Source organism: Plantibacter sp. Leaf314 (assembly GCF_001423185.1).
In the GTDB taxonomy this organism is placed as follows: domain Bacteria; phylum Actinomycetota; class Actinomycetes; order Actinomycetales; family Microbacteriaceae; genus Plantibacter.
The window spans coordinates 113,288-170,278 of record NZ_LMOB01000002.1; the positions used below are offsets into that span (position 1 = coordinate 113,288).

At 70.3% G+C, this 56,991-nt stretch carries 52 protein-coding genes (1 of these 52 running past the window's edge); 14 read left to right on the top strand and 38 right to left on the bottom strand.

What is annotated here, in order from left to right; genetic code table 11:
• The 14 genes from ASF68_RS13800 to ASF68_RS13865 all read right to left on the bottom strand — a co-directional run.
• On the bottom strand, positions 1-1,312 hold the 5' portion of the coding sequence (locus ASF68_RS13800) for a cation-translocating P-type ATPase (RefSeq protein WP_056012284.1). Its footprint begins 983 nt before the window's first position; only the first 1,312 of its 2,295 coding nucleotides appear in the window; it begins with the start codon at positions 1,310-1,312; the stop codon falls past the left edge of the window.
• A complete protein-coding gene (locus ASF68_RS13805) occupies positions 1,312-1,536 on the bottom strand; it encodes a heavy-metal-associated domain-containing protein (protein WP_056012287.1) in 225 nt (74 codons plus the stop codon). The genes ASF68_RS13800 and ASF68_RS13805 overlap by 1 nt, the downstream gene beginning before the upstream one ends.
• Positions 1,537-1,618: 82 nt before the next feature.
• Positions 1,619-2,617 carry a malate dehydrogenase gene (locus ASF68_RS13810; RefSeq protein WP_056012289.1) on the bottom strand — a complete coding sequence of 333 codons (999 nt, stop codon included), beginning with the start codon at positions 2,615-2,617 and terminating at the stop codon, positions 1,619-1,621.
• A 9-nt stretch (positions 2,618-2,626) separates the two neighbouring features.
• On the bottom strand, positions 2,627-4,225 hold the full coding sequence (locus ASF68_RS13815) for an SDR family oxidoreductase (protein ID WP_082498686.1): 1,599 nt from the start codon (positions 4,223-4,225) through the stop codon (positions 2,627-2,629).
• A gap of 90 nt (positions 4,226-4,315) precedes the next feature.
• Entirely contained in the window at positions 4,316-5,176 is an 861-nt protein-coding gene (locus tag ASF68_RS13820) for an aldehyde dehydrogenase (RefSeq protein WP_056012291.1), read from the bottom strand.
• Positions 5,173-6,669 (bottom strand): aldehyde dehydrogenase family protein, encoded by a 1,497-nt coding sequence (locus tag ASF68_RS13825; RefSeq protein WP_056012294.1) that lies wholly within the window; start codon positions 6,667-6,669, stop codon positions 5,173-5,175. Before ASF68_RS13825 ends, ASF68_RS13820 begins: the two co-directional genes overlap by 4 nt.
• A 6-nt stretch (positions 6,670-6,675) precedes the next feature.
• On the bottom strand, positions 6,676-7,698 hold the full coding sequence (gene deoC / locus ASF68_RS13830; protein WP_056012296.1) for a deoxyribose-phosphate aldolase: 1,023 nt from the start codon (positions 7,696-7,698) through the stop codon (positions 6,676-6,678).
• Positions 7,695-8,696: a sugar-binding transcriptional regulator gene (locus tag ASF68_RS13835; RefSeq protein ID WP_082456159.1), complete on the bottom strand. Its 1,002-nt coding sequence runs from the start codon at positions 8,694-8,696 to the stop codon at positions 7,695-7,697. Before ASF68_RS13835 ends, deoC begins: the two co-directional genes overlap by 4 nt.
• Positions 8,697-8,823: 127 nt before the next feature.
• Complete coding sequence (locus ASF68_RS13840; protein WP_056012297.1) at positions 8,824-10,056, bottom strand: CynX/NimT family MFS transporter; 1,233 nt, start codon at positions 10,054-10,056, stop codon at positions 8,824-8,826.
• On the bottom strand, positions 10,056-10,988 hold the full coding sequence (locus tag ASF68_RS13845) for a bifunctional riboflavin kinase/FAD synthetase (RefSeq protein ID WP_056012299.1): 933 nt from the start codon (positions 10,986-10,988) through the stop codon (positions 10,056-10,058). Before ASF68_RS13845 ends, ASF68_RS13840 begins: the two co-directional genes overlap by 1 nt.
• Positions 10,985-11,404 carry a hypothetical protein gene (locus tag ASF68_RS13850; protein ID WP_056012302.1) on the bottom strand — a complete coding sequence of 140 codons (420 nt, stop codon included), beginning with the start codon at positions 11,402-11,404 and terminating at the stop codon, positions 10,985-10,987. The genes ASF68_RS13845 and ASF68_RS13850 overlap by 4 nt, the downstream gene beginning before the upstream one ends.
• Positions 11,405-11,474: 70 nt before the next feature.
• Positions 11,475-11,843, bottom strand: a complete 369-nt coding sequence (locus ASF68_RS13855; protein ID WP_056012305.1) for a hypothetical protein — start codon at positions 11,841-11,843, stop codon at positions 11,475-11,477.
• Positions 11,840-12,775: a tRNA pseudouridine(55) synthase TruB gene (gene truB, locus ASF68_RS13860; protein WP_056012308.1), complete on the bottom strand. Its 936-nt coding sequence runs from the start codon at positions 12,773-12,775 to the stop codon at positions 11,840-11,842. Before truB ends, ASF68_RS13855 begins: the two co-directional genes overlap by 4 nt.
• An 86-nt stretch (positions 12,776-12,861) precedes the next feature.
• The gene (locus ASF68_RS13865) at positions 12,862-13,536 is read right to left on the bottom strand and encodes a hypothetical protein (protein WP_056012311.1); all 675 of its coding nucleotides are present in this window, start codon (positions 13,534-13,536) and stop codon (positions 12,862-12,864) included.
• A 38-nt stretch (positions 13,537-13,574) separates the two neighbouring features.
• Here ASF68_RS13865 and ASF68_RS13870 point away from each other — a divergent pair, with 38 nt between their 5' ends.
• A complete protein-coding gene (locus ASF68_RS13870; RefSeq protein WP_056012313.1) occupies positions 13,575-14,459 on the top strand; it encodes an A/G-specific adenine glycosylase in 885 nt (294 codons plus the stop codon).
• A gap of 85 nt (positions 14,460-14,544) precedes the next feature.
• On the opposite strand, the gene rbfA is transcribed toward ASF68_RS13870, so the two are convergent.
• From rbfA to nusA, 4 genes are all read right to left on the bottom strand, one after another.
• Positions 14,545-14,982 carry a 30S ribosome-binding factor RbfA gene (rbfA, locus tag ASF68_RS13875; protein WP_056012316.1) on the bottom strand — a complete coding sequence of 146 codons (438 nt, stop codon included), beginning with the start codon at positions 14,980-14,982 and terminating at the stop codon, positions 14,545-14,547.
• Between the two features lie 117 nt (positions 14,983-15,099).
• On the bottom strand, positions 15,100-17,877 hold the full coding sequence (infB, locus tag ASF68_RS13880) for a translation initiation factor IF-2 (protein ID WP_082456158.1): 2,778 nt from the start codon (positions 17,875-17,877) through the stop codon (positions 15,100-15,102).
• Between the two features lie 275 nt (positions 17,878-18,152).
• A complete protein-coding gene (locus ASF68_RS13885) occupies positions 18,153-18,425 on the bottom strand; it encodes a YlxR family protein (protein WP_056012322.1) in 273 nt (90 codons plus the stop codon).
• 5 nt (positions 18,426-18,430) lie between these two features.
• Positions 18,431-19,432, bottom strand: coding sequence for a transcription termination factor NusA (gene nusA, locus ASF68_RS13890; RefSeq protein WP_056012325.1), 1,002 nt, complete (start codon positions 19,430-19,432; stop codon positions 18,431-18,433).
• 207 nt (positions 19,433-19,639) lie between these two features.
• Between nusA and ASF68_RS13895 the strand changes: the two genes are divergently transcribed.
• Positions 19,640-21,310 (top strand): cell wall metabolism sensor histidine kinase WalK, encoded by a 1,671-nt coding sequence (locus ASF68_RS13895; RefSeq protein WP_056012327.1) that lies wholly within the window; start codon positions 19,640-19,642, stop codon positions 21,308-21,310.
• Entirely contained in the window at positions 21,307-21,984 is a 678-nt protein-coding gene (locus tag ASF68_RS13900) for a response regulator transcription factor (RefSeq protein WP_056012330.1), read from the top strand. Before ASF68_RS13895 ends, ASF68_RS13900 begins: the two co-directional genes overlap by 4 nt.
• A 47-nt stretch (positions 21,985-22,031) precedes the next feature.
• On the opposite strand, the gene ASF68_RS13905 is transcribed toward ASF68_RS13900, so the two are convergent.
• From ASF68_RS13905 to ASF68_RS13935, 7 genes are read right to left on the bottom strand one after another with little or no spacing between them, the layout of a single operon-like run.
• Positions 22,032-23,789: a proline--tRNA ligase gene (locus ASF68_RS13905; RefSeq protein ID WP_056012333.1), complete on the bottom strand. Its 1,758-nt coding sequence runs from the start codon at positions 23,787-23,789 to the stop codon at positions 22,032-22,034.
• 41 nt (positions 23,790-23,830) lie between these two features.
• Positions 23,831-24,946 (bottom strand): hypothetical protein, encoded by a 1,116-nt coding sequence (locus ASF68_RS19090; RefSeq protein ID WP_082498687.1) that lies wholly within the window; start codon positions 24,944-24,946, stop codon positions 23,831-23,833.
• Positions 24,943-25,983, bottom strand: coding sequence for a VWA domain-containing protein (locus ASF68_RS13915; RefSeq protein WP_056012336.1), 1,041 nt, complete (start codon positions 25,981-25,983; stop codon positions 24,943-24,945). Before ASF68_RS13915 ends, ASF68_RS19090 begins: the two co-directional genes overlap by 4 nt.
• Positions 25,980-26,978: a VWA domain-containing protein gene (locus tag ASF68_RS13920; RefSeq protein ID WP_056012339.1), complete on the bottom strand. Its 999-nt coding sequence runs from the start codon at positions 26,976-26,978 to the stop codon at positions 25,980-25,982. Before ASF68_RS13920 ends, ASF68_RS13915 begins: the two co-directional genes overlap by 4 nt.
• Complete coding sequence (locus ASF68_RS13925) at positions 26,969-27,436, bottom strand: hypothetical protein (RefSeq protein ID WP_056012342.1); 468 nt, start codon at positions 27,434-27,436, stop codon at positions 26,969-26,971. Before ASF68_RS13925 ends, ASF68_RS13920 begins: the two co-directional genes overlap by 10 nt.
• Positions 27,423-28,313: a DUF58 domain-containing protein gene (locus ASF68_RS13930; protein WP_056012345.1), complete on the bottom strand. Its 891-nt coding sequence runs from the start codon at positions 28,311-28,313 to the stop codon at positions 27,423-27,425. The genes ASF68_RS13925 and ASF68_RS13930 overlap by 14 nt, the downstream gene beginning before the upstream one ends.
• Positions 28,314-28,317: 4 nt before the next feature.
• Positions 28,318-29,319, bottom strand: coding sequence for a MoxR family ATPase (locus ASF68_RS13935; protein ID WP_056012348.1), 1,002 nt, complete (start codon positions 29,317-29,319; stop codon positions 28,318-28,320).
• Between the two features lie 197 nt (positions 29,320-29,516).
• Here ASF68_RS13935 and ASF68_RS13940 point away from each other — a divergent pair, with 197 nt between their 5' ends.
• From ASF68_RS13940 to ASF68_RS13950, 3 genes are read left to right on the top strand one after another with little or no spacing between them, the layout of a single operon-like run.
• The gene (locus ASF68_RS13940; protein WP_056012350.1) at positions 29,517-30,779 is read left to right on the top strand and encodes an acylneuraminate cytidylyltransferase; all 1,263 of its coding nucleotides are present in this window, start codon (positions 29,517-29,519) and stop codon (positions 30,777-30,779) included.
• Positions 30,780-30,781: 2 nt separating this feature from the next.
• Positions 30,782-31,711, top strand: a complete 930-nt coding sequence (locus ASF68_RS13945; RefSeq protein WP_082498688.1) for an N-acetylneuraminate synthase family protein — start codon at positions 30,782-30,784, stop codon at positions 31,709-31,711.
• The gene (locus ASF68_RS13950) at positions 31,704-33,059 is read left to right on the top strand and encodes a DUF6716 putative glycosyltransferase (RefSeq protein ID WP_157580029.1); all 1,356 of its coding nucleotides are present in this window, start codon (positions 31,704-31,706) and stop codon (positions 33,057-33,059) included. The genes ASF68_RS13945 and ASF68_RS13950 overlap by 8 nt, the downstream gene beginning before the upstream one ends.
• A 64-nt stretch (positions 33,060-33,123) precedes the next feature.
• On the opposite strand, the gene ispG is transcribed toward ASF68_RS13950, so the two are convergent.
• The 7 genes from ispG to ASF68_RS13985 form a co-directional block, all read right to left on the bottom strand.
• Positions 33,124-34,284, bottom strand: a complete 1,161-nt coding sequence (ispG, locus tag ASF68_RS13955; protein WP_056012355.1) for a flavodoxin-dependent (E)-4-hydroxy-3-methylbut-2-enyl-diphosphate synthase — start codon at positions 34,282-34,284, stop codon at positions 33,124-33,126.
• Positions 34,285-34,360: 76 nt separating this feature from the next.
• On the bottom strand, positions 34,361-34,699 hold the full coding sequence (locus ASF68_RS13960; protein WP_235526831.1) for an SHOCT domain-containing protein: 339 nt from the start codon (positions 34,697-34,699) through the stop codon (positions 34,361-34,363).
• Between the two features lie 136 nt (positions 34,700-34,835).
• Positions 34,836-35,495 (bottom strand): response regulator transcription factor, encoded by a 660-nt coding sequence (locus tag ASF68_RS13965; protein ID WP_056012362.1) that lies wholly within the window; start codon positions 35,493-35,495, stop codon positions 34,836-34,838.
• Positions 35,492-36,718 (bottom strand): sensor histidine kinase, encoded by a 1,227-nt coding sequence (locus ASF68_RS13970; RefSeq protein ID WP_056012364.1) that lies wholly within the window; start codon positions 36,716-36,718, stop codon positions 35,492-35,494. The genes ASF68_RS13965 and ASF68_RS13970 overlap by 4 nt, the downstream gene beginning before the upstream one ends.
• A 112-nt stretch (positions 36,719-36,830) precedes the next feature.
• Positions 36,831-38,165 carry an RIP metalloprotease gene (locus tag ASF68_RS13975; RefSeq protein ID WP_056012367.1) on the bottom strand — a complete coding sequence of 445 codons (1,335 nt, stop codon included), beginning with the start codon at positions 38,163-38,165 and terminating at the stop codon, positions 36,831-36,833.
• 86 nt (positions 38,166-38,251) lie between these two features.
• Entirely contained in the window at positions 38,252-39,331 is a 1,080-nt protein-coding gene (locus ASF68_RS13980) for a 1-deoxy-D-xylulose-5-phosphate reductoisomerase (RefSeq protein WP_056012370.1), read from the bottom strand.
• A gap of 34 nt (positions 39,332-39,365) precedes the next feature.
• Positions 39,366-40,364 (bottom strand): FKBP-type peptidyl-prolyl cis-trans isomerase, encoded by a 999-nt coding sequence (locus ASF68_RS13985; protein ID WP_056012373.1) that lies wholly within the window; start codon positions 40,362-40,364, stop codon positions 39,366-39,368.
• 147 nt (positions 40,365-40,511) lie between these two features.
• Here ASF68_RS13985 and ASF68_RS13990 point away from each other — a divergent pair, with 147 nt between their 5' ends.
• On the top strand, positions 40,512-41,309 hold the full coding sequence (locus tag ASF68_RS13990; RefSeq protein ID WP_056012376.1) for a 1-acyl-sn-glycerol-3-phosphate acyltransferase: 798 nt from the start codon (positions 40,512-40,514) through the stop codon (positions 41,307-41,309).
• A 51-nt stretch (positions 41,310-41,360) separates the two neighbouring features.
• Here the strand turns inward: ASF68_RS13990 and ASF68_RS13995 are convergent, their stop codons facing one another.
• Positions 41,361-41,852 carry an OsmC family protein gene (locus tag ASF68_RS13995; RefSeq protein WP_369796486.1) on the bottom strand — a complete coding sequence of 164 codons (492 nt, stop codon included), beginning with the start codon at positions 41,850-41,852 and terminating at the stop codon, positions 41,361-41,363.
• An 82-nt stretch (positions 41,853-41,934) separates the two neighbouring features.
• Between ASF68_RS13995 and gabT the strand changes: the two genes are divergently transcribed.
• A complete protein-coding gene (gene gabT, locus ASF68_RS14000) occupies positions 41,935-43,308 on the top strand; it encodes a 4-aminobutyrate--2-oxoglutarate transaminase (RefSeq protein WP_056012379.1) in 1,374 nt (457 codons plus the stop codon).
• A complete protein-coding gene (locus ASF68_RS14005) occupies positions 43,305-44,309 on the top strand; it encodes an asparaginase (protein ID WP_056012382.1) in 1,005 nt (334 codons plus the stop codon). The genes gabT and ASF68_RS14005 overlap by 4 nt, the downstream gene beginning before the upstream one ends.
• Before the next feature lie 33 nt (positions 44,310-44,342).
• Here the strand turns inward: ASF68_RS14005 and ASF68_RS14010 are convergent, their stop codons facing one another.
• Both ASF68_RS14010 and ASF68_RS14015 read right to left on the bottom strand, forming a co-directional pair.
• On the bottom strand, positions 44,343-47,393 hold the full coding sequence (locus ASF68_RS14010) for an FtsK/SpoIIIE domain-containing protein (protein WP_056012385.1): 3,051 nt from the start codon (positions 47,391-47,393) through the stop codon (positions 44,343-44,345).
• A 90-nt stretch (positions 47,394-47,483) separates the two neighbouring features.
• Entirely contained in the window at positions 47,484-48,290 is an 807-nt protein-coding gene (locus tag ASF68_RS14015) for a PP2C family serine/threonine-protein phosphatase (RefSeq protein WP_056012388.1), read from the bottom strand.
• 200 nt (positions 48,291-48,490) lie between these two features.
• Here ASF68_RS14015 and ASF68_RS14020 point away from each other — a divergent pair, with 200 nt between their 5' ends.
• The 3 genes from ASF68_RS14020 (at position 48,491) to ASF68_RS14030 (ending at position 51,959) form a co-directional block, all read left to right on the top strand.
• Positions 48,491-48,973 carry an Lrp/AsnC family transcriptional regulator gene (locus ASF68_RS14020; RefSeq protein WP_056012391.1) on the top strand — a complete coding sequence of 161 codons (483 nt, stop codon included), beginning with the start codon at positions 48,491-48,493 and terminating at the stop codon, positions 48,971-48,973.
• Positions 48,974-49,053: 80 nt separating this feature from the next.
• Positions 49,054-50,790, top strand: coding sequence for a sensor histidine kinase (locus ASF68_RS14025; RefSeq protein ID WP_056012394.1), 1,737 nt, complete (start codon positions 49,054-49,056; stop codon positions 50,788-50,790).
• Positions 50,787-51,959: a diguanylate cyclase gene (locus tag ASF68_RS14030; protein ID WP_056012397.1), complete on the top strand. Its 1,173-nt coding sequence runs from the start codon at positions 50,787-50,789 to the stop codon at positions 51,957-51,959. Before ASF68_RS14025 ends, ASF68_RS14030 begins: the two co-directional genes overlap by 4 nt.
• A 30-nt stretch (positions 51,960-51,989) precedes the next feature.
• On the opposite strand, the gene ASF68_RS14035 is transcribed toward ASF68_RS14030, so the two are convergent.
• On the bottom strand, positions 51,990-52,628 hold the full coding sequence (locus ASF68_RS14035; protein ID WP_235526832.1) for a hypothetical protein: 639 nt from the start codon (positions 52,626-52,628) through the stop codon (positions 51,990-51,992).
• Between the two features lie 200 nt (positions 52,629-52,828).
• Between ASF68_RS14035 and ASF68_RS14040 the strand changes: the two genes are divergently transcribed.
• On the top strand, positions 52,829-54,325 hold the full coding sequence (locus ASF68_RS14040) for a glycosyltransferase family 2 protein (RefSeq protein ID WP_082456155.1): 1,497 nt from the start codon (positions 52,829-52,831) through the stop codon (positions 54,323-54,325).
• A complete protein-coding gene (locus tag ASF68_RS14045; RefSeq protein WP_056012400.1) occupies positions 54,325-54,699 on the top strand; it encodes an Hpt domain-containing protein in 375 nt (124 codons plus the stop codon). The genes ASF68_RS14040 and ASF68_RS14045 overlap by 1 nt, the downstream gene beginning before the upstream one ends.
• 54 nt (positions 54,700-54,753) lie before the next feature.
• On the opposite strand, the gene ASF68_RS14050 is transcribed toward ASF68_RS14045, so the two are convergent.
• Positions 54,754-55,713: a response regulator transcription factor gene (locus ASF68_RS14050; protein WP_369796488.1), complete on the bottom strand. Its 960-nt coding sequence runs from the start codon at positions 55,711-55,713 to the stop codon at positions 54,754-54,756.
• A 55-nt stretch (positions 55,714-55,768) separates the two neighbouring features.
• Positions 55,769-56,827 (bottom strand): glycoside hydrolase family 6 protein, encoded by a 1,059-nt coding sequence (locus ASF68_RS14055; RefSeq protein WP_056012406.1) that lies wholly within the window; start codon positions 56,825-56,827, stop codon positions 55,769-55,771.
• Between the last annotated feature and the right edge of the window lie 164 nt (positions 56,828-56,991).

Here is a 56,991-nt window from a genome sequence, read left to right on the forward strand (position 1 = left end):
CGAGCTGCGCCCCTCGACCGGTGCCGACGAGGAGGGCGACCGGGGTGGCGAGGCCGAGCGCACACGGGCAGGCGATGATCAACACGGCGACGGCCGCGGTGAAGGCGGCCTGCACCGACGAGCCCGCGGCGATCCACACGATCGCGGTCGCGACCGCCGTGACGAGCACGATCGGCACGAACACACTGGAGATGCGGTCCGCGAGGCGTTGGATGCGACTCTTCCCGAGCTGAGCGGCCTCGACCGCTTGCGCCATGCGTGCGAGCCTCGTCCGGGTGCCGACGGCGGTGGCCCGCACCACGAGCGATCCGCCGCGCGCGATCGTCCCACCGGTGACCGGCGAACCCGCCGTCTTCTCCGCGGGGACCGACTCCCCCGTCATCAGGCTCTCGTCGACGCTCGCGGCGCCCTCGACGACCGTGCCGTCGGTCGCCACGGACTCCCCCGGCCGCACGAGGAAGAGGTCGCCGACGAGGAGGCGGTCGACGGGGACGCGCTCCTCCTGGCGGGTCGCCGCCATCAGGTCGCTCGGATCGGCGGCCCGCTCTCGGAGGATCGACACCTCGGAGGCTCCGGCCGTCATCAGCTCGCGGAGCGCCGCCCCGGCGCTGTGCTTCGATCGTTGCTCGATGAGGCGCCCGGCGAGGAGGAACACGGTGACGCCCGCGGCCACCTCGAGGTAGAGGGCACCGGAGGGGTCGGCGTCGGGGGCGAAGAAGGTGAACTCGTGGCGCATGCCGGTCATCCCGGCCATGCCAAAGAAGAGCGCCCAGAGCGACCACAGGTACGCCGCGCCCGTCCCGAGGGTGATGAGCGTGTCCATCGTCACCGAGCCGTGACGCAGCGTGGCGAACGTCGCGCGGTGGAACGGGTAGCCGCCCCAGAACACCACGGGCGTCGCCAGCGTGAGCGACAGCCACTGCCAGTGGTCGAACTGCCAGGCGGGGACCATGGCGAGCAGGATGACCGGGAGGGCGAGCACGGTGCTGACGACGAGTCGGGTGCGGAGGGTCGTCACCGTCGCCGAGGGGTCGGACTCGGACTCCGGTGTCGGGGCATCGTCGCGGTGTGCTCCGGAACGCTCGTCCGCGCCGGGACGCACCGTCGCCGTGTACCCGGCCTTCGCGACCGCCGCGACCAGCTTCTCCGCGGTGACGGCCGCCGGCGCCGTGACCGTCGCGCGCTCGGTCGCGAGGTTCACCTGCGCCTCGACGCCGTCGAGCGCCGTGAGCCGCTTCTCGACCCTCGCCACACAACTCGCGCACGTCATGCCCGCGATGTCGAGATCGAGGGTCTGCAGCGGCGCGCTCATCAGCGACGACCGACGAGGGTGTAGCCGGCCTCCTGGACGCCGGCACCGATGGCCGCCTCGTCGGACGAGGAGGTTCCGGCCACCGTGACGCTCCCCGCCTCGAGGTCCACGACGACCTCGTCCACGCCGGACAGCGCGGACAGCTCGGACGTGACAGCCGACACGCAGTGCGCGCAGGTCATGCCGTCGACCCGGTAGGTGGTGGTTGCGGTGGTTTCGGACATGCGTCCTCCTCAGTGACTCGGAGCCACCACTATACCCCCAGGGGGTACCTCCTGCAACCGTTCGACCGACCGCTCGCCGGGGTCAGCCGAGGAGGCCGAGCTCCCGCACCGCGGTCCGCTCCTCCTCGAGTTCCGCCACCGAGGCGTCGATGCGCTGCTGCCACACGGGCGCGATGTCGAGCCCCTCGACGACCTGCCAGCGACCGTCGACGGATCGCGCCGGAAACGAGCTGACCAAGCCCTCCGGCACGCCGTACCAGCCCTGCGACGGCAGGGCGACGGACGTCCAGCGATCCGGACGCTCCGGTGTCGCCGTGCCGCAGACCCAGTCGTGCACGTGGTCGATGGCGGCCGCCGCAGCCGAGGCGGCGGACGACGAGCCGCGGACGGCGATGATCTCCGCACCGCGCTTCGCCACCCGGGGGATGAACTCGTCCGCGATCCAGGCCTCGTCGACGAGGTCGAGCGCCGGGCGACCGCCGACCGTCGCATGGGAGAGGTCGGGCACCTGCGTCGCCGAGTGGTTCCCCCAGATGACGACGCCGTCGACGTCCGTCACCGGCGCGCCGGTCTTGGCCGCCAACTGCGCGACGGCGCGGTTGTGGTCGAGACGCGTCAGGGCGGTGAACCGTTCCGGCGGCACCCCGGTCGCGGCGGCCTGCGCGATGAGGGCGTTCGTGTTGGCCGGGTTCCCGACCACCAGCACCCGAACGTCATCGGCCGCGCCGGCGCCGATCGCGGCACCCTGCGGTGCGAAGATGCCGCCGTTCGCCGCCAGGAGATCGCCACGCTCCATCCCCGGGCCACGCGGCCGCGCGCCGACCAGCAGGGCGATGTTCGCACCGTCGAAGGCACGTGCCGCCTCCGTCGTCGCCTCGACGCCGGCGAGCAGGGGGAAGGCGCCGTCCTGCAATTCCAGGGCCGTGCCCTCGGCCGCGCCGAGACCCTGCGGGATCTCCAGCAGTCGCAGGAGCACCGGGCGGTCCGGCCCGAGCAGTTGGCCTGAGGCGATGCGGAAGAGGAGGGAGTAGCCGATCTGGCCGCCCGCTCCCGTGACGGTGACGACGGTGGGTTCGCTCATACCGCCACGCTACTCCGCGACCTCCGGTGCCGGCCTCGACGCCTGCAGCTCGGCCTCGGCGGAGTCGACGGCGTCGTGCTCCTCCGGCGAGACCGGGGAGACCCGGCTCTTCCGCTGGGCGGAACGCTCCGAGGGCAGCGCGACCGCCGCCTCGGTGATCCGGCTGGCCATCCCGTTGAAGATGATCCCGTGGAACGGGAGGATCGCGAACCAGTAGAGTCGGCCGCCGAGTCCCTTCGGGAAGAAGACCGCACGCTGCCGGTAGACCGAGCCGTCGCCGACCGGCGTCGCGCTCATCTCCAACCACGCCAGACCGGGCACCCGCATCTCGGCCCGCAGGCGCAGCATCCGACCGCGTTCGAGGTACTCGACGCGCCAGAAGTCGAGGGCGTCCCCCACACTCAGATGCTGCGGGTCGTCGCGGCCGCGACGGAGCCCGACGCCGCCGACGAGCTTGTCCATCCAGCCTCGGACCGCCCACGCCAGGGGGAACGAGTACCACCCGTTCTCGCCGCCGATGGACTCGATGACGGAGAAGAGCCGATCCGCGTCCGCGGACGTCTTGCGCTCCTTGAGGTCGATGTAGACGACGTGCCCCGCCCAGTCCGGGTCGCTCGGCAACGGGTCGCTCGGCGCGCCGGCGACCGTCGCGTTCCGCCAGGAGGTCTCCACCTCGCCGTCCTTCATCCGCTGCAACGCGAGTCGGACCGCCCGACGATAGCCGGTCAGCCCGCCCTCCGGCGGCGGGATCACCGCGTCGATGTCGTGGTCCCCCATGACGCAGTCGACCAGGAGGGATTCGATGATGGGTGACGCCAGACGACGCGGGATCGGCGTCACGAGGTTGACCCACTGCGAGGCCAACCACGGCGTGAGCACCGGCAACGGCGCGATGGGACGCTGCGGGAGACCGGCCTCCACCGCGTACCCGTTCATCATCTGGCCGTACCGCAGGACGTCCGGCCCGCCGATGTCGAACGCGCGGTTCACGTCGCGGTCGACCTCGGCGCCCGCCAACAGGTAGTGCAGGACGTCCCGGACCGCGATCGGCTGGATGAAGTTCCGGACCCAGCGGGGTGCCGGCATGTACGGGAGGATGTCGGTCAGATGCCGGATCATCTCGAACGAGGTCGATCCGGAACCGATGACCACACCGGCCTGCAGCACGAGCGTCGGCACACCGGATTCGAGGAGGATCCGCCCGACCTCGGTGCGGGAGCGCAGATGCTTCGAGAGCTCGACACCCTCCGGGTGCAGGCCACCCAGGTACACGATGCGTGAGACTCCGGCCGCCGCAGCCGCAGCCGCGACATGCTCGGCGGCATCGTATTCCGTCTGCTCGAAGTCGCCCTTCCCGCCCATCGAGTGCACGAGGTAGTAGACGACGTCGACGTCCACGCAGGCCGCCTTGACCGCGGCCGCGTCGCCGAGGTCACCCTCGACGACCTCCACGTCGTCCCGCCACGGCACGTCGGTCAGCTTCTGCGGCGAGCGCACGAGCACGCGCACCACGTACCCGGCCTCCAACAGGCGCGGGACGAGCCGCCCGCCGATGTAGCCGGTGGCACCCGTGACGAGCACGCGCTTCGGAGTCGATGATTCGGTCATGGACGCAACGTTACGGCCCCGCGACGACAGCGTCGCCCGGCTGTACAGCCGGGCGACGCTGTGCAAGAGCCACGCGGGCGCTCGTCGGGACTACAGGAGGGCCTTCGTGTGCCAGACGGTCTTCACCTCGGTGAAGGCCGTGATCCGATCGAGGCTCGCCGGGACGGACCCGGTGGCACCGCTCGGACGGACGACGCGCTTCAGCGTCTCCGCCGCGAGGACCACGAGCTCGATCCAGTCGAGTGCCCCTGCGCCCGCGAGGTCGATCGCGTTGACGTCGGCGTGCGAGGCGAGCCAGGGGGCCATCTCCGCGGGCGAACCCGTGAGCACGTTGACGACGCCACCGGGGACGTCGCTCGTCGCGAGCACCTCCGCCAGGCTGATCGACGACAGCGGGAACCGCTCGCTCGCGATGACGACGACCGTGTTGCCGGCGACCAGCGCCGGGGCGACGACGCTCACGAACCCGAGGAGCGACGACTCCTGCGGCGCGATCAGCGCGACGACACCCGTCGGTTCCGGCACCGAGAGGTTGAAGTACGGACCCGAGACGGGGTTCGCTCCCCCGACGACCTGGACGTACTTGTCGGCCCACCCCGCGTACCAGACCCAGAGGTCGATGGCCTCGTCGACCTGGGCCGCGGCGGACGCCGGCGACACGCCCTCTGCGCGGACGATCTCGTCCACGAACTGGGCGCGACGCCCCTCGAGCAGCTCGGCGATGCGGTAGAGCACCTGGCCGCGGTTGTACGCGGTCGCACCGGACCATCCGCCGAGCGCCGAGCGGGCGGCGACGACCGCGTCGCGGGCGTCCTTGCGCGAGGCCAATGACGCGTTCGCCAGGAACCCGCCGGTCGAGTCGGTCACCTCGTACGTCCTTCCGGATTCGCTGCGGGGGAACTTGCCGCCGATGGCGAGCTTGTAGGTCTTGGGGACGGTGAGCCGGCTCATCGCTGCTCCTCCTTCGTGGTGCTCGTGGGCGATGCGGAGGCTGCGGTGACGCTCGATCCGGCGGGCGCGAGGTACGCGCCGAGGCCGTGTCGTCCGCCTTCGCGGCCGTACCCGGACTCCTGGTAGCCGCCGAAGGGGCTGGCCGGGTCGAAGCGGTTGAAGGTGTTCGCCCAGATGACACCGGCGCGCAGCTTGTCGGCCACGGCGAGGATCCGGCTGCCCTTGTCGCTCCAGATGCCCGCCGACAGTCCGTACGGGGTGTTGTTCGCCTTGGCGATCGCCTCGGCGGGGGTCCGGAAGGACATGACCGACAGGACCGGCCCGAAGATCTCCTCGCGCGCGATCCGATGGCTGGTCGACACGTTCGTGAAGATCGTCGGCGCGAACCAGAAGCCGTTCTCGGGCAGCTCGCACGCCGGGCTCCAGCGCTCCGCACCCTCGAGTTCGCCGATGTCGGAGAGCTCGCGGATGCGGGCCAGCTGCTCGGCCGAGTTGATCGCACCGACGTCGGTGTTCTTGTCGAGCGGGTCGCCGACGCGCAGCGTCTGCAGGCGATGCTTCAAGCGGTCGACGACCTCGTCGTGGATGCTCTCCTGGACGAGGAGCCGCGACCCCGCGCAGCAGACGTGCCCCTGGTTGAAGAAGATGCCGTTGACGATGCCTTCGATCGCCTGGTCGATGGGCGCGTCGTCGAAGACGATGTTCGCGGCCTTGCCACCGAGCTCGAGCGTCAGCCGCTTGTCCGAACCCGCGATGGTCTTCGCGATCTCCCGGCCGACGGCCGTCGACCCGGTGAACGCGACCTTGTTGACGTCCGGGTGCCGGACGATCGCCGCGCCCGTCGCTCCGGCGCCGGTGACGATGTTGACGACACCCGCGGGGAGTTCCGCCTGCTGGAGGATCTCGGCGAAGATGAGCGCGGTCAGCGGCGTGGTCTCCGCCGGCTTGATGACGACGGTGTTCCCTGCGGCGAGCGCCGGGGCGACCTTCCAAGCGAGCATGAGGAGGGGGAAGTTCCACGGGATGACCTGGCCGGCCACACCCAGGGCGCGGGGGTTCGCGCCGAGACCGGCGTAGTCGAGCTTGTCGGCCCACCCCGCGTAGTAGAAGAACCAGGCGGCGACGAGCGGGACGTCCACATCGCGGGACTCCTTGATGGGCTTGCCGTTGTCGAGGCTCTCGGCGACCGCCAGTTCACGGGCGCGTTCCTGGACGAGCCGTGCGATCCGGAAGAGGTACTTGCCGCGATCGGCGCCCGACAGCTTCGACCACACGCGGTCGTAGGCGCGTCGTGCCGCGACGACGGCGCGGTCGACGTCGGCGTCGCTCGCGGCGGAGATCGTCGCGATCGGCTGCTCGGTGCTCGGCGAGATCGTCTGGAAGGAGCCGCCGGTCCCCTCCGTGAACTCGCCGTCGATGAAGAGGCCGTACTCGGAACGGAGGTGGAGGACCGAGGTCGACTCCGGGGCTGGTGCGTATTCGAGGAAGCTCATGATGTCCTAGTCGATCGTGACGTAGTCGGGGCCGGAGTAGTGGCCGGTGGTGAGTTTCTGCCGCTGCAGGAGCACGTCGTTGAGGAGGCTCGAGGCGCCGAAGCGGAAGAGGTGCGGCTGGAGCCAGTCCTCACCGACCGTCTCGGCGACGGTCACGAGGTACTTGATGGCGTCCTTCGACGAGCGGATGCCTCCGGCGGGCTTCACGCCGATCTGCTCGCCCGTGAGGCGGTGCCAGTCGCGGACGACCTCGAGCATGAGCAACGTCACCGGGAGGGTGGCGGCCGGCGCCACCTTCCCGGTGGAGGTCTTGATGAAGTCGCCACCGGCCAGGATCGCGAGCCATGACGCGCGCTTCACGTTGTCGTAGGTGTTCAGCTCACCCGTCTCGAGGATGACCTTGAGGTGCGCCGAGGTCCCGTCGCTCCGACGGCAGGCCTCCTTGACGGCGACGATCTCGTCGAAGACCTGACCGTACCGACCCGAGAGGAAGGCACCGCGGTCGATGACCATGTCGATCTCGTCCGCCCCGGCGTCGACGGCGTCGGCCGTGTCGGCGAGCTTCACGGCGAGCGAGGCACGGCCGCTCGGGAACGCGGTGGCGACCGCCGCGACGTTGATGCCCGCCGCGTCGTGCCCTGCACCGGGCTGCGTGTGCGCCGCCCCGAGCGCCTCGACGGCGTAGGGCACCATGTCGCCGTAGACGCACACGGCGGCCACGCGAGGCGTGGACGGGTCGCCGGCGTCCGGCGTGATGGCCTTCGCGACGAGGGAGCGCACCTTGCCGGGGGTGTCGGCACCCTCGAGCGTGGTGAGGTCGATGAGCTCGATGATCCGGTCGAGGGCCCAGGCCTTCGAGGTCGTCTTGATCGATCGGCTGCCGAGGTCGGCCGCCCGCTGTTCGAGCCCGACGGCGTCGACGCCGGGCAGGCCGTCGAGGTAGCGTCTGAGGCTGGCGTCGGTGACGGGGCCGTCGACGAGTTCGAGCGCCGTGGGCTTCGCCACGAGGTCTCCTGGTGGGGTGGTCATGGTGTGTTCCTTCCGAGCAGTTCGTGCTCCGGGGTGTGCTGCTGAACAGGTGATGGTTCGAGATCGCTGAGCAGCGCCGTCGCGGTCACCTCGTCCGTGACGAGCACGGTGCAGAGTCCGCTGCTCACGACGGCCCGAGCGACGGCGTGCTTCGGTGCGCCCGCGATGACCGCGATGCTGCGCGCGGCCCCTCGCAGGGCCTCCAGCCCGAGACCGACCGTGCGCTCGTCGAGCGTCGGGTCGACGATCATGCCCTCGGCGTCGATGTACCGCCCGACGACGTCGCCGACGGCACCACGCGCGACGAGGACGTCGACATCGGCGGCTGTGAGGTAGCCGCTGTGCACGAGGGCTGAGTCGGGACCGGCGACGCCGGCGCCGTAGAGGTAGGTGTCCGCGGCCGCCGCCGTGCGAAGGACCTCCGCGACGGTGCGGTCGGACTCGATGCTGAGTTTGGTCTCGAGACGCTCGAAGATCGCCGGGCTGGGGAGCAGGGTGACGTCGCCGCGACCTTTCTCCGCGATCCTGGCCGCCGTCGCCGCAGCGGTGCCGACACGCTGGTTGAGACTCACGCCGCCGTTGATCTGCACGACGGACAGGCCGGTCGCCCAGCCGTCCGGCAGATGGTCGGCGAGGTCGCGGAGGGTCCTGCCCCAGCTCACGCCGAGCGTCCGCGGCACGGGCCGCATGGCACCGAGGTAGTCCGCCGCGGCGCGCGCCACGCGCTCGTGGAGCTCCGCACTGTCGCTCGGGCTCGGGACGACGACCGCGTCGACGAGTCCGAACCGCTCGCGGAGCGCCCGCTCGAGCGGGAGACGGCGCGCACGCGGGTGCACGATCTCGATGCGGATGTAGCCGAGTTCTCGGGCCTGGGCGAGGAGCCGGCCGACCTTCCACCGGGTGATCCCGAGCAGGGCGCCGATCTCGTCCTGGGTCTTCGTCTCGTCGTAGTACAGCTCCGCGGCACGCACCGCGAGCAGTTCATCGCGTTCGATCACCTCGGGCCTCCTCCGACTCCCCCAGCCTAGGACGGCTCACCGGGTCGGACAACGACCGTTGGTCGTTCTGCTCAGATGAGCAGGCCGTGACGCGCATCCGCGCATCGGGTACCGCGACTGCGAGCGCTCAGGCTCGCCCATGTCCCCGGGCGGCGAGGTCGGCCTCGATCGTCGTGGGGCGTCCCGTGATCCGACCCGCGACGGCGCAGAGGGCACCCGTGGCCAGCAACAGGACGAGCGGCACGGTCCACGACCCGGTCACCGCATGGAGCAGGCTCACGACCAGCGGGCCCAGGGCACCGAGGGTGTAGCCGACGCTCTGGACGAATCCGCTCAGGGCGACAGCGCCGTCGTGACTCGCGGTCCGGAGGTTGATGAGGACCAGGGCGAGCGGGAACAGCAGGGGGCCGAGCCCCGCGAGCAGGACCCACAACCAGGTCAGGGTCGCCGGCCAGAGGAGCAAGCCGAGATAGCCGAGCACGAAACAGGCGCTCGCGACGTACACGAGGACCGCCACGTTCCGCAGCCGGGCGACGAGCATCGGGACGATGAGACTCGCCGGCACCCCCATCGCGGAGAAGAGCGAGAGCAGGAGACCGCCCTGCGCGGGCGTGACCCCCGCCACGTCGGTGACGATGGTGGGCAACCAGGTGAACATCGCGTAGGCGTTCAGCGACGAGGTGGCGAACACGGCGGCGATCGCCCAGGCGATCGGCGACCGGTGCACGAGGACCCGGCCGCGCGACTCCTCGATCTCCGGGTCGGTCGCGGCCTCGGCGCGGGCGTCCCGACGCTCCCTGACGATGAGCCCGATCCAGGGCACCACGGCCAGCATCGCGACGATGGACCACACGCCGAGCGACACGTGCCAACCCGCCGCCTCGGCCACCGGCACGGCGACGAGCGGCGGCAGGAAGGTGCTCACCGACAGGACCGTCGCGTAGAGCGAGGTCACGAGGCCGACCCGGTCGGGGAAGTACTTCTTGACGAGCGGCGGGAGCACGACGTTTCCGATGCCGATGCCGGCGAAACAGAGCGCACTGCCGATCGCGAGGACGGCGAAGTGTGGCGCGAGGGATCGCACCAGGTGCCCGACCACGATCGACCCGAGCGCGATCAGCAGCACGGGCTCCAGGTGCAGCCGACGCACGAGGCGCGGCGTGAAGACGCCGAACAGGGCGAAGCACAGCGGCGGGAGCATGCCGAGCAGCCCCAGGCCGACCGAGCCGACACCGATGTCGCCGTCGATCTCGGCGAAGATCGGGGACAGTGACGTGACGGCCGTCCGCAGGTTCGCCGCGACGAGCACGATGCCGACGAGCGCCAGGACCCTTCCCCGCCAGAGGGGACGCGGCCCCACTAGGACAGCATCCGGCGTGCGCGCTCGACGTCGTCGGTCATCTGGACGATCAGGGGCTCGATCCCGGTGAACGCGACCATGCCGCGGATCCGCTCCACGAACTGCACCTCGACCTCGTCGTCGTACAGGTCGAGGTCCGTCTCGTCGAGCACGTAGGCCTCGACCTGCTTCTGCGGCACCCCGTCGAAGGTCGGGTTGTTCCCGACGGAGATCGCTGCCGGGTAGTACCGACCGCGCCAGCGCAGCCAGCCGGCGTAGACCCCATCGGCGGGGATGAGCCCCTGGGAGTCGGGAGACAGGTTGGCGGTCGGGAACCCGAGTTCACGGCCACGCTTCGCGCCGTGCACCACGATGCCGCGCACCTCCGGCGGACGACCGAGGAGCCGCGAAGCCTCACGGACGTCGCCCTCCTCCAGCAGTTCCCGGATCCAGGTGGACGACACGCGGCGGCCACCCTCCGGACGCACGTCGTCGACGACGTGCACCGAGAAGCCGTAGACCTCACCGAAGGACTCCAGGGTGGCGACGGTGCCGAGGCCCCGGTGCCCGAAGCGGAAGTCCTCGCCGACCAGCACCGTCTTCGCATGCAGCGCGCCGACGAGGATCGACGTGACGAACTCCTCGGGCGTCAACTGGGCGAGGGTCTGGTCGAAGCGGAGCAGCAGGGCGGCATCGACGCCCGCGGACGCCAACAGTCCGAGCTTCTGCTCGTTGCTGACGAGTGAGGCCGGGCAGCGGTCGGGGTTGATGAGACTCAACGGGTTGCGATCGAAGGTGACCGCGACCGAGTCGAGCCCGTCGGCTGCGGCCGCGTCGAGCAAGGCCGCGATGACGGCGCGATGGCCGCTGTGGACGCCGTCGAACTTGCCGATGGTGACGGCTGAGGGCCCGAAGCCGTCTGGGACCTGGTCGAGCTCGGTGAAGGTGATCATTTCGTGGAGCGCCGATGTCCGGCCAGCCACCACAGTCCGAGGACCGGGAGGACGAGCGGGATGAAGACGTACCCGCGACCGAAGACGGACCACACGGTGTCGTGGGGGAAGAGTTCCGGATCGAACAGGCTCAGCAAGCCGACGATCAACACCCCGGCGAGTTCGAATGAGATCGTGCCCCAGGCGATCCGTCGCCACGCCGCCCCTGGGGCCACGAGCGACGCGGTGGCCAGGATGTACACCACGGCCGCGACGGCGGAGAGCACGTAGGCCAGCGGTGCTTCGTCGAACTTGGTCGTGATCTGCACCACCGAGCGACCCGTGGCGGCCAGCGCGAGGATCCCGTAGACGGCGACGAGCACGACCCCGACACCACGGACGCGTGGACGGGACGGAGCGGTGGTGGGGAGAGCCATGACCCATCGATTCTATGTGATCCGGACCGGCGGCCCGGCCCTTCGGAGCCTCGACGGCGGCGCGGACCGCTCAGGCGAGTTGCACGCTCCAGATCTGCTCCATGCGGTACAGCATCACGGCGACGGCGAGACACACGACCCCGAGGACGACCGTCGACCACCGACCCCGCTCGACGAGTGCCCAGAACCCCCCGGCGATCGGCAGGATCATGGCTGAGATGAGATAGGTGAAGAACTCGGGCACGCTTCCGGTGGCCGTGTTCCCGAAGGCCGGCGCGGCGATGGAGACGACGAGCTGCGCGACGAGGAGCAGCTCGACGAGGGCCGTGGCCCCCATGGTCAGGTCGCTCGGCGGACGACCGATCAGCCCGAACACGACGCAGAGGAGCCCGGCCACGACGGCGACCCCGATCTGGACGACGGTGAACCACTCGATCATGCCGGCTCCTCGGCGGGGAAGTTCACGATCGACTTCAGGGAGCCACCGCGCCGTTCGACGAGCCCCACCAACCGGCCGTCGGGCGCGATGGCCGCGATCGGGCCGGAGTGCCCGGCCGGCAGCTCGCGGTCGAGACGCTTCCCGTGGCCGAGGTCGACGGACTCCTGCTCCGTCAGCTCGAGCGCGCCGAACAGCTGCCGGGCGACGTCGGCGGGGCGCAGGAGCGCGCGCTCGACGTCGAGCTCGTCGATGGTCGAGGCCGCATGGACGTCGAACGGTCCGATCCTCGTCCGACGCAGGGCGGTCAGATGCCCGCCGACGCCGAGCGACGCACCGAGGTCGCGGGCGAGCGCGCGGATGTACGTGCCGGACGAGCAGACCACCCGGACGTCGACGTCGACGACCGTGCCCGTTCGGCGGATGTCCGACACGTCGAAGGCACTCACCGTCACCGCGCGCGACTTCAGCTCGACCTCGATCCCCTGACGGGCCAGGGCGTACGCCCGCTTCCCACCGACCTTGATGGCGCTCACCGTGCTCGGAACCTGCTCGATGTCGCCCGTCAGCGGACGGATCGCCGCGATGATCGCCGCGTCGTCGACGGCTGCCACCGCGCCCCGGTCGGCGCGCTCGGTGACCTCACCCTCGGCGTCGTCGGTGGAGGTGGCCTCGCCGAGCCGGATGGTCGCCGTGTACTCCTTGTCGAGACCGACGATGAAGGTCAGCAGTCGCGTCGACGATCGGATACCGAGGACGAGCAGTCCGGTGGCCATCGGGTCGAGCGTGCCGGCGTGGCCCACCTTGCGCGTGCCCGCGAGGCGCCGGACCCGCGCGACCGCATCGTGCGAGGTGTGCCCCTGCGGTTTGTCGATGAGGAGGACACCGGGCTGCGCAGCCGCGGATCCGGGTGCTGCTGCGTTGTTCTCGACCACGTTGCAACGCTACCAGCGGCCGTCGGCGCCCACGGCCGAGCGCCGAGCCGAGCGGCCCTGGGCCGAGCCGAGCGGCCGCGCGCCGCTCAGCAGAAGTCGGCGAAGATCCGCCGAGGATGCCGCTCGTCGGTGTTGTCGACGATCGCGGTCGCCCGGGCGGTCGGGTCGTCGTCCTTCCGGTAGAGCGCCTGCCCACCGACGTAGCGCGCGTTCGACGGCGCCGCGGGGTCGGCGTCGACACCCAGCGTGTCGTGCAGCCGCGCATAGGCCACGTCCAGCGGGACGTCGACCCACACGGATGCGTGCCAGAGTCCGCGGAGCTCGGGACGGTTGAGGAACACGCCGTCCACGATCAGGACCGCGTCCTGCGGCCCGGTCGTCCACCGGAGTGGCGCGCCGACGTCGCGTTCCTCGTCGAACCCCACCAGCTGGAACCCGGTGCTGCCCGCCAGGCGGAACGGCTCGATCAGCACTCGTCGGAGGAGTGAGTAGTCGAAGGAGTCGTCCCAGAACCCCTCTGCCGAGTCCCGGCCGCGCGCATACCGTTCCTCGCGTGGTCGGTGGAAGTCGTCGATCGACGCCCGGAACACGGCACGCCCGCCCTCGTCGAACACCTCGGCGAGACCATCGGCGAACGCGGCCGTGCCGGACCCTCCGATCCCGTCGACCGCGATCATGGTGCGGCCGCGCGGGTAGTCCCGTTGGAACTGGTCTCGCAGCTGCCGCAGCAGCTCGATCCGTGGCGTCGTGACGAGCTTCATGGCGCCGAGCCTACCCGGGCGGATCGTAGGCTGGTGCGGTGCCGTCCGACCCTTGCGACCTCGCCCCCCTCGTCACGGACTGGTTCCGCGCCAACGCGCGCGACCTGCCGTGGCGACGTCCCGGGTTCCCGGCGTGGGGCACCCTCGTGTCGGAGTTCATGCTGCAGCAGACCCAGGTCAGCCGGGTGATCCCGCGCCTCGAGGAGTGGCTCGGGCGCTGGCCGGCTCCCGCCGACCTCGCGGCGGAACCGCCCGCCGAAGCCGTCCGCGCCTGGGGTCGCCTCGGCTACCCGCGTCGCGCGCTCTGGTTGCACGCCGCCGCCACACAGATCACCGAGCGACACGGCGGGGTCGTCCCGTCGGACGTCGACCAGCTCCTCGCGCTCACCGGCATCGGCGACTACACGGCGCGCGCCGTCGCGGTCTTCGCCTACGGCGACCGGCATCCGGTGGTGGACACGAACACCCGCCGCGTGATCGCCCGCGCCGTCGGTGGTCAGGCGGAGCCCGGACCGCCGAACGCGAAGGTCGACCTCCCGGCGATGGAGGGCCTGCTGCCCGAGGACCGGGCCGAGGCGGCGGTGTTCAACGCGGGCATGATGGAGATCGGTGCGATCGTGTGCACGGCGAGGTCTCCCCGGTGCGAGGAGTGCCCGCTCCGCGAGGTGTGCGCCTGGCGGGCGGCCGGGTATCCGGCCTACGACGGACCGGTCAAGACGAAGCAGAAGCAGTTCGCGGGCAGCGACCGACAGGTTCGAGGCATCATCATGGCGGAGCTGCGCTCGACCCACCGGTCACTGACGGAGGAGGAACTCCGCGGTCGTTGGCCCGATGGCGCACAGTTCGAGCGCGCATTGGCAGGGCTCGTCGCCGACCGCTTGGCGGTCCGCATCGACGGCGGCTACGCGCTCCCCCACGAGTGAACGCCGACAGGCTCAGCGATCGGACCCCGAAGGGCGGTCCCTGAGCCTGTCGAAGGGTGGTCGCCGAGCCTGCCGGAGCCCGGTCCTAGGCCTCGGCGTCGGCGTCGCGCGGCTTGACGTAGGGGTCCTCGTCACCGGCGTACGCGGCACCGGCGGCCAGACCGGCCACCTCGGTGTCGCGGTTCTTCGCTTCGCGGAGCAGATCCTCGATGTGCTGTGCGTTCTCGGGGATCGCGTCCAGGAAGAAGTCGAGGCTCGGGGTGAGCCGGGTGTTGATGTTGCGGCCGATCTCGGCACGCAACAGCCCCTTCGCGGACTCGAGCGCCGCCGAGGTGTCGGCGCGCTCCTCGTCGGAGCCGTACACCGTGTAGAACACGTTCGCGTGCTGGAGGTCGCCGGTCACCTGGACGTCGGTGATCGTCACGAAACCGAGCCGCGGGTCGCGGATGCCCTTGTCCAACCGCTTGGCGATGACTTCTTTGATCCGGTCCGCCAACTTGCGGGCCCTGGGGTTCTCTGCCATCTCGTCCTCCTCTGATGACCGCCGGGCGGACGACCGCCCGGCGGGGTGCTGCACACAATATAAGCAGGAATCCCCGCCGTCCTCCCTGAGGAGGACGACGGGGACCGGCCGAGCGGACTAGCCGCGCGGCTTCTCCTTCATTTCGATCGTCTCGATCTCGTCACCGATCTGGATGTCGTTGAACTTCCCGAGACCGATACCGGCCTCGAAGTCCGTACGGACCTCGGTGACGTCGTCCTTGAAGCGACGCAGCGACTCGATCGCCAGGCTGTCGCCGACCACGACGCCGTCGCGGATGACCCGCGCCTTGGCGTTCCTCGTGATCGTTCCGGAGCGGACGATGACACCCGCGATGTTGCCGAACTTCGAGGAACGGAACACCTCGCGGATCTCGGCGACACCGGACTGGACCTCTTCGTACTCGGGCTTGAGCATGCCGGTGAGGCTCTGCTCGACGTCCTCGAGGGCGTTGTAGATGACCGAGTAGAAGCGGACGTCCACACCCTCGCGAGCCGCACGTTCGCGGGCCTTCGGGTCGGGGCGCACGTTGAACCCGATGATGATCGCGTTGTCGATCGTTGCCAGGTTGACGTCGGACTCGGTGACCGCACCGACACCGCGGTGGATGATCCGCAGCTGGACGCTGTCGTCGACGTCGATCTTGAGCAACGACTCCTCGAGCGCCTCGACGGCACCGGAGACGTCACCCTTGATGATGAGGTTGAGCGACTCGACCTTGCCCTCTTCGAGTGCACGGGTGAAGTCCTCGAGCGAGATGCGCTTGCGAGCCTTGGCCAGAGCGGCGTTGCGCTCCGCAGCCTCACGCTTCTCGGCGATCTGGCGAGCGGTGCGGTCCTCCTCGGTGACGAGGAAGGTGTCGCCGGCCCGAGGGACACTCGAGAGGCCCTGCACCTGGACGGGACGCGAGGGACCCGCCTCAGCGACGGTGTCGCCGTTCTCGTCGACCATGGCACGCACGCGGCCGTAGGCCGTACCGGCGACGATCGCGTCGCCGACCCGGAGCGTACCCGACTGGATGAGCACGGTCGCGACGGAGCCGCGGCCCTTGTCGAGCTTGGCCTCGATGGCCACACCGCGGGCGTCCTTGTTCGGGTTCGCACGCAGGTCGAGACCGGCGTCGGCGGTGAGCAGGACGGCGTCGAGGAGATCCTTGATGCCGGTGCCGGCGCGAGCCGAGACGTCGACGAACATGACGTCGCCGCCGTACTCCTCGGCGACGAGGCCGTACTCGGTCAGCTGCTGGCGCACCTTGGCCGGGTTGGCGTCGGGCTTGTCCACCTTGTTGACCGCGACGACGATCGGCACGTTGGCAGCCTGGGCGTGGTTCAACGCCTCGACCGTCTGCGGCATGATGCCGTCATCGGCCGCGACCACGAGGATCGCGATGTCGGTGACCTGCGCACCACGAGCACGCATGGCGGTGAACGCCTCGTGACCCGGGGTGTCGATGAAGGTGATCGGACGTTCGAGACCTTCGTGCTCGGCGACGACCTGGTACGCACCGATGTGCTGGGTGATGCCACCGGCTTCGCCGGCCACCACGTTCGCGTTCCGGATGGCGTCGAGCAGGCGCGTCTTACCGTGGTCGACGTGACCCATGACGGTGACCACGGGAGGACGGATGGCGAGGTCCTCGTCGGACTCGTCCTCCAGCTCCTGATCGAGGTCGATGTCGAAGCCTTCGAGCAGCTCCCTGTCCTCGTCCTCGGGCGAGACCATCTGGATCTTGTAGCCGAGCTCGGAACCGAGCACGTCGAAGGTGGCCTCGTCGAGGGACTCCGTCGCCGTCGCCATCTCACCGAGGTGGAAGAGCACGGTGACGAGGTTGCCGGGGCTGGCGTCGATCTTGTCGGCGAAGTCCGAGATGGACGCACCGCGACGCAGACGGACGATGGTGCTGCCGTCACCGCGGGGAACGCTCACACCGCCGAGCGACGGGGCTTCCCGCAGCTCGAATTCGGCCCTCTTCGTCCGCTTCGACTTGCGTGCCTTGCTCTTGCCGCCACCGCGACCGAAGGCACCTGCGGTACCACCGCCGGGTCCGCGACCACGACCGCCGCCGCCACCTGGGCGACCGGCGAACCCGCCTGCGGGGGCTCCACCAGGAGCGCCACCGGGACGGAAGCCGCCACCCGCACCGGCACCGCCGGGACGGAAGCCGCCGGCACCGCCGGGACGGCCTGCGCCACCCGGACGACCGGGACCGCCGGGACGCTGGCCCTGGCCGACGCCCGGACGGGGCGAGCCGGGGCGAGGAGCCTGCGGACGAGGGATGTTGCTGGGGTTCGGACGCTGACCCATGCCCTGCGCCGCGGCGAAGGGGTTGTTGCCCGGACGCGGCGTGCCGGTGGGGCGCTGACCCATGCCCTGCGACGACGCGAAGGGGTTGTTGCCCGGACGCGGCGCGCCCGGACGGGGACCGCCGGGCTTGGCGGCGTCGCCGGACGGGGCGTCACCGGCGGCCGGGGTGGCAGCCGGAGTCGCGGGAGCGGCCGGGGCGGCAGCCTCGGGCGTCTCCGCCACGGGGGCGGGAGCGGCCGGGGCCTTCGGGCCGGGTGCAGCCTGCTTCGGCGCCGGAGCAGCCGGAGCCGCAGCCTTGGGAGCGGGTGCGGCGGGGGCCGGAGCCTTCGGCGCGGCGGGTCCCGGGGTCGGGGCGCCGGGGGTGGCCGGACGCTTGGCCGGGGCGGCGGGGGCCGCAGCGGCCTTGGCGCCCTCTGCCTCGAGGGCGGCGCGCAGCTTGCGGGCCACCGGGGGTTCGATACTGGAAGACGGTCCCTTGACGAACTCGCCCAATTCCTTGAGCTTCGCCATGGCGATCTTGCTGTCTACTCCGAGTTCGGATGCGATCTCGTGTACACGTGGTTTTGCAGCCACAATTCTCCTGTCTGAGCTTGCACCCAGGCAGGGGCAAGCGTTAGTGGTGGACGGTGCTCATTTCGAGCCGCTCATGAGTTGTCCATTAGCCGTTCAGCCTGTTCTCTCGGAATGCCGGGCCGGATGGCACGGCAGCAGGATGTCGGCCCGGGATCCGGGCCTCGTACCTGCGGTGGGAAGCACGGTGTGCGCCGAAGCGCTCTCACGTGCAAGGTCCATCGTACACCCCGAGCCTGGGTGCCGGCTCACCGCCCGGCCGATCCGCGCGGATCGGCTCAGTCTGCGGCCGGTGCGTCCGCGGCGACCGTCGCGACGGCCGCGAGGACCGCGTCGACCCCTGGGCCCACGGTCAACCGCAACGCCCGGGTGAACGCACGCCGGTGCACCGCCTGCTCGACGCAGGCGGTGGTCGGGTGCACCCAGGAGCCTCGGCCCGGCAGGCGCTGAGCCACGTCGGGGACGAGTTCTCCCTCGATCGCCACCACGCGGAGCAGGGCCGAGCGCGGCTCGCGATGACGACAGCCGACGCAGGTCCGCACCGGTTCCATCCGGATCAGTCCGATTCGAGGATCGAGTCCGGCTGGATGTCGATCTTCGCGCCGGTGAGCTTCGCGGCCAGACGGGCGTTCTGCCCCTCCTTGCCGATCGCGAGCGACAGCTGGTAGTCCGGGACGAGCGCGCGGACGGCCTTGAGCGACTGGTCGATCACGTACGAGCTCGTGACCTTGGCCGGCGAGAGCGCGTTCGCGACGAAGGTCGGCAGGTCCGGCGAGTAGTCCACGATGTCGATCTTCTCGGCCCCGAGCTCGTCGGTGACGGCACGGACACGACGCCCGAGCTCACCGATGCAGGCGCCCTTGGCGTTGATGCTCGGGTCGTTCGCCTTCACGGCGATCTTCGTGCGGTGGCCGGCCTCGCGGGCGAGCGACACGATCTCGACGATGCCGGAGGCGATCTCCGGGACCTCGAGCGCGAACAGCTTGCGGACGAGACCCGGGTGCGTGCGCGACACGGTGATCTGCGGACCCTTCAGGCCCTTCGACACACTCGTGACGTAGACCCGGATGCGCGCTCCGTGGGGGTACTCCTCACCGGCGACCTGCTCCTCGGGCGGCAGCATCGCCTCGATCGTGCCGAGGTCGACGTGGATCATGCGCGGGTTCGGGCCCTGCTGGATGACGCCGGCGATGATGTCGCCCTCGCGTCCCTTGAACTCGCCGAGCACCGCGTCGTCCTGGATGTCGCGGAGGCGCTGGAAGATGACCTGCTTGGCGGCGAAGGCGGCGATGCGACCGAAGTCGTCCGGCGTGCTCTCCGCCTCGCCGATGAGGACGCCCTCGTCGTCGAACTCCGGGACGAAGACGCCGACGTGGCCGGTCTTGCGGTCGAGCTGGACCCGAGCTGCCGGCACCTCGGCGCGAGCCACGGGCTCCGCACCCTCCGTGCTCTTCAGGTACGCACTCAGGATGGCCTGCTCGATGATCACGACGAGCTCCTCGAAGGGGATCTCCTTCTCGCGTTCGATCGACTTCAACAAACCGAGATCGATGTCCATCGATGGCCTCCTCTATTCAACTGATGGTGCCGCGGCAGGACGTGCAGCGGCACGACGGGCATGCTGCTGCCGTGCTGCCGAACCCGTCTGTCTACGGTACCGGATGCCGACGGGTACGTCATCCACCGAGCTGGGAAGCGGCCGCGCGTCGAGGAGGCCGGCTCCCCCGGCTCGACCGCCGCTTCGAGCGGGTGACATGATTGCCCCATGGTCTTTGGCGAGCTGCGGAACGTCATGCGGAGCACGCGGGTGCGGATCCTCGTCGCGATCCTGGTCGCGACGACGCTCGCGATGACGCTCGTCGGCGTGTCGACCTACACGCTCGGACGCCAGCAGACCCTGGCGACGATCGACGCCCGACTGGAGCACAGCGCCGAACTCATCGCCTTCATGGTCGTCGGGTCGGGGAACTCGGCCGACGCCCCGGCGACCAGCGACGCAGCCGTCGACGCGGTCATGCGCCGCTGGATCTTCGCCGAGGACGAGACCGCCGTCGGCGTCCGCGCGGACGGCTCGACCGTCCCGCCGAGTGCTCCCTCCGCCTTCCGCCTCGACGACGACCCGGCACTCCTCGACGCCATCACCGCACGCGCGTCGCGCGGCGTGGTGACGGGCGAGGCCGACGGCCAGCGCACCGTGCGGTACGCGATCATCCCGGTGCAGGTCGTCGGCGACCCGAACGTGGCGCACGTCGTCATCGCCACCGACGTCCACGCCGCCCTCGCCGAATCGCGCGGAGTGCTCGCCGTCGAGATCGTCGTCGCCGTCGTCTGCCTCCTCCTGCTGGGGCTCGTCGGCTGGCAGCTCGCGGGCGGGCTGCTCCATCCCATCAGGCTGCTCCGGGACGCCGCGGCGCGCATCACGGAATCCGACCTCGACGAGCGGATCCCGGTCGTCGGCCGGGACGACGTCTCCGAGCTCACCAGGACGGTGAACGGGATGTTGGACCGCCTCGACGAGGCCTTCACGAGCCAACGTCAGCTGCTCGACGACGTCGGTCACGAGCTGAAGACGCCGCTGACCATCGTTCGTGGACACCTCGAACTCCTCGACCCGTCCGACCCGGCGGACGTGGCGGCCACCCGCGACCTCGCACTCGACGAGCTCGACCGCATGAGCTCTCTGGTCGCCGACATCACGGAGCTCTCGACCGCCGGCCTGGCCTCGACCCTCGATCGCGAGCCGGTCGACGTCGCATCGTTCACCGCCTCCGTGCACGACAAGGCGACGGCGATCTCGACCGACCACACCTGGGTCCTCGGCGACCAGGCCGAACTCACCGTCGACGTCGACTCCGGCCGACTCGCGCAGGCCTGGCTGCAGCTCGCCGACAACGCGGCGAAGTACTCGCCGTCCGGCTCGACGATCGTCGTCTCGAGCCGGTTCGACGAGTCGGACGACCCGGCACTCGTCCTCTCGGTCTCCGACGAGGGTCCAGGCGTTCCCGAGGCGCTCCGCGAGCGCATCTTCGACCGGTTCACGCGCGTCAGCGGCGGGCGCGGGGTCGCCGGCTCCGGCCTCGGGCTGTCGATCGTGCAGGCCATCGCCGCCGCGCACGGCGGTTGGGCCGAGGTCGAGGACGGCGACGGACCCGGCTCCGTCTTCAGCATCCGGCTCCCGCTCGCGGTCGCCGAGGACGACGAGGACGCCGACACGGCCGTCGAGCTCGATCCCGACGAGACCGCGGCGATCCCCCGGGACGCGATGGCGCAGGCGATCGCCCTCCGCGAGGCGCAGGCGGCCATGGAGGCGCAGGCCGCCATGGAGGCCACGGCGTCACCGACGGAGCCGTCAACGGTGCACGTGGAGCCGGTGGACGACTTCCCCGACCTCGTCGACACCTCGGCACGGCGTCGGCCGACGGAGGACGGCTCATGAGCCGGATCCTGGTCGCCGAGGACGAGACGCGCATCTCCGCGTTCGTCAGCAAGGGCCTCCGCGCCGCCGGACACACGGCCGACGTGACCGTCGACGGTTCGCAGGTCGTCGAGCTCGCCGAGAGCGGGGACTTCGACCTGCTCGTCCTCGACATCGGGTTGCCGGGCGTGGACGGCTTCGAGGTGCTCAGGCGGCTGCGTGACGACGGCAGCGAACTCCCCGTCATCATCCTCACCGCCCGCGACTCCGCCCGCGACCTCGTCGCGGGTCTCGACGGGGGCGCGAACGACTACATGTCCAAGCCGTTCCGGTTCGAGGAGCTGCTCGCCCGCATCCGCCGCCGGCTGGCCGAGCGAGGGGCGACCGCCCCCGCCGCGGTCGAGGAGCGTCTGATCGTCGGGCGGCTCGAACTGGAACTCCGCGAGCGCCGGGTGCTCGTCGACGGCGTCCCCGTGGAACTCTCCACCCGGGAGTTCGCCCTCGCCGAGGAGTTCTTCCGTCACCCCGACCAGGTGCTCAGCCGCGAGGAACTCCTCAGCCGCGTGTGGGGCTACGACTTCGACCCCGGCTCCAACGTCGTCGACGTCTACGTGCGCTACCTGCGGAACAAGATCGGCAAGGACGCCATCGCCACCGTCCGAGGAGCGGGCTACCGGCTCAGCACCAGACGGTGACGGCCGTCACCCGACGAGGATGACGACCGTCGACGTGCTGGCCTCGGCTAGAGCGACAGCTCGCTGATCGCGACGCGTTCCTTCGTCCCCGCGGCGCGGTCCCAGAGTTCGACGAAGCCCTCGGTGGCCTCACGGCCGACGACCACGACCACCGGGACACCGATCAGTTCGGCGTCACCGAACTTGACGCCAGGAGACACCTTGCCGGTGCGGTCGTCGTACAGGACGTCCTTGCCGGAGGCCTCGAGCGACGCGACGAGGGACTCGGCAACCTCGAAGATGGCCGCATCGCGACCGGCGGCGACCACATGGACGTCGAACGGCGCCACGGCCTTCGGCCAGATGAGTCCGCGCTCGTCGTTGTTGCCCTCGGCGATGATCGCGAGGATGCGGGTGATGCCGATGCCGTAGGAGCCCATCGTCACCGTCACGAGCTTGCCGTTCTCGTCGAGCACCTTGAGACCGAGGGCCTCCGCGTACTTGCGTCCGAGTTGGAAGACGTGACCGATCTCCATGCCGCGTGCGAGTTCGACCGGACCCGAGCCGTCGGGTGCGGGGTCACCGGCGCGGACCTCCGCGGCCTCCACGAAGCCGTCGGCCGTGAAGTCGCGCCCGGCGACGAGACCCATGACGTGCTGCTGGTCGACGTTCGCCCCCGTGATCCACTGGGTGCCGTCGACGACGCGCGGGTCGAGCAGATACCGGATGTCCGTGGCCGACTCCTCGCCGAGGACGGGGCCCTGCGGGGACCACGGACCGATGTAGCCCTTGACCAGGCCGGTGTGCTTCGCGAAGTCCGCGTCGGTGGCCGCTTCGACCTCGGCCGGGCTGAAGGCGACCTCGACCCGCTTGAGGTCGACGTCGCGGTCGCCGGGGAGCCCGATGACGACGAGCTCGCGCGTGCCGTCGAGGTGGGTGAGCGCCAGGACGACGTTCTTCAGCGTGTCGGCAGCCGTCCACGGACGGCCGTCGTCGCGCGGGTGGCGGTCGTTCGCGAGGTCGACGAGGGTCGCGATCGTCGGGGTGTCCGGCGAGTCGAACACGGTCGCCGGGGCGAGTCCGTCGACGGGACGGGCCTCGGGGACCTCGGTGGTGTATGCCTCGACGTTCGCGGCGTACCCGCCGGCCGAACGGACGAAGGTGTCCTCACCGACCACGGTGGGGTGCAGGAACTCCTCGCTCCGCGAACCGCCCATCGCTCCCGCGTCCGCCTGGACGATCACGTACTCGAGACCGAGGCGGGTGAAGATGCGCTCGTAGGCATCCCGCTGCGCCTGGTAGCTCGCGTCGAGCCCGGCGTCCGTGACGTCGAAGGAGTAGGCGTCCTTCATCGTGAACTCGCGGCCTCGGAGCAGGCCGGCCCGGGGCCGGGCCTCATCCCGGTACTTGTCCTGGATCTGGAAGATCGACAGCGGCAGGTCCTTGTAGGACGAGTAGAGGTCCTTCACCAGGAGGGTGAAGACCTCCTCGTGCGTCGGCGCGAGCAGGTAGTCGGCCCCCTTGCGGTCCTGGAGCCGGAACAGCGCGTCGCCGTACTCCTCCCACCGCCCGGTGACCTCGTAGGGCTCGCGAGGCAGCAGCGCGGGGAAGTGCACCTCGAACGCGCCGGCGTTCGCCATCTCCTCGCGGACGATGGCCTCGATCTTGTTCTTGACCCGCAGCCCGAGCGGGAGCCAGGCGAAGACACCCGGTGCCTGGCGGCGGATGTACCCCGCCCGCACCAGCAGGCGGTGACTCGTCACCTCCGCATCGGAGGGGTCTTCACGGAGCGTACGGAGGAAGAAGTTCGAAAGGCGCGTAACCACCTGTCCATGCTAGTCCGTCGTGGCGCGGGCGCCCCTGACCCCTACCAGGGGCGCTCGGCGAAGTTGCCGTTGTCGTTGTTCCGCCCGCGGTTCCTCGCGTCCTCGGTGGACTTGTCCTGCTGCGCGTCCTGGCCGGAGTCCTTCAGACGGTCGACCTTGCCGTCGACCTCGCTGTCGCCCGTGCCACTCGATCCGCCCGAGTCGCCGTCGCCCTGGCCGGTGTCCGAGGGATCCTGCTGGTCCTGCCCGCCGGAGCGGTCGCGCTGGTCCGCCGCATCCTCGCGCTTCCGGTCGATGCGGTCGCCCGTGTCCTTGAGGTTCTCGCCGGGCGTGCCCTTGGGGTCGATGACGTCGGGCTGCTGCCCGGCTCCGCCTTGATCGCCTTGATCACCCTGGTCACCCTGGTCGCCCTGGCCACCCTGATCGCCCTGATCGCCCTGATTACCCTGGTCGCCCTGGCCACCCTGCTCGCCCTGGTCATCTTGGCCGCCCTGATCGCCCTGGTTGCCCTGCCCACCCTGATCACCCTGGTCGCCCTGTCCACCGGCGTCCTGCTGATCCTGTTGGTCCTGCTGGTCCTGCTGGTCCTGCTGGTCCGACCCGCCCTCGAAGCAGTCCTCGCCCTCGTCGACGATGCGCTTCGCCGTGTCGTACAGGTTGATGGCGCCCTGGAAGAACTGACCCTTCACGTACTCGTCGGCCTGCGTCTCGTACGCCCGCGCCAGGTTGACCCGGACGATGCACGAGGTCTCCTCGGTGGGCGCGAGTTCGAGCGCTTTCGCGAGGTCGTCGGTCCCCTGCACCCAGTCCTGCCCGACGGCGGCGGCGGTGCCGCGGTCGAACCAGGCGATCCACGGCTCGACGACGTTCGCCGTCTGGAGGTGTGCAGCGCTCAGCTGCGCCCCGGAATAGTCCTCGGCGCGGTACCCAGAGATCGCCGCCTGGGCCACGACCGGCAAGCTGACGAGTTTGACGCCGACGGCGAGCGCGACGAGGACGAGCGGCAGCGACCACCAGAAGAGTCGACGGCGCAAGCGGGCCACCTCGCTCGGAGCCAACGGTCGACGCCGCGGTTCCTCGATCAGGGGCCGTGGCTCCGGACTGCGCGGCTCGGCCTCGACCCGGTCGGACTGCACACGATCGTCGAAGAGCGTCATGTCTGACTCCCCTTCGTCCGTCGCAGTTCACCGAGCGCCGCTACGATCGCCGGGATCTCCGTGAGGAGCAAAACACCGAACGCGAGGGCGAACACCCAGTACAGCTCATCGGTGCGTCGGATGTCCACCTCGTCCTGCACCGTCACGCCGCCGACGGCGAGACCGTCGAGGACGTCGTCGAGCGAGGCACCCGGCGTCCTGATCTCCGCTTTCACGCCGAGCTGTGACGCGATCGTCTCGAGCGCGCCCGGGTCGAGGCGCGACACCGCGGGCTCCCCCGTCGAGTAGTCCTGGATGTAACGCACGCTGCCGTCCTCGTACCCCGAGAACTCACGCATCGTGCCGCCGGCCTCGGTCCCGTAGCCGAGCACGCCTCCGCCGCCGATGAGCGGCGCGATCGACTCGAACGACTCGGGTTGGCTGCCGCTCGTCTGCTCGCCGTCGCCCAGATAGAAGACGATCCGGTTCCGGCCGGGCTCCTGCTCCTCGGCCTTGGTCAACAGGGTGGTCAGGTACTCGACCGGTTCGTCGATGCTGCTCCCCCGGGAGTAGGTGGTCACCTCCTGCGTCATGGCCTCCGTCGCGGAGCGCAGCGCGGTCGCGTCGGTCGTGAGCGGCATGCGTTGGACGGTGACGGCGTCGAAGGTCACGAGCGCGTAGCGGGCGCCCGCCAAGCGATCGGCGATGCCCGTGATGTCGGCCTTCGCGCCGTCGAGCCGGGTGGGCGGTTGCGGTGCGCCGTTCTCGTCCGTGTCGGGCAGGGTCTCGTCCGACCAGTCCTCCGCCGCCATGGAACTCGTGGTGTCCACCACGAAGTAGACATCGAGGTCGCCCATCGCCGACGGCGGACGGTGGTTGCCCGGGATGGTCGGACGGAGCGCGATGACGACGAGGACGAGGACCATCGCCAGGCGGGCGAGCCAATGCCAGGCACCGGGCCGGCGGATACCGGCGAGGTACTGCCAGCCGGCGAACGCCGCGAGGACCGCTCCGAACACGGCGAGTGACCAGATCGGGAGGACGGGGTTGATCGTCATCGGCGCAGCCTCCAGGCGAGCAGCATGAGCAGCGCGAGGCCGCCGAACGCCGCGAGGACGAAGACCAGCGGCTCGTCGACCTGGACGAGCTGCTTCGCGCCCTTCAGGGTCTTGGTCTGCTCGGCCGTGATCTGCTGGACGATGCCGCCGACCGCGGCGGGGTCGGCGAGCGCGTAGTAGTCCCCGCCGGTCGACGTCACCACCTCGTCCATCTCCGCGGCCAGGTCGTCGAGGTAGTCCTTGCTGCTGACGTCGCCGGGGTTGATCCCGTAGACGGTGACGTCCTGGGCCTTCGCGTACTCGCCGGCCTCCTTGAGGGTGAGGATCGGTTCGCCGGCGACGTAGTTGTCGGTCGCGAGGACGATCGACCGTGACCGCTGCTCGCCGACCTGGTCGAACCGCATGACGCACGAGCCGAGACCGTCGCCGATGAGTGAGGAGCCATTGCCGAGGTCCGTCCCGTTCCAGTACTCGTAGTCGCTCTCGGGCGAGGTGAGGTCTTCGACGAGGTGGTCGAGTTGGGCGGTCACGTAGTCGTAGTCGCTCGTGAGCGGGAAGTAGGTCGTCGCGGACGCGTTGAACAGCACGAGCGCGATCCGTTCGCCGTCGAAGCGTTGCACGAGGGACTCGAACACCCCCACCAGGGCGGCGTCGTACTCGGTCATCGAACCGGACACGTCGAGGCAGAGCACGATGTCGCGGTTCCGGAGCTCGGGCTGGAACACCGTGGTGCTGACCACGCGTGATCCGAGCGCCGTGCCGGCGAGCAGCAGGACCGCCACCGCGGCGATGGTGGCGACGACCAGCCGTCGGTACCGCGTCAGCGCCCGGCGGTAGCCCGGAAGCGCCGTGAGGCGCCCGGAGTGGGCGACCCACAGCGGCTCCTGGTTCGCCTTCCGACGACGGCCGGCGCGCGTCGCGAGCACGGCGACGGCGACCACGGCGGCGACGGCGAGGAGCCAGACGAGCGGCATCCACCAGTAGATCAGCTCCATGTCGTCACCACCTGTCGGGCGAGCGCGGCGGCGTCCGGGACGCTCCCCGTCTCCGCCTCACGGAACTCGACCGGGTAGTACGCGGACACGGCACGACTGAGCGGCGCGAGCCCCGCGCGGTCGAGGTCGGCGAGGGTCATGACCTGGGCACGGACACCGCTCGACTCGTGGGCGTACATCCGGAGGATCGCGCCGAGCCGCTGATGGGCCCGTCGGGTGCTCAACCCGCCCTCGGCGTGCTCCTGCTCGATCTCGCCGATGAGCCCCAGGTAGCGGTCCCGCAGCACGGTCGGCGACGGCGGAGGCGTCGGTCGGGGCGCGCTGCCGCGGGCGCGTCGGCGCACGTGCGCGAACATCCAGACGTACCACCCGATCACGAGGGCGATGAGCACGAGTCCGATGACCGGCCAGAGGAGCGTGTACTGGACCGGTGCGTAATAGCCGTTATCGCCGGGCATGACGGTGGGCCTCGAGGAGATGGAAGAGCACGGGGATGACGTCGTCGGCCCCGGTCACCCGCTGCCCGCTGATGCCGAGCGTTTCGAGCTGGTCGAGATGGCGGGCCGTGGCGTTCCGGACGGCGTCGGCGAACTCCCGGCGGAGCGCGTCGTCCGACCGGACGAAGGCCGGCAGGGACCGCTCGTCGGCGACGTCGACCATCGACCGGCTGGTGTAGTCGGCGCGCATGAGGTCGGCGTCGCCGACGGAGATCCACAACACCTCGTGCTGCGCGTGCAGGCGGCGGAGGATCGCCGACCGTCTCGGGGTGATCTCCTCGTCGTCGGAGACGATCACCAGCAGGCAGCGCTGGGTGACGGAGCGCGCGGCGAACCCGAGGAGTTCGTCGAGGTCGCTCTGCGGCGCTGCGAGCGAGGCGCGCCGGTCGATGTGCTGCAGCAGGCGCTCCAGAGCGGACTCGGTGCCAGCCGGTCGCACGAGTTCCGGTGCCGCGGCGTCACCGGCGACGAGACCGACGAGGTCGCCGTGCCGGATCGCGAGGTACCCGAGGATGCCCACGGCCAGGATCGCGACCTCGCGTTTCGTGCTGCCGCCCTCGGCGAGCGCCGCGAGGTCGCGTCCGGTGTCGACGGCGAACAGCACGTGGTGCTTCCGGCTCGCGATGTAGCGCTTGACGAGCGGCGTGCCGTGCCTGGCGGTCGCCTTCCAGTCGATGTCCTTGATCTCATCGCCGGGCGTGTACTCCCGGAGGTCGTCGAAGTCGAGGCTCCTGCCCTGGAACACCGATCGGTACTCGCCGTCGAGCATCCCCCGCACGCGGCGGTGGGCATGGATGAAGAGCTTCGACTTCACCCGGTGGAGCAACGGAGCGGACATGGTCCTACGGCGCCTGGACCGCACCGAAGACGGCGTCGATGATGGTCTCCGCCGAGACGTCGTCGGCCGCCGCCTCGAAGTTGAGGATGATGCGGTGGCGGAGCACCTGGTGCCGGTAGCTCTTGACGTCCTCCGGGATGACGTGGTCGCGGCCCGCGAGGATGGCGAGCGCGCGGGCGACGGTGCTGAACGCGATGCTGGCACGCGGGCTGGCCCCGTAGTCGATGTAGCTCGCCAGCTTGGGCGGGAGGTAGTCGCGCGCATGGCGGGTCACGTAGACCGTCTGCACGATGTAGTTGAGGATCGACGCGTCGAGGTACACCCGCTTCGCGAGTGACTGCAGGAACAGCACGTCCTCGAGGCTCACACCCTCGCGGTGCTGGTCCGTCTCGTACAGACCGGAGTTCACGCGGCGGACGATCTCGGCCTCCTCGCCGATCGTCGGGTAGTCGAGCACCTCTTTCAAGAGGAAGCGGTCGAGCTGGGCCTCGGGCAGCTGGTAGGTGCCCTCCTGCTCGATCGGGTTCTGCGTGGCCAGCACGAAGAACGGCTTCGGCAAGGGGTAGTGCGTCCCGCCGATGGAGGTCTGTCGCTCCTGCATCGCCTCGAGCATCGCGCTCTGGGTCTTCGCGCTCGAACGGTTGACCTCGTCGAGCAGCACGAAGTTGGCGTGCACCGGACCGAGCTGGGTCTGGAACGCGCCGGTCCTGGCGTCGTAGATCTGGGTGCCGATGATGTCGCTCGGCAGGAGGTCCGGCGTGCACTGGATGCGCTTGAAGGAGGCGTTCACCGCTTCGGCGATGGACTCCGCCGCCGTCGTCTTGGCCAGGCCGGGGACGCTCTCCAGGAGCACGTGCCCGCCGGAGACGAGGGCGGCGAGGAGCGTGGTCCGCAGCCCCTGCTGCCCGACGACCTTGGCGTCGTACGCGCCGACGATCTCGGAGAGGATGCTGCGCGCCCGTTGCAGCTCGGCGGGCGCGATGGGGGTGCTCGGTGTGAGGGTCACTGGTCTCCCTGGCGAAGCGGGCGGTCCGGCCGGATGACCGTCGAACACGGAGGGCCGGGTGGAACCCAGCGGTCCGGACAGTCTACGTGGCCGGATGCGCCGGACGGGTGCATCGGCAACCGGATGGTCACCCCGGCGTCGGTCGCCGTTCGCCCGGTGTCCCCCTCCCGGCCACCGCGGATTCCTACCGTGGATCGATGACACACGCAGCGAACGCTCAGCTCCGGACGGGCGACGGGGCGACGGCGATCGTCCCGGTCCGGGGCGGTTCGAAGGGGATCCATCGCAAGAACCTGCGGACGGTCCGCGGCACCACCCTGATCGCCCGCTCGGTCGAGGGACTCCTGCGCTCCGGTGGTGTCTCACGGGTCGTGGTCACGACGGACCACCCGGACCTCGCAGCCGCCGCCGTCGCCGCCGGCGCCGAGGTGATCGACCGGCCCGCAGCCCTCGCCGAGGACAGCACCTCCTCCGAGGCCGCGCTGCTGCACGCCCTCGGCGTCCTCGCCCGGCGCGGCGAGCTGAGCCCCGTGACCGTGTTCGCACAGGCGACATCGCCCTTCCTCGACGTGGAAGCACTCGACGACGCCATCGCCTCGGTCGCCTCCGGGCAGGCGGACTCCGTCTTCGCGGCGGTGCTCGACCACGGCTTCCTCTGGACGGAGAAGGCGAAGGGCGCCCGAGGGATCGGTCACGACCATCGCGAGCGTCCCCGGCGGCAGGACCGTGCCCCGCAGTATCGCGAGACCGGGTCGTTCTACGTCTTCGACACGGACGGCTTCCTCGACGCCGGTCACCGCTTCTTCGGCCGGATCGCACCGGCCGTCACCCGGTCCTTCGCCGCCCTCGACATCGACGAACCGGAAGACCTCCTCGTCGCCGAGGCGATCGCCGGCCTCGCCGAACGCCAGCTCGGGATCCCGTCGGGCTCGGAGCACCCGGAGCACCACCTCGACGTCGACGCCGTCGTCACCGACTTCGACGGCGTGCACACCGACGACCGCGCCAGCATCGACGCCGACGGTGTCGAACGGGTGAGCGTCCATCGCGGTGACGGCCTCGGCGTCCGCCTGCTGCGCGAGGCCGGGCTGCCGTTCCTCATCCTGTCGACCGAACGGGTCCCGATCGTCGCCGCGCGCGCGGCCAAACTCGGCGTCGACGTCGTCTACGGCTCCGCCGACAAAGCGAGCGCGCTCCGCGACTGGGCCGCGACGAACGCCGTCCCGCTCGAGCGCATCGCGTACCTCGGCAACGACGTCAACGACATCCCGGCCCTCGAGATCGTCGGCTGGCCCGTCGTCGTCTCCGATGCGCACCCGGCCGCCAGGGCCGTCTCCAGGCTCGTCCTGGAACGCCGCGGCGGCGACGGCGCCGTCCGTGAACTCGCCGACCTCGTCCTCGCCGCTCGCGCGGTCACCCACCCAGAGAAGCTGTCCCCGCCGCAACCGAACGGAGCATGACCATGAGCATCCACCAGGACTCGAACGACCGGACCACCATCGACGGCGGTGTCACGCCGGCCCCCGTGCGGATCGACGGCATCCCCGTCGGCGGCGACGCCCCCGCCTACGTCATCGGCGAGATCGGCCTCAACCACAACGGCGACGTCGAACTCGCCAAGCGACTCATCGACGTCGCTGCGGACGCCGGCGCTCAGGCCGTCAAGTTCCAGAAGCGCACGCCGGAGATCTCGACCCCGGCACACATGCGCGACGTCCCGCGGCAGACGCCCTGGGGTGAGATGAGCTACCTGGAGTACCGCTACCGCGTCGAGTTCGACCGTGAGCAGTACATCGAGATCGGCGACCACGCCACCCTGCGGGGTCTCAGCTGGTTCGCCTCCCCCTGGGACGAGCCGTCCGTCGACTTCCTCGAGGACCTCGGTGTCAGTGCCCACAAGGTCGCGTCGGCCTCGGTGACCGACTCGGGGCTGCTGACCCGTCTCGCCGCCACGGGGAAGCCGATCATCCTCTCCACCGGGATGTCGACGCTCGAGCAGATCGACCGCGCCGTCGAGATCCTCGCCGGCTCCCCGCTCGTGATCCTCCACGCGACCTCCACCTACCCGCTGCCGCCCGAGGAGGCCAACCTCCGCATGATCGACAGCCTGGCGGCCCGGTATCCCGGTGTGCCCGTCGGCTACTCCGGGCACGAGACCGGACTGCAGATCTCCCTCGCCGCGGTCGCGCTCGGCGCGAAGGTCGTCGAACGACACATCACGCTCGACCGCGCCATGTGGGGATCCGACCACGCCGCCTCGCTCGAGCCGCACGGGTTCTCGAACCTCGTCCGCGACATCCGCGTCATCGAGACGGCGATGGGCGACGGCGTCAAGCGCATCTTCCCCGGCGAACTCGCACCGTTGGCGAAACTGCGCAGGGTCGATGCCTGATCACGGACCCCGCCGGCGGGTGATCGGGGTGGTGGACTCCGACTCCTTCGTGAAGTGGGGTGCCGCCACCCTGTCCCGAGCGACCGACTGGGACGTCGACCTCGTCCTGATCGAGAGCGACGTGTCGGCGACCGACCGCCAGGTGGACATCGCATTGCTCCACACGGCGTTCGAGGGGCGTTCCGTCCGTCGGTTGACGCTCCGCCAGTTGATCGCCTTCGTCGGATCCGAGCGCCCCGACGGCGTCTTCGTCTCGACCAGGGGGCCGGTCGCGGAGGTCGTCATCTCCGAGCTGCTCGCGCTGGGGCGCACCACCCGCCCGGTCCTCCTCACGGGTCTGCCGGGCATCTCCATCCCCGCGAAGTGGAAGGGGATCTTCCTCCGCGCCCAGGCGGACGTCTTCATCCTGCACAGCCACCGCGAGGTCGCGGCCTACCGGGAACTCGCCGCGGAGCACGGGGTCGAGCCGGCCTTCGCGCTCGCCACCCTGCCGTTCCTCGCCGTCGCCCCGACCCGGCCGCCCGCCGTCGACATCGATCCGGCACCACGGACCCGGGTCGTGTTCGCGGCGCAGGCGACCGTTCCGGCCGATCGCGGCGACCGGCTGCGGATCATCTCCTGGCTGCGGACCCTCGCGAACCGGCATCGGGACCTCGACGTCGTCATCAAGGTCCGAGGGCTCGCCGGCGACCCCCAGACGCATCACGAGCACTTCCCCTTCGACACCCTCCTCACCGGCCCGATCCCCACCAATCTCAGGGTCGCCACCGGGTCGATGGCCGTGCACCTCGGCCACGCGGCCGGTCTCGTCACGGTGAGCTCCACCGCGGCGATCGAGGCCGTGGCGGCCGGGGTCCCGGTCATCGTGCTCGACGACTTCGGCGTCGATCCGGCGCTCATCAACAGCGTCTTCGAGGGCAGTGGCCTGCTGGCGTCCAAAGATGAGCTCATGGCCGCGCGGTTCCGCCACCCGAACGAGGACTGGCTCCAGCAGAACTACTTCCACCCCGAAGAGGAGGACGACTGGATCGAACGGTCTGAGGTGGCCTTCGCCGCCCGCGACCGCGGTGTCCTGCCGATCCGCCCGCGGGCCCGACAGAGCCGGGGCGGCATGCTCCGCACGGGCTGGGAGCGACGCCGGGCGTTCGGTCGAGCCGACACGAGCGTCCTCGGGACGGTCGCCTTCGTCATCGGTCGGCCGATCCAGATCGCCCGCCGTCTGGTGCGCCGCGCGCGCGGCATCAGACCTGCCGAGCGGCGACCGATCCCGTCACGCCGGCTGGAGCCGATCGAACCGGAGCCGACCATGCGGGCTCCGCGTGGCGCCCGGCACCGGACGGCTCGCTGACGACCACGACGGCGGTGCCGCCCGATCAGGCGGTGCCACCGTCGACGGGAACAGCGCGACCCGGTCAGTTCGCGCCGACGGTGACCACGGGTGCGCCCGTGGAGCTGTCGTCGGCCGGCATCTCGGCGGCGAGCCGGTTGGCCTCTTGGATGAGCGTCGCGACGATCTCGGACTCCGGGACCGTCTTGATCACCTCACCCTTCACGAAGATCTGCCCCTTGCCGTTCCCGCTGGCGACGCCGAGGTCGGCTTCACGGGCCTCCCCCGGACCGTTCACGACACAGCCCATGACGGCGACGCGGAGTGGGACGCTCATCCCCTCCAGGCCGTCGGTGACGTCGTTCGCGAGCTTGTAGACGTCGACCTGGGCGCGTCCACAGCTCGGGCAGGAGACGATCTCGAGCTTCCGCTCGCGGAGGTTCAGCGACTGCAGGATCTGCAGGCCCACCTTGATCTCCTCCGCCGGCGGGGCCGAGAGCGACACACGGATGGTGTCGCCGATCCCTTCGGAGAGCAGGATGCCGAAAGCGGTCGCGCTCTTGATCGTGCCTTGGAACGACGGACCAGCCTCGGTCACGCCGAGGTGCAGGGGCCAGTCACCACGTTCCGCGAGGAGTCGGTAGGCCTTCACCATGACGACCGGGTCGTTGTGCTTGACCGAGATCTTGAAGTCGTGGAAGTCGTGCTCCTCGAAGAGGCTGGCCTCCCAGACGGCGCTCTCGACGAGGGCCTCCGGTGTGGCCTTGCCGTACTTCTGCAGCAAGCGTGGATCGAGGGAGCCGGCGTTGACGCCGATGCGGAGGGAGACACCGGCCGCCTTCGCCCGACGGGCGATCTCGCCGACCTGGTCGTCGAACTTCCGGATGTTGCCGGGATTGACCCTGACCGCCGCACAACCCGCGTCGATCGCCGCGTACACGTAGGCGGGCTGGAAGTGGATGTCGGCGATGACCGGGATCTGGCTCTTCTTCGCGATGATCGGCAACACCTCTGCGTCGTCGCGGGTCGGGACCGCGACGCGGACGATGTCGCAACCGGAGGCGGTGAGCTCCGCGATCTGCTGGAGGGTCGCGTTGATGTTCGTCGTCTGGGTCGTCGTCATCGACTGGACGCTCACCGGGGCGTCACCGCCGACGAGGACCTTGCCGACCTTGATCTGTCGCGACTTGCGTCGCGGGCTGAGCGTCTCGGGAACCGACGGAAGACCCAGATTGATAGCTACCACGAGCCTCAGCTTACGCGCGCGACGCCCCGCAGGCTCCCCGTGGGCTGAATGCCGGCTGGGACGTCGCGATCGGCGGTCAGCGGGTGGGCGGAGCCTCGCGGTTCGACCGCAGGACGCCGAGCCGTTCGCGGTACTCGGCCTCGTCCACCTCACCCTGGGCGAACCGCTCGGCGAGCAGTTGCTCGGCGCTCCGTGTCCCCTCATGACGCCAGGCCCACGGCGGCCCCTGGCGGCCGTCCGGAGACGTTCCGGCCCAGGCGCGGCGACGCCACCGTCGACCGACGAGCGCGACGACGAGGGCGATCACGGCGATCCAGAACACCGGGATGAGCGCGAGCCACAGGAGGTGGGACCCCGGCCCGTTCCAACCCGGGTGCATGGCGGTCGTGGCGAGCATGGTCAGGGAGGTGGACACGAGGGACTCCGTTCGTCGGGCGGGCGACGACGACCGTCGTCCGCATCACGACCTCGAGCCTCCTCCGGCGGTCGGCCGCACGCATCCGACGACGGGACCGTTCGCGGGACTCCCCGGGGAGTAGGCCGTGCTCCGCTCAGGAACCGGGGCTGACCAGCCCGGTCTCGTAGGCGATGACGACGAGCCTGACCCGATCACGCGCGGCCAACTTCGACATGATGCGCGACACGTGGGTCTTCGCGGTGAGCGGGCTGAGGAACAGGGCGCCGCCGATCTCCTCGTTGGTGAGGCCTCGCCCGACGAGCGCCAGCACCTCACGCTCGCGTTCCGTGAGGCCGACGATCGCTGCGTCGTCGAGCGGCGCCGCGATGACCCCGGCGACCTGGGTCAGGAGGCGTCTCGTGACCCCCGGCGACAGGAGGGCGTCACCCGACGCCACCACCCGGACCGCTCGGATGAGTTCGGCGGGCTCCGTGTCCTTCACCAGGAACCCACTCGCGCCGGCGCGGATGGCCTGCGCGACGTACTCGTCGAGCTCGAACGTGGTCACGACGATGATGCGGGTCGACCCCAGCGCCGGGTCGGCGACGATCAGCTCGGTCGCGGCGAGACCATCACCACCCGGCATCCTGATGTCCATGAGCACGACGTCCGGGTGCTCGCGACGGACCAGCTCGAGCGCCGCGTCGCCGGTCGCCGCCTCGCCGACGACCGCGATGTCGGGCTCGGCGTCGAGCAGGGCGCGGAACCCACCACGGATGAGCGCCTGATCGTCGGCGACGACCACGCGGATCATGCGACACCTCGCACCGGGACGCGCGCCTCGACACGGAACCCGCCGAGCGGGCCGCGTCCCGTCTCGAGCGTGCCGCCCAGGAGTTCGGCGCGCTCGGTCATCCCGAGCAGCCCGTTCCCGCGCTCCGCAGGACCCGGCGGCGCCCCGACCCCGTCGTCGGTCACGCACAGGCGGTACACACCGTCCGCTTCCACGAGTTCGATGGCGACCCGCCGTGCACGCGCATGCCGGAGGACGTTCGTGACGCTCTCCTGAGCGATGCGGTACAGCGCCGACTGCACGGCAGTGCCGGGCTGCGTGGTGAGGTGTTGCTCCAGCACCGCCTCGACACCCTGCTCGCGGAGGGCATCGGCGAGCAGCGGCAGCGCGGTGAGGTCCGGCCCCGGGCGGGTCGGCGCGCCGGTCGCCGGATCGGCCGAGCCGTCGGAGCCTCGGAGGACGTCGAGGAGTCCGCGCACCTCGTCGAGCGAGGCCGTGCTCGCCATCCTGATGTTGGTGAGCGCTTCCCTCGCACGTTCCGGCTGGGAGTCCATGAGGTGGAGCCCCATCCCGGCCTGCACGGCGATCTGCGCGAGCGAGTGCGCGATGACGTCGTGCAGGTCACGCGCGATGCGGACGCGCTCCTCCTGCGCGGCTGAGGCGCGGCGCTCCCCCTGGCGGATCCGGAACGCCTGGAGCTGTTCGCGCCGCGTCCGGAGGCCCTCGGCGAGGAGGACGGCGATCACGACGAGGACCGAGGTGACCCCGATCCGGAAACCGGACAGCCCCCAACCGACGGCGAGGGCAGCGGCCAGCGGGAGCACCCAGGCGAGCCCCAGCGAGAGGTAGGCCCAGCCGCGCGCCCCGCGGACGATCCCCGATCCGGCGGCGAACGCGAGGGCCACGGCCGGCGGTCCCCACACCGGGCCCGTGAGCATGGAGGCGCCAGAGAGGACGGCCACGACGGCGACCGTCGGGCCGGGCGATCGCCGGGCGGCGAGCAGGGCCAGGACGGCACCGAGCACCGTCAGCACGGCCGAGACGCGCGACCATGCGGAAGCGTCGGCTCCTGCGGCGAGTGAGCCATGGAGCGCGAGGGCGGCGGTCGCCGGCACCTGGACGACGAAGGAGACGACCACAGGAGCCCACAGCCGCCAGACGGGTCGGCCCTGGCGGATCAGCGGATCGCCGAAGCGACCGTCGCTTTGGCGCCCGTGCGCCGCGCTCGTCTCGACCGATGGCATCCCTGCATGGTACCCGCGGGCCTCGCCCGTGGCGTCGGCTCCGCGGTGCACGGTCCGTACTCCCCCGGGAGTACAACGTTCTCGGAGCACCCGGCCTACGGGCGCGTCGCGACTATCCGAAGAGGTTGACGGGCTTGACGATGTCCGCGTAGACGAGCAGGGCGCTCATGCCGCCCAGCACGATGACCACGCCGAAGGTCAGCGGGATCAGCTTCGCCGCGTCGACCGGGCCGGGATCACGGCGGCGGAAGACCTTCGCGACACCGCGCCGGAGGGCCTCCCACAGCGCTGCGGCGACGTGACCGCCGTCGAGGGGCAGCAGGGGGATGAGGTTGAAGACGAACAGCGCGACGTTGAGCGAGCCGAGGATGCCGAACACCGTGGCCGCCTTCGACGCGACCGGGATCTGGTCGAGGCTGACGACCTCACCGACGACCCGTCCGACGCCCACGACGCTCATCGGGCCGTTCGGATCGCGCTCCCCGGGACCGAAGGCCGCCTGCCCGACGTCGATGAGCCGTTGCGGCAGGTTGAGGATGATGTTCGCGGTGCGGGCGATGGTGTCGCCGACCGTCGGCAGGATGGCGGTGACCGGTTGAGCGACCATCTGCTGCTGCGGCGTGATCCCGACGAAGCCGACCTCGTGGGTCTTGGGCGAGCCGTCGGCGTTCGTCACGATCTTGCCGGTGTCGGCGTCCACGATGTCCCGCTCGAGGAGCAGCGGCGTCAGGGTGAGGTCCAGTCGTCCATCACCGCGGGCGACCTCGAGGGCGAGCGGCTCGCCGGGCGAGCGCTGCACCGCCGCCGACACCTCCGCGAAGGTGGTGACCGGGGTGCCCTGGATCGACAGGATCGTGTCTCCCGGCTTCAGGCCGGCTGCGGCGGCCGGGCTCTCCGGGTCGCCGGATGCGCAGCTCTGGCGTTCGCTCGTCGACGGCAGGACACATTCGTACACGGAGGTCAGCGTGCTGCTCTGCTGCGGCACACCGAACCCGGACACCGCGATGCCGATGAACAGGATGGCGAGCACGAGGTTCATCGTCGGACCGCCGAGCATCACGACGATCCGCTTCCAGACGGGCAGACGGTAGAAGGTGCGCTCCTCGTCGCCGGCGCCGATGGTGTCGGCGCTCGCCTCACGTGCGTCCTGAACGAGGGTGTCGAAGAAGCCGGTGCTCGCGTTCCGCGCGGCCTCGCCGGGCTGCTTCGGTGGGAACATGCCGATCATGGAGATGTACCCGCCGAGCGGGATCATCTTCACGCCGTACTCCGTCTCACCCTTCCGGCGCGACCAGATGGTGCGCCCGAATCCGATCATGTATTGGGTGACACGCACCCCGAACAGTTTCGCCGGCACGAGGTGACCGACCTCGTGCAGCCCGATGGACACGATGAGGCCCACGAGCACGATGACGATGCCGAGGATGTAGAGGAGGACGGTTTCCACGGCGCAACCTTACTCGCGCCAGGACGGCCCCGACTGCGCGCCGGCTGTGCGGACGCCCTGAGGGTCTGGACGGGCGACGAGGGGCGTCAACCGATCCGCTGCTGCGCGCGCGCCCTCGCCCAACGCTCCGCCTCGGCGAGCGCCTCCCGGGTGAGTTCGCCCTCGGGCGCCTCGTGGTCGTCCACGACCGCCCGCACGGTGTCGAGGATGCCGAGGTAGCCGAGTCGCCCGGCGTGGAACGCCTCGACCGCCTCCTCGTTCGCGGCGTTGAACACCGCCGGGTAGGTCCGGCCCTGTCCACCGACGAGCTTCGCGAGGCGCACCGCGGGGAACGCCTCGTGGTCGAGCGGTTCGAAGGTCCACTGCTGCGGCACGGTCCAGTCGAGCGGGACACCGACGCCGCCGACCCGGTTCGGCCAGTCGAGGCCGAGCGAGATGGGCAACCGCATGTCGGGCGGGGAGGCCTGTGCGATCGTCGAGCCGTCGACAAACTCGACCATCGAGTGGACGATCGACTGCGGGTGGACGGTGACCTCGATGCGGTCGTACGGGACGTCGAACAGCAGGTGCGCCTCGATCACCTCGAGGCCCTTGTTGACGAGGGTCGAGGAGTTGGTGGTCACGACGAGGCCCATGTCCCAGGTGGGGTGGGCGAGGGCCTCTGCCGGGGTGACATCGGCCAGCGAGGCACGGTCCCGACCACGGAACGGACCGCCCGAGGCGGTCAACACGAGCCGACGGACCTCCGCCGGGGTGCCCGAGCGGAGCGCCTGGGCGATCGCCGAATGTTCGGAGTCGACCGGCACGATCTGGCCGGGAGCCGCGATGCGTCGGACGAGGTCGCCGCCGACGATGAGTGACTCCTTGTTCGCCAGCGCGAGCGTCCGACCGGTCTCGAGGGCCGCGAGCGTCGGTCCGAGCCCGATGGAACCCGTGATGCCGTTGAGCACCACGTCGGCGTCGACGCTCCGGATCAGCCGTTCGGCGTCGTCCGCTCCCAGGGCGGTGTCGTCGACGTGGAACGCGGCGGCCTGTTCGGCGAGCAACTCGGCGTTGGAGCCGGCGGTCAGGCCGACCACCTCGAAGCGGTCGCGGTCGCCACGGATGACGTCCAGCGCTTGCGTACCGATCGAGCCGGTGGATCCGAGGATGATGACGCGTCTCACGCCGGTCAGTCTACGGCGGTGGGCGGTGGGACGGTCAGCCTGCTGCCGGCGCGGTGGTGCTGCTCGCGTCGAGGATGTCGATCACGAACACGATCGTGTCGTCGGCCTCGATACCGGCCTGGCTGTTGCCACCGGCCGGCCCGTACCCGAGGTCGGGCGGGATGACCGCGACGATCTGCGAGCCGATGTGCTGGCCGGCGATCGCGCTCGAGAAGCCCTGCACCACGGCGGACAGCTGGAAGTTCGTCGGCCCGTTGCCCCAGCTCTCGTCGAAGACCTCGCCCGTCCGCCAGTTGACGCCCTGGTAGTTGATGATGACCTCGGCGTCGGGCTGGACCACCGCGCCGTCGCCCTGTTTGAGGACCGCGACCTGCAGCTCGGCCGGGGCCGCCGCCTCGGGGATCGTCACCGTCGGCCGGCCTGCGGAGTCGAGTTCGACCGCCGGCATCCCGGCGACGGGCTCCTGCGGAACGCCGTCCGCCTTCGCGTCGCTGTGGACCGTGCTGAGCACGTCGGCCACCACGACGAGGGGCTGGTCGGCCTGGACCGTGCCGTCGCTCGAGCCCGCCGAACCGAATCCGTCACCGGCGGTCACGAAGGCCGCGACCCGCGTGCCGACCGTCGTGCACTCGACCGCGCGGACGAGGCCCTTCAAGTACTTCTGGTCGTTGACCACGATCGCCGTCGCCGGGCTCGCGCCGTAGGCGGTCTGCGCGACGATGGAGCCCGTGACGGCGTTGTAGATCGACATCTCGACGAACGTCGTGTCGCCCGGATCGACGCGCTCGCCGTCGCCCTTCGCGACGATCGTGCGCTCGGTCGTCTCCGCCGAGAGGGTGCCCTTCGCGAAGGTGACCTCCGGGATCCGGCCGAAGTCGCCGCTCACCGAGATCGCCTTGGAGGCGGTGCCTGCGCTCGTGTCGGCGCATTCCCCCGGACCGGCCAGCGCCTGCGACTGCGACGTCGCCGAACTGCAGGCCGTCAGCGACACGAGGGACGCGATGACGGCCAGGAGGGAGAGGCTCTTGCGCACAGGGGAACTTTCGGTCGTTGCTGAGGGGTCGGTCCAGTCTCACCCACGAGGCTCCATGCTGGCTGACAGCGCGCCGAGCATCTCGGGTGCACCGCCGCCAGGCCAGTATGCCGACCCACGCATGCGTCCGCGAGTACAGTCGTCCGCATGGCCGATGAGGAGCAGACGCAGCGACGCGCCCGGGAATCGTCGGAGACGCAACCGGCCGAGGCCGCGGAACCGACCTCCAAGCCCGGACTCGTCTACTACGTCGGGCGGGCCGTGTTGAACACCACGGCGAAGTTGCTCTACCGCCCGAAGATCATCGGCCGGAAGAATGTGCCGAAGCGCGGCCCGGTGATCCTCGCGAGCAACCACCTCTCGTTCATCGACAGCATCGCGATCCCCATCAGTGCGCCTCGACGCGTGCAGTTCCTCGCGAAGTCGGACTACTTCACCGGCCGGGGACTGAAGGGCTGGGTCTCGCGCACCTTCTTCACCTCGATCGGCGCCGTGGGCGTCGAACGCGGCGTCGGACAGGCCGCCCAGGAGGCCCTCGACCAGGGACGGCGGATCCTCGAGGGCGGAGACGCCTTCGCGATCTACCCCGAGGGCACCCGATCACTCGACGGACGTCTGTACCGCGGCAGGACCGGGGTCGCCTGGCTGGCGCTCACCACCGGCGCGACCGTGGTGCCCGTCGGCCTCATCGGCACCGACGAGCTCATGCCGGTCGGCACGACGATCCCGAAGTTCAAACCCGTCACCGTGATCTTCGGTGAGCCGATCGACGTGAGTCACCACGGTGCCGCTGAGTCAGGGCGCGCACGCCGGAAGGCGACCGACGAGATCATGTCCGCGATCCACGCCCTCACGGGGCAGGAACTCGCGAACGCCTACAACGAGTCGCCGCCGGCGGACGCCGTCGAGCGGATCAAGCGAGCCCTGCGCCCCGAGCGACTCTGAGTCGCGGCATCGGACCGTGCGGTGCGCCGCCGGCCGGCGGCGGCCAGTCGGTCAGACGGCGTCGTCGGATCCCGCGACGACGATCGTCGGCTCGTGCCGCACCGGGAAGTTCACCGAGTTGGCGATGAAGCACAGCTCGTTCGCCCTGGCGTGCCCGGCCCTCGCGGCGTCGACCATCGAGTGGTCCGCGACGGTCACGCGCGGCCGGAGGACGACTTCGGTGAAGGCACCGCTGCCCGCACCGTCCTCGACCATGGTGCCGACGGCGTCGTCCGTATAGGCCGTCACGACGACACCGAGGGTCACCGCGACGTGCAGGTACGACAACAGATGGCACTGGGCGAGGGACGCGAGGAGCAACTCCTCCGGATTCCACCGGGCAGGGTCGCCCCGGAACGGCCGGTCGGCGGAACCCTCGAGATCGTGTTTGCCGACCGCGGTGACGGTGAGCTCCCTGGAGTAGTCGCGGTAGCCGCTCGTACCTGTTCCGAGGTCGCCGTCCCAGCGGACACCGATGGCGTAGTCGTGGTGGCCGGAGATCATGCCACCAGTATCCCACTGGCCTGCCCGCCGGGGGCCCGCCCAGCGGCTCCGGTGTCAGGAGGTCGCGCTACGCTGGAGGACTATGACTGACACGCTCGACACCACGAACCAGACGTCCGCCTCCGCCCCCAGCGTGACGCAGGAGCGTCGGATCGTGACGGCCGTTCCGGGGCCCCGCTCACAGGAGCTGCACGCTCGCCGGACCGCTGTCGTGTCCGACGGCGTGTCGAGCGTCCTGCCCGTCTACATCGAGCGGGCGCACGGCGCGATCGTGGTCGACGTCGACGGCAACCAGTTCATCGACCTCGGGGCCGGCATCGGCGTCACCACGATCGGGCACACCGAGTCGTCCGTCGTCGGCGCCGTCCAGGACCAGGCGGCCGACGTCCTCCACACGCTCTTCACGATCACGCCCTACGAGGAGTACGTGCGGGTCGCCGAGCTCCTCGCCGAGCACACCCCCGGCGACTTCCCGAAGAAGTCCGTGCTCGTCAACTCCGGCGCCGAAGCCGTCGAGAACGGTGTCAAGATCGCGCGGAAGTACACCGGTCGCCGCGCCGTCGCGGTGCTCGACCACGGCTACCACGGGCGTACCAACCTGACGATGGCCATGAACTACAAGGCGGCCCCGTACGCCACCGGCTACGGACCGTTCGCCGGCGACGTCTACCACGCACCCAACTCCTACCCGTACCACGACGGCCTCAGCGGCACGGCGGCAGCGGCGCGCACCATCGCCTACCTCGAGAAGCGCATCGGCGCGACGGACCTGGCCTGCCTGGTCGTCGAACCGATCCAGGGCGAGGGTGGCTTCGTCGTGCCCGCCGAGGGCTACCTGCCCGCCCTGCAGGAGTGGTGCACCGCCAACGGCGTCGTGTTCATCGCCGACGAGATCCAGAGCGGCATGGCCCGCACCGGCGAGTACTTCGCCAGCTCCCACTTCGGCCTCGTCCCGGACCTGGTGCTGAGCGCCAAGGGCATCGCCGGCGGCCTCCCCCTCGCCGCGGTGACCGGGCGCGCCGAGATCATGGACGCGAGCCAGCCCGGCGGGCTCGGCGGCACCTTCGGCGGCAACCCGGTCGCGTGCGCCGCCTCGGTGGCGGTCTTCGAATCGATCGAGTCCCGCGGCCTGCTCGCCGAGGCCGACCGCATCGGCGCGACGCTCACGGCAGCCCTGCTCGAGCTGCAGCGGAAGTACGACATCATCGGCGACGTCCGCGGCATCGGCGCGATGATCGCCATGGAGCTGGTCCAGCCCGGCACGGGCGACACCACGAAGGAGCCGAACGCGGCGGCGGTCAGTGCCATCGCGGCCGCGGCCGCCCAGCAGGGTGTGCTCGTCCTCACGGCCGGCACCTACGGCAACGTCCTCCGCTTCCTCCCGAGCCTCGCGGTCTCCGACGAGCTCATCGCCGACGCGATGACCGTCATCGACCAGGCGCTCGCGGCGCTGTGAGCACGGCGGCCCCGCAGACCTTCGGCGTCGAGGACGCCGTCGAGCTCGCCGTCGTCGAACGCAGCGGTTTCGTCGAGTCGAGGCACGCCGGTTCGGCGATCGTCCTCGGGCCGGAAGGCGAGGTGCTCGCAAGCCTCGGCACGCCGAGTGCGCCGGTCTTCCCCCGCTCCTGCCTGAAGCCGTTCCAGGCGATCACGATCATCAACGCGGGCGTCTCGCTCGAGGGCGCACAAGCCGTGCTCGCCACCGCGAGCCACGCCGGTACGCGCAAGCACGTCCAGGTCGTCCGGAGCATGCTCGGACGCGCTCGCATCGAGGACTCGGCGCTGCAGTGTCCGGCCGACTGGCCGGGCGACCGCTCCTCGCGCGACGAGCTCGTCCGCGACGGACTCGGCACAAGTCCTCTGTACATGAACTGTTCCGGGAAGCACGCTGCCATGCTGCTCGCCTGTGCGCAGAACGGCTGGGATCAGGCGACGTACCTCGATCCCGAGCACCCGCTGCAGCTCGCTGTCCGTGACACCATCGAGCGGTTCACCGGCGAGAAGCCGGCCGCGAGCGGCGTCGACGGTTGCGGTGCCCCCGTGCACGCGATCTCCCTCACCGGGCTCGCGCGCGGCATCGGGCGCGTCGTCAACTCATCGCCGACCTCGCCGTTCGCCTTGTACCGGAACGCCGGGCTGCTCACCGCGGCGGTCCTCGCCGACGGCTGGGCGCTCGACGGTCCGGGCCGAGCGAACACCCTCGTCATCGAACGCCTCGGCGTGTTCGCCAAGCTCGGCGCCGAGGGCGTCATGGTCATGTCGGTCCCGGGTGGCGCGACCGTGGCACTCAAGGTGCTCGACGGCTCGCTCCGGGTCTCGACGATCGTGGCCCTGCGACTGCTCGTCTCGGTCGGCGCGCTCGACGCGGCGGCCGTCGACGCTCTCGAACCCGAGCTCGACCTCGCCGTCCACGGCGGCGCAGCGGTCGTCGGTCGCATCACCGTCACCGCCGTCTGATCACCGTCGGGGCCGGTCTGCTCGGCGGGTGATTCAGTCATCGAGCAGATCGACCCGTCGGGTCGGCTCGCCGGCGCGCCACCACCAGGCCCGACCGCTCGCGTAGCCGAGCAGTGGCGGCAGCTCCCGGCTCCGCGTCACCTGCCGGAAGTCCGCGGCCGAACAGGCGTGGATCACGAGGTCCGCCCGCGCCACCCGCGGCGGCAGGTCCCGCCCGACCACCAGTCGACCCGACGACCACGTCTCCGGGTCGACGAGCACGATCACGGCCGCTGGATCGTCGTGTCGGAACGCATCGTTCCGGTTCCCCGCGACCATCGGGTGCGGGAACGGTTCTGCCGCCGGTTCGATCAGCCGCACCTCGGCGTGCGAGGTGTCGCGCTGCTGCAGCGCCGAACGCAGCACACCCGGTGCGCGGGTCACGACGACCGTCGTACTGCCGGGTGCAGGCCGCCACCGGTGGGCATCGGTCATGGGTGCCCCGTGCGGCAGCGGTGACGTGATCGCGATCTGCACCTCCGCGTCCTGCCAGTGAGCGCGTCCGGCCGGGCGCCGCGGGTCGAAGCAACTCGCGGGCGCGCCGGCGACGAGATGATCCTGACGATCCGCGAGCCGCAGCACCACGGTGCTGTCCAGGTGAGCCGAGAAGCGATGGACCACGCCGCCGACCCGCGAGGCCACCAGGACGACGCTGACCCCGCGGCGTCCGCCATCGCGGAGGAGGGTCAGGATCGCCTCGCGGAGCGCGGCTCCGTGCTCGTCTCCGGCGGTCGCCAGCAGCGACTCGACGTCGTCGACGAGCAGCAGGATCCTCTCAGGCGGGCGGAGCGGTTCGGCCAGCGCCATGATGACGTCCCAGCCCTGCTCGGCATCGTGCGCCACGCGCTCGACCCGCCATCGACCTCGTGCCGAGGCCTCGACCGTGTCCAGGAAGGACGTCCGGCCGGAGCGTCCGGCACCGAGGACCAGCAATGATCCGTCGGTCGACGGCCGCCAGATCGCCGGTCGTTGTGCCTGCTCCTCGGGAAGGTCGGCGAGTCCGAAGACGATGCCCTCACCATCCGTCTCGTCGCCGGTGCGCGTCTGGCCGTCGGTCCGGCCGGAATCCAGTGCGAGGACGGCCTGCAGCGGGAGGCTGAACGGGAGCGGATCCAACCAGGGACGTCGAGGGCGGGGCGCGTGGCGCCAGCGTTCGCGCACCGCCGTGAGATCACCAGGACTCGTGACGGCGGCTTGGAAGACGACCCGCCCCTCGCCGTTCCAGACGATGCAGCGACCAGGTGTCCCTGCGGGGAGTGCAGCGGCGTCAGCCACGCCGAGGATCGCCGTGCTGTCCTGGCGGGAGGTGACCCTGAGCGAGAGGCGCAGGGTGCAGTTGGCGAGGATGGCGTCGGCCGCGACGGCCGCCGGACGCTGGCTGCAGAGGATCAGATGGAGTCCGAGCGATCGACCACGCGCGGCGAGGTCTGCGAAGACCTGGTGCAAGTGTGGGCTCGCGTCCAGGAGCGCTTGGAACTCGTCCACCACCACCACGAGCCGCGCCGGTCGATCGTCGGGCGCGAGGGCGCTGTCCAGGAGATGGCGAGCCCCGAACCGTGCGAGGATCCGCTCCCGGTGCCGGAGTTCCGCGCGGAGACTCGACACGACCCGTTCCGCGGCACCCGGCTCGAGGTCGGTCACCATGCCCACCACGTGCGGCAGTGATTCGACGGCACCGAACGAGGCGCCACCCTTGCAGTCGACCAGCAGCAACGAGAGCTCCCGTGGTGAGGACCGTGCGGCGAGCGCCGTGATCCAGGTGATCAACAGCTCGCTCTTCCCGCTCCCCGTCGTGCCGCCGACCAGGGCATGCGGTCCGTCCGCCGCGAGGTCGAGGGTCACCTCGCCGTCCGTTCCGAGCCCGATGGGGACACGGAGTGCGTCGGGTGCCCAGCCTGCCTCATCATGCGGGCGCCGCCCCCGGACCGGACCCACCTCCTCGAAGGCGACGTTCGACGGCAGGCTCGAGAGCATCGGGGACTCCCCCGTCGTCAGCGCGGCCGCGGCGAGCGCACCGACGAGGTGCTGTGCCTCGGCCTCGGCCAGGAGTGTCGGGGCCACGGTGACGGACGGCGATGCTCCGGTTCCGTCGGCCAGTGTCGTCCGCCCGTCGGCATCGAGGACGAGGAGGTGCCGGCATCTCGTCGGGAGGAGTTCGATCGTGTCGGACAGCGCGACGAGCACGCCACCGGCTGGAGGGCGTCCCACCTGACGGGCCGGCGTGGCGGTGCCTGTCTGCCACCGTTCAGAGATCGAGACCCTGACGGACTCGACGTCGCGCCCGCTCTGGAACGGGTCGACCGCGATCGCCGCCGATCGGTGTGGCAGGTCGTCGAGGAAGGCCCAAGGTGCGCCCTCGACGTCGGAACCGGGGGCGGCGTCACGGGTGAACTCGGCCGCATGCGGGGGCAGCTGACGGCCGAGTTGGACCAGGATGCTGCGAGCCACCGCACGAGCAAGCACCCTCCCGCCGACGATGCCGATCCCCTCGGCCGCGTCGACGACGACGGGCGCGTCCGGGAGCCGCGCCGCCCACGCCCATCGCTCGTCGTCGGCCGCGGCGTCGACTCGGACGGAGCTGGCGGTCTCGCCGCGGCCGACGCTCACCAGGGTTCGTCGGTGGTCGGGGACGCGCCATCGTGCGCGGTCCGGGCCGTCGAGGAGCTCGAGCGACCGACCCGCCGGATGCAGGGTGCGCAGCTCCTCGCGTTCCACGGCGTGGGCTCGCTCGATCTCGCGCTCCAGTTCGTCGGCGGCAAGGCGATAGGCGGCTCGCGCCCGTCGCCCACGCCGACGGCGCGTCCAACGCGCGTCGACGAACCCGGCGACGGCGATCAGGGGACCGAGCGCGGCGAAGACGAGCGTGACCGGTGATCGGGTGATGGCGAACAGGGCGAGCGACCCGACGACGGGCGCGATGCTCGCGAGGATCGGGAGCGAACCGGACGCCGCCTCCTCCGGCTTGCGCGGCGCGTGCAGCCGGGCCGGGGGTGTGGTGGTCCGGTGCGATGCGATCGCCGAAGCGGTGACGTCTGTGGGGCTCATGGTCCCAGTGCAGCACGGCGACGGGTCGGGACATCGCCGGACCCGGCCTCGTGGAGTGGCCAGGCCGAGGACGGAGGCTGTGGAGCGGGCTCAGGAGCCCGGCTGCTCCTGGGGCTCGTCCGCCGCGTCGTCGAGCTCGGCGATGTCGAGGACCACGACCGAGACGTTGTCACGACCGCCGTTGTCGAGCGCGGCGCGCAGGAGCAGCTCCGCGGCGTCGACGGGGGTGCTCCCCTCGGTGAGGAAGTACCAGATCCCGTGATCGGTGAGTTCCTTGGTGAGCCCGTCGGAGCACACGAGCCATCGGGCGCCACCCTGGATCGGGAAGAGTTCGACGTCCGGCACCGGATCGTCGGACGGACCGACGGCCCGGGTGATCATGTTGCTGTTGGGGTGGAACTCGGCCTCCTCCGGGCTGATCGCTCCGGCACGGATGAGTTCCTGCACGATCGAGTGGTCCTCGGTCATCTGGACGAGCTCGCCGTCCTGCAGGCGGTACACGCGCGAGTCGCCGATGTTGAAGACCGCCACCCTGCCCTCACCCTCGTCGGCCGTCAACACGACGCCGGTGACGGTCGTGCCCATGCCGAGCTCGCCCTCTTCCGCGGTGTCGATCATGTCGGCCACCGCCATGCGCAGCGCGTCGACGAGGCCGTCCACGGTGAGGATCTCCGCACCGTCGGTCGCAAGGGTCAGACGGTGGGCGACCGCGGCGCTCGCGACCTCCCCGGCGGAGTGGCCACCCATGCCGTCGGCGACGGCGAACACGGGAGGCAGTGCCACGAAGGCGTCCTCGTTCAGCTCGCGCCGCTTGCCCACGTCCGTCATCCCGGCCCACGCCAGGGAGAGCCGACGTCCGCCGGGCAGCGTGACGATCCGTTGCCCGTGCTCGGTCACGTCTGCTCCTCTAATACGGCTGGCGGTGGCTGATGCACCATCGACGATAGTACGGTACCGATGCGCCGCCCGACCGCCCCACGCCGCTCCTCCGATTCCAGAACGGGGATCGGCGAGCGGAACGACGGATCCGTCGGCCGCGGTCGCCCAGCCCTGCGGATCCGCTTGCCGCAGGTGGGCGCCGCTGCCATGATCGACGCATGATACGAGCGAGCTCCGATCCGCATTCGAAGGCGGCCCAGCCCGATGACACCTCGAAGGCGATCATCGAGCAGCTGCAGACCGATGGACGCCGTTCCTATGCCGAGATCGGGAAGGCGGTCGGGCTCAGCGAGGCGGCCGTCCGGCAGCGGGTGCAGAAGCTCACGGAGTCCGGGGTCATCCAGATCGTCGCGGTCACCGACCCCATGCAGCTCGGCTTCACACGCCAGGCGATGATCGGTGTGCGGGTGGCGGGTGACACCCGGGTCGTCGCGGACCGCCTGGCCGGCCTGGCCGCCGTGGACTACGTGGTGCTCACGGCCGGATCCTTCGACCTCCTGGTCGAGGTCGTCTGCGAGGACGACGAGGAGCTCATCGCGCTCCTGAACGACGACATCCGCACGATCGACGGCGTCGCGGGAACCGAGACCTTCGTCTATCTGCGCCTGCACAAGCAGCTCTACGACTGGGGAACCCGGTAGGTCCCGACCCAGGGATCCGTGGTCGGCGCCGACGTGCGCGTTGCGCACCGCGTACCCCCCGATCGCGGTACTCTCAACCCATGCCCGCGAAGCCGACCGGAGAACGGACGCCCCCGTCCGACGAGTCGCGGTCCAGCGCCACCCACGGGTCGGCGAGCGGCGGCGACACCGGCCCCGTGAGGACCGGCCCGCACGCCGTGGAGGTCCCCCGACGCGTCGGACGGATGACCGGGTACAGCGCCTTCCCGCAGCTCCTCTTCGGACTGGCCGTCGTCGCCATCCTGTTCGCGACGCTGTTGTTCCAGGGTGTCGAGGACAACTCCGTCCTGTTCTACGTCGGCGTCATCCTCGCGTTCATCGCGACGGCGCTCGCTCCGATCGTTCCCTGGCATCAGGTGCCGCGGCTCCTCATCGCGCTCCCCATCCTCGACATCATCGCCATCGCGTTCATCCGGCAGGGCGAACCCGTGATCGGCGCCGGCCTCCTCTGGGTCTTCCCGACCATCTGGATGGCGACGGCCTTCGGACTCTCGGGGGCCGTCACCGCCATCGTCCTCGTATGCGCGTCGACCTGGTCGACGCTGGCCATGACCCCGGGGCAGATCACCCTCGCCAACCTCCCCGGTCTCGTCATCCTTCCGATGGTGCTCGGATTCGTCGCCGTGTCCACAGCGATGACGGCGAAACGGACGGAAGCCCAGCGGGTGCTCCTCAACAAGCAGGCCGGCCAGCTGGAGACCGCCCTCTGGCGCGCCCAGGATCAGGAGAGCCGCCTCGCGGAGATCCTGAACGCGGTCAACTTCGGCGTGGTCCGCTTCGACCGCATCGGCGCCAGGGCGATGGTGAACCGCTTCCAGACCCGCCTGCAGGACGAGGTGGGTGAACTGTCCGACGTCAACCCCGACCTCCCGGTGTGGGCGGAGGACGGGCTGACGCCGCTCGAACCGCAGGACAAGCCCTACATCCGGGCGCGTCGTGGTGAGGAGTTCGAGAACCTGACCGTCTGGCTCGGAGCTCCCGGCACCGAGCGGGTCGCCCTCGCACTCACCTCTCGGCGGCTCTACGACCACGAGGGCGGGTACGACGGCACCGTCCTCGTCTCGCGGAACGTCACGACGGAGATCAACGCGATCCGGGCGAGGGACGACCTCGTCGCGTCCGTGTCGCACGAGCTCCGGACGCCGCTCACCTCGATCCTCGGCTACCTCGACCTCGCGCTCGACGACCCTGACCTGCCGCCCCGTGTCGCGAAGCAACTCACGATCGCGCAGACCAACGGCGACCGGCTCCTGGAACTCATCGCCGACATCCTCGCCGCCTCCCGCGACGTGAACCGGACGATGGCGCTCAAGCGCTCCGACTGCGAACTCCGCGAGATCGTCGACGTCGCGGTCGAGTCGCTCGCGCACCTCGCCGCCGAGCGGAACATCACCATCGTCCGCCACGACGAGGAAGCGGTGCCGCTCTTCGCCGACCCGTTCCGGCTCCGCCAGGTCGTCGACAACCTGTTGTCGAACGGCATCAAGTACAACCGTGACGGCGGTGAACTGAGCGTCGGTGTCACGGCCGAGGGCGACACGGCCTGGGTGATCGTGCGCGACACGGGCATCGGCATCTCGGAGAAGGACCAGCCGAAACTCTTCGAGCGGTTCTTCCGTTCGGACCTCGTCCGCAATTCGACCGTGCACGGCAGCGGGCTCGGCCTCGCCATCAGTCGCGACATCGTCAGACTCCACGGCGGTGACCTGACGCTCCACAGCGTCCTGGGCGAGGGCACCACCGCGGTCGTCCGTATTCCGAGAGGCCGGACCGAATGACCCTCGACACGCAGACCGTCGCCGTGATCAACGCGCTCGTGATCTTCGTCTGCGGTGCGACGTTCATCGTCAACACCTTCATGCGGAAGGACGACGCCAGCGGGCGGGTGTGGTCCGTGTCGTACATGGCGGGGATGTTCACGAGCTTCTCCTACGTGGTCGGTGCGCTCAGCCCCGACGCCTGGTGGGCCACCGCGGCGGGGAACGGCGGCTACGTCCTGAGCATCGCCGCGCTGTGGTCCGGAGCCCGCCTGTTCAACGGTCGGTCGAATCTGCTGTGGATCTCCCTCGTCGGCGCGACGGTCACCGTCGTGGCAGCCCTCGCCGCCGGTCCGTCCGGCGGGCCGTGGGCCGGATCGGGCGTGACGTTCGCGTGCATCGCACTGTTCGCCGGGCTCGGGACCGCCGAGACCCTCACTGGCGCGATGCGCGACAACCCGAGCACGCGGGGGTTCACCGTCGTGCTCGGCATCGCCGCCGTGTTCTTCACGGCGCGGTTCGTCGTCTTCCTCGTCGAGGGCTCGTCAGGCAGGTTCTTCACCACGTTCTTCGGGACGGTCGCCTCCTCGCTCCTCCTCATCGCCCTCCTGATCGTGGCGACCGTGGTGCTGTCCGTCCTCCGCGCCGAACGGGCCGCCCCGGCGAGCCGCCGGCACGGCAGCATCGTCGCGTACACCGGTGACGACGTCCTCCTGCACGAATCCTTCATCAGGATCGCCGACGACTGGCTGGAGCGCGCCAACTTCCACGACGAACAGCTCGCGATCCTGCACATCCGGCTCGACGACCTCGACGAGATGACGACGGCGTTCGGCTCGAACTTCAGCAGCGAGGTCGCCGGGGGGTTCATCTCCTCGATCCGTCGGTACGGACCGACGCTCTCCGACATCGGGGAGGACGGCGCGGGATGCCTCCTCATCGCGACGCCCGCGGTGGACGTCGACGCGGCGCTGCAGGCGGCGGCCGGTATCCAGGACGGGCTGCTCGACCACCCCGTGGAGACGACGCCCCGGCTCCGCCCTACCGCGAGCATCGGCATCGCCCTCACCGACTACCTCGGCTACGACGTCGGCGTGCTCACCCGAGCGGCCAGGGACGCCAGTCTCCGCGCGTCCGACGCCGGAGGCAACCGGACCGTCCTCGCCGCGTCAACGGCGGCGGGCGCCTGAGGACCTCGCCGAGGAGGCGAGGTCCCGCGATCACTCCGGTTGGGCGATCGCGATGGTCAGTGTGTCCACCGCGGTCTGCTTCGCGTACTCCGCCGACGTCGGGGTCGCCTGGACGAGCAGTTCGTAGGTGATCGTCAGCGTGACGCCGGTGGCGGCGCTGTCCACCTCAGGGAGCACGAAGGTCTGGCTGTAGCTGTACGGCGCCTTGATCAGGTACCCGGGGGCCACCGTCGACTGGTCCGTGAACGGTGCCGGCGACTCCAGCTGCCCGGTGGGCCCGTGGACGGTCGTCGTGAGCGTCACCCGCGACAGGTAGAGCGCCTGGAGGTCGTCTGGGGTGAGGATGCCGCTCAGTGAGAAGCTCACGGGCTTGTTGACGTCGGCCGTCCACGCGTCCATCGAGAGCGTCGACCAGTAGTCGACCGAGAGCGTCGCCGACCCCGCCGTCAGGGAGTGCTTCGCGCTCCCGCTCGCCAGTTCGTTCGTGATGGCACTGACCGTCGGCTTCGGCGTCTTCGAGGTCCGCGGCGACGCCGTCGGCCCGGCACCTGGCTCCTCCCACGGCGGGGTCCCACAGGCGCTCAGGCCGAGGACGAGGAGCGCTGCGGTCGCGAGCTGCGCGGCGTGGACGAGGCGCCGGTTCCGCACCGGGCTGGGCTGCTGGGACATGGGACTCCTGGCGGGGTTCGGAGGGGTGGTCGGGCGATGCTCAGGACGTCGCGCGACCCCCTGAACTGGGGGCACAGCGAATCTTGAGGAAATCCTGAGCCGACGCTATCGCATTCGCGCGCCAAACCAGCACCCGGCGCGGCAGAGTTGGCTCTACAGCGCGAACCGCTGTATCCGGCCCCCTCAGAACAGGACCTCTGATGTCAGAACTCGAAGCGCGACCCGACAACACTCGGCCCGCCGCACAGCAGGCTGACCCTCGGTACATTCAGACCCAGCCGCTTCTCGCGCCCGAACTTGAAGCGTATGCGAACGAATTCATCGACTCGGTCAACTCGCTTCCCGAGTACCGGGCCACCATCGGCTGCATCATCCCCGCCTACAACGAGGAGGAGTCGCTGCCGGCCGTCCTGGCCTCCCTGCTCGAGCAGACGCGGATGCCCGACGTGATCCACGTGGTCATCAACAACACCACCGACCGCTCGGTCGACGTCGCAGCACCCTACGCCGGCCCGCACTCGAAGGTCGACGAGCACGGGTACGAACAGTTCACCGAGGTGTTCATCCACGACATCGGCAAGAACCCCGACAAGAAGGTCGGTGCGCTGAACTACGGTTTCACGCTCGTCGAGGGGTACGACTACCTCCTCGGCGTCGACGGCGACACGGTCGCCGACCCGACGGCCATCGAGTCCCTCGAAGCGGAGATCGTCTCGGACACCCGCATCGGCGGTATCTCCGCGATCTTCTCGATCGACGACGAGCCGTTCAAGAAGCAGATCATCCCGGCCTTCCTCATCGCCGGCCAGCGCACGCAGTTCGCCGCGTTCAACATGCAGAACATGCTGCGAGGCCGCAACATGGCCGTGCTCGGCGGGCAGTACTCCATCTTCTCCGTCCAGGCGCTGCGCGATGCCATGGAGCAGAACCACCAGTCCACCCCGTGGGTGAAGGACTCCGAGGTCGAGGACTCGCTCCTCTCCTTGCAGATCAAGAGCGCCGGGTACCTCACGAAGATCAGCGCCCGCGCCCGCGCCGACGTCGGCGGTATGACGACGGTCCGCTCCCTCGACGCGCAGCAGGTCAAGTGGAACTACGGCGCCATCGAGCTCATGTGGCCGGGCCAGCGCGGCGACACCAAGGGGCAGCCGTTCCACCCGAACCTCCGACTGCGGTGGCTCGAGAACGCCGAGATGCTCCTCAACATCGTCACGCGCATCCTCTTCATCGTGCTGCTCGCCGGTTCGCTGTCGATCCACGCGTTCGTGTTCAGCCCGGTGTGGCTCATCCCGCCGGTCGTCGCGATCCTCCTCAACCTCCGCATCGCGCTGTCGATGAAGAAGCGCAACACCCGCGACATCCTCTTCGCCGTCCTGGTGTTCCCCGCCGAGTTCTACATGTGGATCCGTATGGGCCACTTCATCCGGGCATGGTCGAAGTTCGCGTCGAACAAGAAGGTCGACAACTGGGCGGAGCAGGCCAAGGCCGAGCGTGGTTCGGGCAACGCCCACCTCGCGCCGCTGCTCTTCGTCCTCGCCGCGATCATCGCGATCGTCGCCGTCTGGACCCAGCTGTCCCCCGTCGTGCAGTCCACGATCCTCTGGGCGGGTTGGCCCGTGCTCGGCGTCATCACCGTGCTGCAGACGCTCAGCATGTTCGGCAAGCTCATCCGTCGCCAGCGCGGCTACCGGGTGTGATGACGTCCGACCCAGGAACCGTCGACGCCGGCGAACTGCGCAGGTTGCTCCGAGAGCTCTCGGGCGACCTGCGCAGTCGTCGTCGTTTCGTCCACACCTACGTCGAGATGTGGCCGACGCGCCTCAGCCGTCTCGAAGCCGCACTCGAGGCGGAGGACCTCGACGAGGCGAAGGTCGTCCTCCTCAGCATCCGCTCGTCCAGCGTCATGCTCGGTGTGATCGGGGTCTCCGCCCTGGCGAGCGCCGGACTGCGCGCCGTGGAGCAGGCCGACCTCGTACGGGCCGCGGACATCCGGTCCGCGCTCGCGGAGCTCGGAGCGCGCAGCTGCGAACGGCTGCTCGAACTGGACGCGGCCGACGTCTCGGAGGCGTGACCGACGGATGGTCCCGTCGGAGACGGACCGGCTCCGGTCTGGAGGGGCGTCCGCTCAGTCGTCGGAGGTCATGCGGTAGCCGACGCCGCGGACCGTCTCGATGAAGCGCGGCGCGACGGTGCTGTCCGCGAGCTTCCGGCGCAGGTTGGCGAGGTGGACCTCGATGGCGCGCTTGTCGGCCTCACTGACGTAGTACGCGGTGATGTAGCTCTCGCCCCGGAGCATGAGCGCCAGGTCCGCCTTGCTGCGCACCCGACGCCGGGACTCCATGAGGGCCTGCAGCAGGTCGAACTCGCTCCGCGTCAGGTCGACCTCGCCACCGTCCACCTCGACGATGCGCGTGGCGGGACTCAGCTTGAGACCTCGGTGGACGAGCCACCCCTCGACATCGTCGGAAGCGGATGTCGTGGGCTGCATGATGATGGGGACGACCGATTGACCGACCTGAGCGGCGTGACGCGCGACGTTCTCGTGCACGATCGTGGGATCGGACGACTGGACCGGCTGCTGCGACACGGGCTGCTGGGACATGGGCTGCGCCTGGGGCACGGGCTGCACCTGCGGCACGACGGCCGCGGCCGGTGATGGCTGGACAGGCACCGGAGTCGGTGCGGCAGCCGCCTCGCCGTTCGCGCGAGGCCGACGCAGCATCGCCTCGATGCGCGCCCGGAGTTCACGGGGTCGGAACGGCTTGGTCATGTAGTCGTCGGCACCGGAGTCGAGCCCCTGCAGGGTGTCGATCTCGTCGCCACGGGCCGTGAGCATCACGATGTAGGTCGAGCTGATGGCCCGGATCCGCTTGGCCGCCTCGAAGCCGTCGATCCCTGGCATGCTGACGTCCAGCGTGGTGACGAGGGGGTCGTGCAGGCGGACCGCCTCCACGCCGTCCAGACCGTTCGCAGCGGAAACCGTCTCGAAGCCGGCCTGTTCCAACACGGTCTCGAGCAGTTGACGGATGTCGGCATCGTCCTCGATGACGACCGCGGTTCGACGTTCGCTCAGCTGATCGGTCACGATGCCCCTACCCGTTCCACCCGTCAGCGACATGCCGGATGTGGCCGTCGCCGGCTCACCACGCGCTGAATCCCTTGGCCAGTTGCACGGCCTGCTCCGGCCACCATACCCCAGCAAGGGGGCCACCGTTGCATGCCCCGTCGCTCTCGCCGGGGGCTTTCACCCACAGGTTCGCGTCGAGGTGCTCGGCCTGCGCCGTGAGCGGTTGCTGCCCGACCGTCCGACCTGGCGGGTTGCACCATTCGCCGTTCGATCCGCTCCCGTTCCGCGAGGTGTCGATGACGTAGTGCGCACCGTCGAGCAGTCCGCTCAGCTCCTCGGCATAGGCGATCTCGTCCTCGGTCGCGTTGTAGTTCGAGACGTTGGTCGCGAAGCCCGTCGCGTCGGCCACGCCGGCCTCCTTGAGGAGTCCGGCCATCTCCGACGGCGGTCGCCAGTCGGAGTGCCCGCCGTCGAGATACACGGGCACAGACGCTGCCGCGAATTGCTTCGTCGCGGCACTGAGCTGCTGCATGCGGGCGGTCCGGTCGCCGCAGTCGGGTGCGAGGGCGACCGCGTCCGGCTCGAGGACGATCGCCACCCGATGGTCGGCGACGGCCGCGACGATCTCCGCCACCCAGTCCTGATAGTCGTCACTCGAGAGGCCACCGGCGGACTCGTTGCCGCAGTCGCGCTCGGGAACGCCGTAGACGGTGAAGACCGGCATCGCGCCTGCGCGCTCGGCCGAGCGGACGATGTCCGACACCGTCTCCTCGACCGTGCCCATCGGGTACCGCTCAGGCACGAGCCAGATCGCCGTCGGTTCAGTCGCCAGCCGAGCCGCTGCCGCGCGCTGCTGTGCCGTGTCCGAAGGATCACCGTTCGAGCCGCCACTCGTCCCGGTGGTGGCGGAAGACGTCGGATCCTGAGACGCCAGGCCCGCCTCCGCCGCTGCACGGGCGGCCAGTGAGGTGGGATCGACGTACAACTGTGCGCCGTCGAACGGGCCTGCTGCGGCGCTCGGGACGCGGCTCACGATCGACACCGCGAGGGCTCCTCCGGCAAGGAGGACGGCGACGACGCCGAGGGCGACGGCCGTGCGGGTGCGACGTCGGTCGCGGGGCGTTCTCGGCACGGATCCTCCAGCATGGTCATCCGCAATTCTGCCCGACATTCCGGTCGCACGGTGCCGATTCGCCCGAATCCGTCCCCCGAGCGGGGGTCGCACGCAAGGGGTGCGGACGATGCGCGCCCCGTCCTAGGCTCGACGTGCGGTTCCCACCCCTCGCCCGACACCAG

Excerpts from the sequence above, each read along its gene's own strand:
- ASF68_RS13805 (WP_056012287.1), bottom strand. The coding sequence starts at position 1,536 with ATGTCCGAAACCACCGCAACCACCACCTACCGGGTCGACGGCATGACC.
- ASF68_RS13810 (WP_056012289.1), bottom strand. The coding sequence starts at position 2,617 with ATGAGCGAACCCACCGTCGTCACCGTCACGGGAGCGGGCGGCCAGATC.
- ASF68_RS13815 (WP_082498686.1), bottom strand. The coding sequence starts at position 4,225 with ATGACCGAATCATCGACTCCGAAGCGCGTGCTCGTCACGGGTGCCACC.
- ASF68_RS13820 (WP_056012291.1), bottom strand. The coding sequence starts at position 5,176 with ATGAGCCGGCTCACCGTCCCCAAGACCTACAAGCTCGCCATCGGCGGC.
- ASF68_RS13825 (WP_056012294.1), bottom strand. The coding sequence starts at position 6,669 with ATGAGCTTCCTCGAATACGCACCAGCCCCGGAGTCGACCTCGGTCCTC.
- deoC (WP_056012296.1), bottom strand. The coding sequence starts at position 7,698 with ATGACCACCCCACCAGGAGACCTCGTGGCGAAGCCCACGGCGCTCGAA.
- ASF68_RS13845 (WP_056012299.1), bottom strand. The coding sequence starts at position 10,988 with ATGATCACCTTCACCGAGCTCGACCAGGTCCCAGACGGCTTCGGGCCC.
- ASF68_RS13850 (WP_056012302.1), bottom strand. The coding sequence starts at position 11,404 with ATGGCTCTCCCCACCACCGCTCCGTCCCGTCCACGCGTCCGTGGTGTC.
- ASF68_RS13855 (WP_056012305.1), bottom strand. The coding sequence starts at position 11,843 with ATGATCGAGTGGTTCACCGTCGTCCAGATCGGGGTCGCCGTCGTGGCC.
- ASF68_RS13865 (WP_056012311.1), bottom strand. The coding sequence starts at position 13,536 with ATGAAGCTCGTCACGACGCCACGGATCGAGCTGCTGCGGCAGCTGCGA.
- rbfA (WP_056012316.1), bottom strand. The coding sequence starts at position 14,982 with ATGGCAGAGAACCCCAGGGCCCGCAAGTTGGCGGACCGGATCAAAGAA.
- ASF68_RS13885 (WP_056012322.1), bottom strand. The coding sequence starts at position 18,425 with ATGGAACCGGTGCGGACCTGCGTCGGCTGTCGTCATCGCGAGCCGCGC.
- nusA (WP_056012325.1), bottom strand. The coding sequence starts at position 19,432 with ATGGACATCGATCTCGGTTTGTTGAAGTCGATCGAACGCGAGAAGGAG.
- ASF68_RS13895 (WP_056012327.1), top strand. The coding sequence starts at position 19,640 with ATGGTCTTTGGCGAGCTGCGGAACGTCATGCGGAGCACGCGGGTGCGG.
- ASF68_RS13900 (WP_056012330.1), top strand. The coding sequence starts at position 21,307 with ATGAGCCGGATCCTGGTCGCCGAGGACGAGACGCGCATCTCCGCGTTC.
- ASF68_RS19090 (WP_082498687.1), bottom strand. The coding sequence starts at position 24,946 with ATGACGCTCTTCGACGATCGTGTGCAGTCCGACCGGGTCGAGGCCGAG.
- ASF68_RS13915 (WP_056012336.1), bottom strand. The coding sequence starts at position 25,983 with ATGACGATCAACCCCGTCCTCCCGATCTGGTCACTCGCCGTGTTCGGA.
- ASF68_RS13920 (WP_056012339.1), bottom strand. The coding sequence starts at position 26,978 with ATGGAGCTGATCTACTGGTGGATGCCGCTCGTCTGGCTCCTCGCCGTC.
- ASF68_RS13925 (WP_056012342.1), bottom strand. The coding sequence starts at position 27,436 with ATGCCCGGCGATAACGGCTATTACGCACCGGTCCAGTACACGCTCCTC.
- ASF68_RS13930 (WP_056012345.1), bottom strand. The coding sequence starts at position 28,313 with ATGTCCGCTCCGTTGCTCCACCGGGTGAAGTCGAAGCTCTTCATCCAT.
- ASF68_RS13940 (WP_056012350.1), top strand. The coding sequence starts at position 29,517 with ATGACACACGCAGCGAACGCTCAGCTCCGGACGGGCGACGGGGCGACG.
- ASF68_RS13945 (WP_082498688.1), top strand. The coding sequence starts at position 30,782 with ATGAGCATCCACCAGGACTCGAACGACCGGACCACCATCGACGGCGGT.
- ASF68_RS13950 (WP_157580029.1), top strand. The coding sequence starts at position 31,704 with ATGCCTGATCACGGACCCCGCCGGCGGGTGATCGGGGTGGTGGACTCC.
- ASF68_RS13965 (WP_056012362.1), bottom strand. The coding sequence starts at position 35,495 with ATGATCCGCGTGGTCGTCGCCGACGATCAGGCGCTCATCCGTGGTGGG.
- ASF68_RS13970 (WP_056012364.1), bottom strand. The coding sequence starts at position 36,718 with ATGCCATCGGTCGAGACGAGCGCGGCGCACGGGCGCCAAAGCGACGGT.
- ASF68_RS13990 (WP_056012376.1), top strand. The coding sequence starts at position 40,512 with ATGGCCGATGAGGAGCAGACGCAGCGACGCGCCCGGGAATCGTCGGAG.
- ASF68_RS13995 (WP_369796486.1), bottom strand. The coding sequence starts at position 41,852 with ATGATCTCCGGCCACCACGACTACGCCATCGGTGTCCGCTGGGACGGC.
- gabT (WP_056012379.1), top strand. The coding sequence starts at position 41,935 with ATGACTGACACGCTCGACACCACGAACCAGACGTCCGCCTCCGCCCCC.
- ASF68_RS14010 (WP_056012385.1), bottom strand. The coding sequence starts at position 47,393 with ATGAGCCCCACAGACGTCACCGCTTCGGCGATCGCATCGCACCGGACC.
- ASF68_RS14020 (WP_056012391.1), top strand. The coding sequence starts at position 48,491 with ATGATACGAGCGAGCTCCGATCCGCATTCGAAGGCGGCCCAGCCCGAT.
- ASF68_RS14025 (WP_056012394.1), top strand. The coding sequence starts at position 49,054 with ATGCCCGCGAAGCCGACCGGAGAACGGACGCCCCCGTCCGACGAGTCG.
- ASF68_RS14030 (WP_056012397.1), top strand. The coding sequence starts at position 50,787 with ATGACCCTCGACACGCAGACCGTCGCCGTGATCAACGCGCTCGTGATC.
- ASF68_RS14035 (WP_235526832.1), bottom strand. The coding sequence starts at position 52,628 with ATGTCCCAGCAGCCCAGCCCGGTGCGGAACCGGCGCCTCGTCCACGCC.
- ASF68_RS14040 (WP_082456155.1), top strand. The coding sequence starts at position 52,829 with ATGTCAGAACTCGAAGCGCGACCCGACAACACTCGGCCCGCCGCACAG.
- ASF68_RS14045 (WP_056012400.1), top strand. The coding sequence starts at position 54,325 with ATGACGTCCGACCCAGGAACCGTCGACGCCGGCGAACTGCGCAGGTTG.